The sequence below is a fragment of the Yokenella regensburgei genome (assembly GCF_051486985.1).
Taxonomy (GTDB): Bacteria; Pseudomonadota; Gammaproteobacteria; order Enterobacterales; family Enterobacteriaceae; genus CBFFRJ01.
This window is the reverse complement of record NZ_JAHVDV010000020.1, coordinates 56962-100513: the sequence shown is the minus strand read 5'-3', so window position 1 is coordinate 100513 and position 43552 is coordinate 56962. Positions and strand designations below refer to the sequence as shown.

General features: G+C 53.2%; 40 protein-coding genes, 6 tRNA genes and 1 rRNA gene (1 of these 47 cut by a window edge). 34 read left to right on the top strand and 13 right to left on the bottom strand.

Going from position 1 to position 43552, the window contains the following annotated elements:
* The first annotated feature begins 22 nt into the window (after nt 1-22).
* The 3 genes from rrf (at nt 23) to KXR87_RS14990 (ending at nt 353) form a co-directional block, all read left to right on the top strand.
* Nucleotides 23-138, top strand: a 5S ribosomal RNA gene (gene rrf, locus KXR87_RS15000).
* Between the two features lie 55 nt (nt 139-193).
* A tRNA-Asp gene (locus KXR87_RS14995) sits at nt 194-270 on the top strand.
* A gap of 7 nt (nt 271-277) precedes the next feature.
* Nucleotides 278-353 (top strand) — tRNA-Trp (locus tag KXR87_RS14990).
* A 97-nt stretch (nt 354-450) separates the two neighbouring features.
* Here KXR87_RS14990 and hdfR read toward each other — a convergent pair.
* A complete protein-coding gene (gene hdfR / locus KXR87_RS14985; RefSeq protein WP_437433031.1) occupies nt 451-1272 on the bottom strand; it encodes an HTH-type transcriptional regulator HdfR in 822 nt (273 codons plus the stop codon).
* Between the two features lie 118 nt (nt 1273-1390).
* Between hdfR and KXR87_RS14980 the strand changes: the two genes are divergently transcribed.
* Complete coding sequence (locus KXR87_RS14980; protein ID WP_437433030.1) at nt 1391-1729, top strand: DUF413 domain-containing protein; 339 nt, start codon at nt 1391-1393, stop codon at nt 1727-1729.
* Nucleotides 1730-1751: 22 nt separating this feature from the next.
* On the opposite strand, the gene KXR87_RS14975 is transcribed toward KXR87_RS14980, so the two are convergent.
* Complete coding sequence (locus tag KXR87_RS14975) at nt 1752-3275, bottom strand: YifB family Mg chelatase-like AAA ATPase (RefSeq protein ID WP_437433029.1); 1524 nt, start codon at nt 3273-3275, stop codon at nt 1752-1754.
* A gap of 341 nt (nt 3276-3616) precedes the next feature.
* Here KXR87_RS14975 and ilvL point away from each other — a divergent pair, with 341 nt between their 5' ends.
* The 7 genes from ilvL (at nt 3617) to KXR87_RS14940 (ending at nt 11158) form a co-directional block, all read left to right on the top strand.
* Nucleotides 3617-3715 carry an ilv operon leader peptide gene (ilvL, locus tag KXR87_RS14970; protein ID WP_001311244.1) on the top strand — a complete coding sequence of 33 codons (99 nt, stop codon included), beginning with the start codon at nt 3617-3619 and terminating at the stop codon, nt 3713-3715.
* A gap of 139 nt (nt 3716-3854) precedes the next feature.
* Complete coding sequence (ilvG, locus tag KXR87_RS14965) at nt 3855-5501, top strand: acetolactate synthase 2 catalytic subunit (RefSeq protein ID WP_437433028.1); 1647 nt, start codon at nt 3855-3857, stop codon at nt 5499-5501.
* The gene (ilvM, locus tag KXR87_RS14960) at nt 5498-5761 is read left to right on the top strand and encodes an acetolactate synthase 2 small subunit (RefSeq protein ID WP_437433027.1); all 264 of its coding nucleotides are present in this window, start codon (nt 5498-5500) and stop codon (nt 5759-5761) included. The genes ilvG and ilvM overlap by 4 nt, the downstream gene beginning before the upstream one ends.
* 16 nt (nt 5762-5777) lie before the next feature.
* Complete coding sequence (locus tag KXR87_RS14955; RefSeq protein ID WP_437433026.1) at nt 5778-6704, top strand: branched-chain amino acid transaminase; 927 nt, start codon at nt 5778-5780, stop codon at nt 6702-6704.
* A 63-nt stretch (nt 6705-6767) separates the two neighbouring features.
* On the top strand, nt 6768-8618 hold the full coding sequence (gene ilvD / locus KXR87_RS14950; RefSeq protein ID WP_437433025.1) for a dihydroxy-acid dehydratase: 1851 nt from the start codon (nt 6768-6770) through the stop codon (nt 8616-8618).
* A gap of 2 nt (nt 8619-8620) precedes the next feature.
* Nucleotides 8621-10165, top strand: a complete 1545-nt coding sequence (gene ilvA / locus KXR87_RS14945; protein WP_437433035.1) for a threonine ammonia-lyase, biosynthetic — start codon at nt 8621-8623, stop codon at nt 10163-10165.
* 153 nt (nt 10166-10318) lie between these two features.
* The gene (locus KXR87_RS14940; RefSeq protein WP_437433024.1) at nt 10319-11158 is read left to right on the top strand and encodes an ankyrin repeat domain-containing protein; all 840 of its coding nucleotides are present in this window, start codon (nt 10319-10321) and stop codon (nt 11156-11158) included.
* A 63-nt stretch (nt 11159-11221) separates the two neighbouring features.
* Here the strand turns inward: KXR87_RS14940 and KXR87_RS14935 are convergent, their stop codons facing one another.
* Both KXR87_RS14935 and ilvY read right to left on the bottom strand, forming a co-directional pair.
* Nucleotides 11222-11608, bottom strand: coding sequence for a hypothetical protein (locus tag KXR87_RS14935; RefSeq protein WP_437433023.1), 387 nt, complete (start codon nt 11606-11608; stop codon nt 11222-11224).
* 12 nt (nt 11609-11620) lie between these two features.
* Nucleotides 11621-12508, bottom strand: a complete 888-nt coding sequence (ilvY, locus tag KXR87_RS14930) for an HTH-type transcriptional activator IlvY (protein ID WP_437433022.1) — start codon at nt 12506-12508, stop codon at nt 11621-11623.
* A gap of 151 nt (nt 12509-12659) precedes the next feature.
* Between ilvY and ilvC the strand changes: the two genes are divergently transcribed.
* The 3 genes from ilvC (at nt 12660) to KXR87_RS14915 (ending at nt 15103) form a co-directional block, all read left to right on the top strand.
* Nucleotides 12660-14135 (top strand): ketol-acid reductoisomerase, encoded by a 1476-nt coding sequence (gene ilvC, locus KXR87_RS14925; protein WP_437433021.1) that lies wholly within the window; start codon nt 12660-12662, stop codon nt 14133-14135.
* A 153-nt stretch (nt 14136-14288) separates the two neighbouring features.
* A complete protein-coding gene (locus KXR87_RS14920) occupies nt 14289-14729 on the top strand; it encodes an Rrf2 family transcriptional regulator (RefSeq protein WP_437433020.1) in 441 nt (146 codons plus the stop codon).
* Nucleotides 14726-15103 (top strand): DUF1360 domain-containing protein, encoded by a 378-nt coding sequence (locus KXR87_RS14915; RefSeq protein ID WP_437433019.1) that lies wholly within the window; start codon nt 14726-14728, stop codon nt 15101-15103. The genes KXR87_RS14920 and KXR87_RS14915 overlap by 4 nt, the downstream gene beginning before the upstream one ends.
* Nucleotides 15104-15525: 422 nt before the next feature.
* On the opposite strand, the gene ppiC (KXR87_RS14910) is transcribed toward KXR87_RS14915, so the two are convergent.
* Nucleotides 15526-15807: a peptidylprolyl isomerase PpiC gene (ppiC, locus tag KXR87_RS14910; RefSeq protein WP_039055076.1), complete on the bottom strand. Its 282-nt coding sequence runs from the start codon at nt 15805-15807 to the stop codon at nt 15526-15528.
* 51 nt (nt 15808-15858) lie between these two features.
* The gene (gene ppiC / locus KXR87_RS14905; protein WP_437433018.1) at nt 15859-16140 is read right to left on the bottom strand and encodes a peptidylprolyl isomerase PpiC; all 282 of its coding nucleotides are present in this window, start codon (nt 16138-16140) and stop codon (nt 15859-15861) included.
* 112 nt (nt 16141-16252) lie between these two features.
* On the opposite strand from ppiC (KXR87_RS14905), the gene rep reads away from it, so the two are divergent.
* On the top strand, nt 16253-18277 hold the full coding sequence (gene rep, locus KXR87_RS14900) for a DNA helicase Rep (protein WP_437433034.1): 2025 nt from the start codon (nt 16253-16255) through the stop codon (nt 18275-18277).
* Between the two features lie 44 nt (nt 18278-18321).
* On the opposite strand, the gene gppA is transcribed toward rep, so the two are convergent.
* Both gppA and rhlB read right to left on the bottom strand, forming a co-directional pair.
* On the bottom strand, nt 18322-19806 hold the full coding sequence (gene gppA / locus KXR87_RS14895; RefSeq protein ID WP_437433017.1) for a guanosine-5'-triphosphate,3'-diphosphate diphosphatase: 1485 nt from the start codon (nt 19804-19806) through the stop codon (nt 18322-18324).
* A gap of 5 nt (nt 19807-19811) precedes the next feature.
* Entirely contained in the window at nt 19812-21077 is a 1266-nt protein-coding gene (gene rhlB, locus KXR87_RS14890; protein ID WP_437433016.1) for an ATP-dependent RNA helicase RhlB, read from the bottom strand.
* A gap of 135 nt (nt 21078-21212) precedes the next feature.
* Between rhlB and trxA the strand changes: the two genes are divergently transcribed.
* The 18 genes from trxA (at nt 21213) to KXR87_RS14800 (ending at nt 36422) form a co-directional block, all read left to right on the top strand.
* Nucleotides 21213-21542: a thioredoxin TrxA gene (gene trxA / locus KXR87_RS14885; RefSeq protein WP_437433015.1), complete on the top strand. Its 330-nt coding sequence runs from the start codon at nt 21213-21215 to the stop codon at nt 21540-21542.
* A 165-nt stretch (nt 21543-21707) separates the two neighbouring features.
* Nucleotides 21708-21809: a hypothetical protein gene (locus KXR87_RS14880; RefSeq protein ID WP_437433014.1), complete on the top strand. Its 102-nt coding sequence runs from the start codon at nt 21708-21710 to the stop codon at nt 21807-21809.
* A 77-nt stretch (nt 21810-21886) separates the two neighbouring features.
* On the top strand, nt 21887-23146 hold the full coding sequence (gene rho, locus KXR87_RS14875) for a transcription termination factor Rho (protein ID WP_064327923.1): 1260 nt from the start codon (nt 21887-21889) through the stop codon (nt 23144-23146).
* Between the two features lie 242 nt (nt 23147-23388).
* Complete coding sequence (wecA, locus tag KXR87_RS14870; RefSeq protein WP_437433013.1) at nt 23389-24492, top strand: UDP-N-acetylglucosamine--undecaprenyl-phosphate N-acetylglucosaminephosphotransferase; 1104 nt, start codon at nt 23389-23391, stop codon at nt 24490-24492.
* A gap of 13 nt (nt 24493-24505) precedes the next feature.
* Nucleotides 24506-25552 (top strand): ECA polysaccharide chain length modulation protein, encoded by a 1047-nt coding sequence (gene wzzE, locus KXR87_RS14865; protein WP_437433012.1) that lies wholly within the window; start codon nt 24506-24508, stop codon nt 25550-25552.
* A 57-nt stretch (nt 25553-25609) separates the two neighbouring features.
* Entirely contained in the window at nt 25610-26740 is a 1131-nt protein-coding gene (gene wecB / locus KXR87_RS14860) for a non-hydrolyzing UDP-N-acetylglucosamine 2-epimerase (protein ID WP_437433011.1), read from the top strand.
* A complete protein-coding gene (gene wecC, locus KXR87_RS14855) occupies nt 26737-27999 on the top strand; it encodes a UDP-N-acetyl-D-mannosamine dehydrogenase (RefSeq protein WP_437433010.1) in 1263 nt (420 codons plus the stop codon). The genes wecB and wecC overlap by 4 nt, the downstream gene beginning before the upstream one ends.
* Nucleotides 28000-28008: 9 nt before the next feature.
* A complete protein-coding gene (rffC, locus tag KXR87_RS14850) occupies nt 28009-28686 on the top strand; it encodes a dTDP-4-amino-4,6-dideoxy-D-galactose acyltransferase (protein WP_437433009.1) in 678 nt (225 codons plus the stop codon).
* Between the two features lie 4 nt (nt 28687-28690).
* On the top strand, nt 28691-29821 hold the full coding sequence (gene rffA / locus KXR87_RS14845) for a dTDP-4-amino-4,6-dideoxygalactose transaminase (RefSeq protein ID WP_437433008.1): 1131 nt from the start codon (nt 28691-28693) through the stop codon (nt 29819-29821).
* A 1-nt stretch (nt 29822) separates the two neighbouring features.
* Nucleotides 29823-31073 (top strand): lipid III flippase WzxE, encoded by a 1251-nt coding sequence (gene wzxE / locus KXR87_RS14840; protein ID WP_437433007.1) that lies wholly within the window; start codon nt 29823-29825, stop codon nt 31071-31073.
* Nucleotides 31070-32149, top strand: coding sequence for a TDP-N-acetylfucosamine:lipid II N-acetylfucosaminyltransferase (locus tag KXR87_RS14835; protein ID WP_437433006.1), 1080 nt, complete (start codon nt 31070-31072; stop codon nt 32147-32149). The genes wzxE and KXR87_RS14835 overlap by 4 nt, the downstream gene beginning before the upstream one ends.
* Nucleotides 32146-33486: an ECA oligosaccharide polymerase gene (wzyE, locus tag KXR87_RS14830; RefSeq protein ID WP_437433005.1), complete on the top strand. Its 1341-nt coding sequence runs from the start codon at nt 32146-32148 to the stop codon at nt 33484-33486. The genes KXR87_RS14835 and wzyE overlap by 4 nt, the downstream gene beginning before the upstream one ends.
* Before the next feature lie 12 nt (nt 33487-33498).
* Entirely contained in the window at nt 33499-34239 is a 741-nt protein-coding gene (gene wecG / locus KXR87_RS14825) for a lipopolysaccharide N-acetylmannosaminouronosyltransferase (protein ID WP_437433004.1), read from the top strand.
* Nucleotides 34240-34470: 231 nt separating this feature from the next.
* Nucleotides 34471-35856, top strand: a complete 1386-nt coding sequence (gene thrP / locus KXR87_RS14820; protein WP_437433003.1) for a bifunctional threonine/serine APC transporter ThrP — start codon at nt 34471-34473, stop codon at nt 35854-35856.
* Nucleotides 35857-35958: 102 nt separating this feature from the next.
* Nucleotides 35959-36035, top strand: a tRNA-Arg gene (locus tag KXR87_RS14815).
* Nucleotides 36036-36103: 68 nt separating this feature from the next.
* A tRNA-His gene (locus KXR87_RS14810) sits at nt 36104-36179 on the top strand.
* Nucleotides 36180-36222: 43 nt separating this feature from the next.
* Nucleotides 36223-36308, top strand: a tRNA-Leu gene (locus KXR87_RS14805).
* Between the two features lie 37 nt (nt 36309-36345).
* Nucleotides 36346-36422, top strand: a tRNA-Pro gene (locus KXR87_RS14800).
* A gap of 521 nt (nt 36423-36943) precedes the next feature.
* Here the strand turns inward: KXR87_RS14800 and KXR87_RS14795 are convergent.
* The 5 genes from KXR87_RS14795 to hemC form a co-directional block, all read right to left on the bottom strand.
* The gene (locus KXR87_RS14795; protein WP_437433002.1) at nt 36944-38152 is read right to left on the bottom strand and encodes an MFS transporter; all 1209 of its coding nucleotides are present in this window, start codon (nt 38150-38152) and stop codon (nt 36944-36946) included.
* A gap of 176 nt (nt 38153-38328) precedes the next feature.
* A complete protein-coding gene (gene hemY, locus KXR87_RS14790; RefSeq protein ID WP_437433001.1) occupies nt 38329-39525 on the bottom strand; it encodes a protoheme IX biogenesis protein HemY in 1197 nt (398 codons plus the stop codon).
* Nucleotides 39526-39527: 2 nt separating this feature from the next.
* Nucleotides 39528-40685: a uroporphyrinogen-III C-methyltransferase gene (gene hemX, locus KXR87_RS14785; RefSeq protein ID WP_437433000.1), complete on the bottom strand. Its 1158-nt coding sequence runs from the start codon at nt 40683-40685 to the stop codon at nt 39528-39530.
* A gap of 21 nt (nt 40686-40706) precedes the next feature.
* Nucleotides 40707-41447, bottom strand: a complete 741-nt coding sequence (hemD, locus tag KXR87_RS14780) for a uroporphyrinogen-III synthase (RefSeq protein WP_437432999.1) — start codon at nt 41445-41447, stop codon at nt 40707-40709.
* Entirely contained in the window at nt 41444-42385 is a 942-nt protein-coding gene (gene hemC / locus KXR87_RS14775; RefSeq protein WP_437432998.1) for a hydroxymethylbilane synthase, read from the bottom strand. The genes hemD and hemC overlap by 4 nt, the downstream gene beginning before the upstream one ends.
* A gap of 308 nt (nt 42386-42693) precedes the next feature.
* On the opposite strand from hemC, the gene cyaA reads away from it, so the two are divergent.
* Nucleotides 42694-43552 carry the 5' portion of a class I adenylate cyclase gene (cyaA, locus tag KXR87_RS14770; protein ID WP_437432997.1) on the top strand. It continues 1685 nt past the right edge of the window, so 859 of the gene's 2544 nt are visible here — the first part of the coding sequence; its start codon is at nt 42694-42696; its stop codon lies beyond the right edge, outside the window.

Genomic DNA, 43552 nt, shown 5'->3' with positions numbered 1-43552 from the left:
CGTACAGAGCACAAAGAATTTGCCTGGCGGCAGTAGCGCGGTGGTCCCACCTGACCCCATGCCGAACTCAGAAGTGAAACGCCGTAGCGCCGATGGTAGTGTGGGGTCTCCCCATGCGAGAGTAGGGAACTGCCAGGCATCAAATTAAGCAGTAAACCGGGGCAATAAACCGGTGGTTGTAGAAAAATTCGGTGGAGCGGTAGTTCAGTCGGTTAGAATACCTGCCTGTCACGCAGGGGGTCGCGGGTTCGAGTCCCGTCCGTTCCGCCACCCTATTAGGGGCGTAGTTCAATTGGTAGAGCACCGGTCTCCAAAACCGGGTGTTGGGAGTTCGAGTCTCTCCGCCCCTGCCAGAAAGTTAAAAAAATCCTTAGCACTTGCTAAGGATTTTTTTTGTCTTTTTTATTCCTGTCCGCCATCCCTCATTAACTGTTTTCTTCCATAAAAACATCAATCGATAACAGCTACTTTAAGAAGCTCACGGATCAGGCTCTGCTTATCGCTATTTTGTAACCAGATAGCATATAGCGGTCGCGAAAGTGTGGTGCTGTCGGCAACGGTATATAACCCCTCTTTCTGCTGAACCCATGAAACAGGTAGCCATGTGCATCCGTTAAGCACTGGAAGTTGTTGATGTGCTATTTCCGCTGAACTGGTCGTCAGGGTTGGAACATCATCTCCGGAGAGTAATTCTGTTTCATGCTGCTGAAAATCCGGGCCCCACTCCAGGCGTAAGTAGTTGAGCTGGGATTTGGTTTTTTCCGGCGAAGAGCAGTAGAGGCCAAGCGTGAAATGCCCCAGTAACTGGCTGCTAAATTCGTCCATCTTCGGGGTTTCTGTCGTGATTAGCAGGTCAAGCTGGCGTTCATGGAGTTGCTTGACCAAAGACTGCCGCTGTGCGATCCGCGCTTCAAATTGCAAATTTTCTTCAAGCTGATAAAGCCTTCCAAGCCAATGATTTAGCATGCATTCCCAAAGAGAGGCGCTTGCACCTATAGAGAACTGATTGTGCCGCGACGTATGAGCGACATCCTTGCGTGCTGCCTGCCAGGTATTCATTAGCGTTTCTGCGTAAGGTAAAAGCTTCTCCCCGGCAGCAGTAAGGCGGATGTTATTGCGATGCCGGGTAAACAGATTCACGCCAAGCTGATTTTCTAACTGACGAATACGAAAGCTTACCGCTGATTGTGTTAAATAAAGCGCTTCGGCAGCCCGTCCAAAGTGGCGTGTTCGGCTGACTTCCAGGAAAGTTTTCAGCAATTCCGTATCCACAGGTTTCTCCGCAAAATTATTTGTCGTAATGATTTAAATCTTTTGTTTTACACTCTGTCAAGCGTAACTAATACTCCGCGCCATAAATAGCTCGGCCAAAGAATTAGGAGCGTGCAGGATGGCGGAAAGCTTTACGACGACTAATCGTTTTTTTGATAACAAACATTATCCGCGCGGGTTTTCCCGTCATGGTGACTTCACCATCAAAGAAGCTCAGTTGCTTGAGCGCCACGGTTACGCATTCAATGAGTTGGATCTCGGAAAGCGTGAGCCAAGCACTGAAGAAGAAACGCATTTTGTTTCTGTTTGCCGCGGCGAAAATGAGCCACAAACCGAAGCCGAACGCGTCTGGTGCAAGTATATGGCACGCGTTAAGCGTCCAAAACGTTTTCATACCCTTTCTGGCGGAAAACCGCAGGTTGAAGGGAATGAGGACTACACGGAATCAGACGACTAAAAAAGGGGCTACGGCCCCTTTTTTATGCCATCATTTTTTGCAAATGAATCAGCAGCCTGTCAATGGCACGATAGCTGAGCGCTTCTTGCAGATGTGACCGTTGAATGCTTTCCTGCTCTTCCAGATCGGCGATAGTACGGGCGACCTTTAATAGCCTCTGCCATGCCCGGATGGACAGGCCCAACTGCACTAGCGTCTCCTCCAGCCAGTGAGCATCTTCCTGAATAAGAGAGCAACATTCCCTCATCTCGCTGTTTTCCAGGCGGGCATTTAGCTTTCTCTGACGTTGATACTGTCGCGCCTGCGCTCGGGTGACGCGTTCACGAACCTGAGCACTGCCCTCGCTTTTATGCTGTGGTTGGCTCAGCAAGCCTGGCGGCAATAACGGGATTTCCAGTGAGATATCAAACCGGTCGAGAAAAGGTCCAGACAGTCTTCCCAGATAGCGTAGGGTTTGTTCTGGAGTGCAACGATTGTGATTACCCTGGTAGTGTCCGGTGGGGCTGGGATTCATAGCGGCAATAAGTTGAAAACGGGCGGGATAACTTACCTTGGCCCGTGTTCGCGAAATATGTATCTGCCCTGATTCGATGGGCTCACGTAGTGCATCAAGAACCCGGCGTTCAAACTCAGGCAGTTCATCGAGAAAGAGCACACCATTGTGGGCCAGGGAGATCTCTCCGGGGGCAGGTATTGCCCCTCCTCCCACCATTGCCGTCAGTGAAGCACTATGGTGAGGTGCGCGAAACGGCCGTTGCCGCCATTTTTTGGCAATGCTGGCAGAGTTTACGAGACTAAGGATCGCGGCACTCTCCAGCGCTTCCTGGTTGCTTAGCGAAGGCAGTAGTGGTCCCAGGCGGCTGGCCAGCATAGTTTTACCTGTCCCGGGTGGTCCAATCAGCAACAGGTTATGTCCCCCCGCAGCGGTTATCTCCAGCGCGCGTTTGCCCTGCTCCTGACCGATCACATCGCTTAAATCATCATGTGTATTTTCCACTATGGGCTGCAATGTAAAAGAGGGGGGCTGCAGGGCATGTTTACCTTCAAGAAATGCACATACTTCCTGGAGGTGGCTTGCGACAAGACAATCCTCTGTTTCCGCAAGACTCACCTCTGCTTCATTCTCCTGTGAGACGATTATGCGTCGACCCGCCTTAATAGCTTCAATAGTACTTGATATCGCCCCAGGAACGCCCCGCAATGCGCCTGTAAGGGCTAATTCTCCCACAAACTCAAACTGGTCCAGATGACTGGCGTTGAGTTGCTCTGAAGCAGCGAGAAGCGCGATAGCGATAGGTAAATCGTATCGCCCACCATCCTTGGGTAAATCAGCCGGTGCAAGGTTAATCGTGATCTTTTTCGCCGGGAATTCATAGCCACTGTTGATAATGGCGCTACGGACACGATCCCTCGCTTCTTTGACGGTTGTCTCTGGCAGTCCAACCATAGTCAGACCGGGAAGCCCGTTACTGATATGAACCTCTACAGTGATGAGCGGCGCTGAAACGCCTAAAGCTGCCCTGGTATAGATAACTGATAACGTCATAACACCTCCCTGTGCATCGGGAGTATGCACGGTGAATGTGCTTTCACAGGAAGGCCGTTGCGAGATTTACGAGACGGCTTCCGGAGAAATTAACCCGTTTCAAGATGGTTGCAAGAGCGTGGATGAAGCGTCGCATCTTCACCTGGATGCTCCTCATCCGCTGAAATACCCTGAAAGGGTGAAGAAATTTCATTGTTTGATTTGTTCATAAAAAACAACAGGTTTTATGACAATTCTTTGTATGTGCGTTATCGGGGCTATAAATTTTTCTTGTGCCACCTCTCATATCTGTGATAACTCTTTAGGTATTCCTTCGAACCTGAAGACAGAAAGTACAGAAAATGACAGCCCTTCTACGAGTGATTAGCCTGGTCGTGATTAGCGTGGTGGTGATTATTATCCCACCGTGCGGGGCTGCACTTGGACGAGGAAAGGCTTAAGAATCAAGCCTTAACGAACTAAGACCCCCGCACCGAAAGGTCCGGGGGTTTTTTTATGACCTAAAAACATAAGCGAGGAGCAGAGGATGAGTACTAGCACAAAATTCTGTTTCTCCCGATTTACGGCGGGGAAGTGACTATGAATGGCGCACAGTGGGTAGTACATGCGTTGCGGGCACAACAGGTCGATACGGTTTTCGGGTATCCGGGTGGCGCAATTATGCCGGTTTACGATGCATTGTATGACGGCGGCGTGGAACACCTGTTGTGCCGGCATGAACAGGGGGCGGCAATGGCGGCCATCGGCTATGCGCGTTCTACAGGGAAAACTGGGGTATGTATCGCCACGTCCGGTCCAGGTGCGACCAACCTGATAACTGGTCTGGCAGATGCGCTGTTGGATTCCGTTCCGGTTGTTGCTATCACAGGTCAGGTTTCCGCACCCTTCATTGGAACGGACGCCTTTCAGGAAGTGGACGTTCTCGGTTTGTCGCTGGCCTGCACCAAACACAGTTTCCTGGTGCAGTCGCTGGAAGAGCTGCCGCGTATTATGGCGCAAGCTTTCCAGGTGGCAAACTCAGGCCGTCCTGGCCCCGTTCTGGTTGATATTCCGAAAGATATCCAGTTAGAGACCGGCGATCTGGAGCCGCATTTTTCCACTGTTGAAGATGACTTCTCTTTCCCGTATGCGGAAATGCAGCTGGCGCAAAGGATGTTGGCTGAGGCCAAAAAGCCGATGCTGTACGTTGGCGGCGGCGTGGGCATGGCGCAGGCAGTTGCGCCATTGCGCGATTTCCTGGCGGTCACACAAATGCCAGTTACCTGCACGCTGAAAGGCCTCGGTTCAGTAGAAGACAGCTATCCCTGGTATCTGGGGATGCTGGGAATGCATGGCACCAAAGCGGCAAACCTGGCGGTTCAGGAGTGCGATCTGCTGATTGCCGTCGGCGCGCGTTTTGACGATCGCGTTACTGGCAAACTGAACACTTTCGCCCCGCATGCGAAAGTTATCCATATGGATATCGATCCGGCGGAAATGAACAAGTTACGCCAGGCGCACGTCAGTTTACAGGGCGATCTGAATGCGCTGCTGCCTGCATTGCAGCAAACGCTCACCATCAGCGAATGGCGACAGTTCAATGCCGATATGCGCACTGAATTCGCCTGGCGCTATGACCATCCGGGTGAGGCTATTTATGCGCCGCTGTTACTGAAACAGTTGTCCGATCGCAAACCGGCTGACAGCGTGGTGACCACCGATGTGGGTCAGCATCAGATGTGGTCGGCGCAGCACATGACCTACACGCGCCCGGAGAATTTCATCACCTCCAGTGGCTTAGGCACGATGGGCTTCGGCCTTCCCGCCGCCGTGGGTGCTCAGGTGGCACGCCCGGACGATACGGTAATCTGTATCTCCGGTGACGGCTCTTTCATGATGAATGTGCAGGAGCTGGGCACCGTAAAACGCAAGCAGTTGCCGCTGAAAATCGTGTTACTGGACAATCAGCGTTTAGGGATGGTTCGTCAGTGGCAGCAGTTATTTTTCAACGAACGTTACAGCGAAACTACCCTTACCGATAACCCCGATTTCCTCGTTCTGGCCAGCGCCTTCGGCATTCCCGGCCAGCACATCACCCGTAAAGACCAGGTTGAAGCGGCACTCGACACCATGTTGTCCTGCGAGGGGCCTTACCTGCTTCATGTCTCAATCGACGAGCTTGAGAATGTCTGGCCGTTGGTACCGCCCGGTGCCAGTAATGCAGAAATGCTGGAGAAATTATCATGATGCAACATCAGGTCGCCGTGCAGGCGCGTTTGAACCCGGAAACGTTAGAACGTGTTTTACGTGTGGTGCGCCATCGTGGCTTTCAGGTTTGTGCGATGAACATGGAAACCACCACCGACGCTCAGAGCATAAATATTGAATTGACCGTTGCCAGCCCTCGCCCCGTCGACTTACTGTTTAGCCAGCTAAGTAAACTGATCGACGTCGCCCGGGTTGATATCCAGCAAAGTACAACCTCATCACAACAGATCCGCGCCTGAGCGCAAAGGAAAGAAAATGACGAAGAAAGCTGATTACATTTGGTTCAATGGCGAGATGGTTCCGTGGGGAGAAGCAAAGGTACACGTGATGTCCCACGCCCTGCACTACGGTACTTCCGTGTTTGAAGGCATCCGTTGCTACGACTCGCACAAAGGGCCAGTGGTGTTCCGTCATCGTGAACATATGCAGCGTCTGCGTGATTCCGCCAAAATCTACCGTTTCCCGGTTTCTCAGAGCGTTGATGAACTGATGGAAGCCTGCCGCCAGGTTATCCGTAAAAATAATCTGACCAGCGCCTATATTCGTCCGCTGGTCTTTGTCGGCGATGTGGGCATGGGTGTTAACCCGCCAGAAGGTTATACCACCGATGTAATCATCGCGGCCTTCCCGTGGGGAGCATACCTTGGTGCAGAAGCGCTGGATCAGGGGATCGATGCAATGGTTTCTTCCTGGAACCGCGTTGCGCCAAACACTATCCCGACTGCGGCAAAAGCGGGCGGTAACTATCTCTCCTCTCTGCTGGTTGGCAGCGAAGCACGTCGCCACGGCTATCAGGAAGGGATCGCGCTGGATGTGAACGGCTATATTTCTGAAGGAGCTGGTGAAAACCTGTTCGAAGTGAAAGATGGCGTGCTCTTTACGCCGCCGTTCACCTCTTCCGCTCTGCCGGGAATTACCCGCGATGCCATCATCAAGCTGGCGCAGGATCTGGGCCTTGAAGTGCGCGAACAAACGCTGTCCCGCGAATCCCTCTATCTGGCTGATGAAGTGTTCATGTCTGGTACTGCGGCAGAAATTACGCCGGTTCGCAGCGTTGATGGTATTCAGGTGGGCGAAGGCCGCTGCGGCCCGGTCACCAAACGTATTCAGCAAGCATTCTTTGGCCTCTTTACCGGTGAAACCGAAGATAAATGGGGCTGGTTGGATTCAGTAAACCAATAAAAAATTCATATTTCCCCCAATGAACGACGTTACAGGGGAAAGACAGACGGGAGTAAACAGAGCATGCCTAAGTACCGTTCCGCCACCACCACTCATGGCCGCAATATGGCGGGTGCCCGCGCGCTGTGGCGCGCTACCGGAATGACAGACGCTGATTTCGGTAAGCCGATCATTGCTGTCGTGAACTCGTTTACCCAGTTCGTGCCGGGTCACGTGCACCTGCGCGATCTCGGTAAGCTGGTTGCTGAGCAAATCGAAGCCTCCGGCGGCGTGGCAAAAGAGTTCAATACCATCGCCGTTGATGACGGGATCGCTATGGGGCACGGGGGCATGCTCTATTCACTGCCGTCGCGCGAGCTTATCGCCGATTCCGTTGAATACATGGTCAATGCCCACTGCGCCGATGCGATGGTCTGCATCTCCAACTGCGACAAAATCACCCCAGGGATGTTGATGGCCTCTTTGCGCCTGAACATTCCGGTGATCTTTGTTTCCGGCGGCCCAATGGAAGCCGGCAAAACCAAACTGTCTGACAAAATCATCAAGCTTGATCTCGTTGATGCGATGATTCAGGGGGCTGACCCGAAAGTCTCTGACTCTCAGAGTGACCAGATTGAACGTTCCGCCTGCCCGACCTGCGGCTCCTGCTCCGGTATGTTTACCGCGAACTCCATGAACTGCCTGACCGAAGCACTGGGTCTTTCTCAGCCAGGTAACGGCTCACTGCTGGCAACGCACGCTGACCGTAAGCAACTGTTCCTCAACGCGGGCAAACGCATCGTTGAGCTCACCAAACGTTACTACGAGCAGGATGATGCCAGCGCGCTGCCACGCAATATCGCTAACAAATCCGCATTCGAAAACGCCATGACGCTGGATATCGCCATGGGCGGCTCCACCAACACCGTTCTGCACCTGCTGGCGGCCGCGCAGGAGGCGGAAATCGACTTCACCATGAGTGATATTGATAAACTGTCCCGCAAAGTACCGCAGTTGTGTAAAGTCGCGCCGAGTACGCAGAAATACCATATGGAAGATGTGCACCGTGCGGGTGGTGTGCTGGGCATCCTCGGGGAGCTGGATCGTGCCGGGCTGCTCAACCGGGATGTGAAAAACGTACTGGGCCTGACCCTGCCGCAGGCGCTGGAACAGTACGATGTGATGCTGACCCAGGACGAAGCGGTGAAAAATATGTTCCGCGCGGGTCCTGCCGGTATTCGTACCACGCAGGCGTTTTCGCAGGATTGCCGCTGGGACACGCTGGATGACGACCGTGCCGAAGGGTGCATCCGTTCTCTGGAGCATGCCTATAGCAAAGATGGCGGCCTTGCCGTGCTGTACGGTAATTTCGCTGAGAATGGCTGCATTGTTAAAACCGCCGGCGTGGATGACAGTATCCTGAAATTTACCGGTCCGGCAAAAGTGTATGAGAGCCAGGATGACGCGGTGGAAGCGATCCTTGGTGGGAAAGTGGTGGCGGGTGATGTGGTGGTTATCCGCTACGAAGGGCCGAAAGGCGGGCCGGGCATGCAGGAGATGCTCTACCCCACTACCTTCCTGAAATCGATGGGCCTCGGTAAAGCCTGTGCGCTGATAACCGATGGTCGTTTCTCCGGCGGTACGTCTGGCCTCTCTATTGGTCACGTCTCTCCGGAAGCCGCCAGTGGCGGGAACATTGCAATTATTGAAGATGGCGACATGATTGCCATCGACATCCCGAACCGTGGCATTCAGTTGCAACTGAGCGATGCCGAAATTGCGGCACGTCGTGAAGCTCAGGAAGCGCGAGGTGCGCAGGCGTGGACTCCGGCGTCTCGCGAACGTGAGGTTTCCTTCGCGCTGCGTGCTTATGCCAGCCTCGCCACCAGCGCAGATAAAGGCGCTGTACGCGATAAATCCAAACTTGGGGGCTGATGATGGCCGAGTCGCAACCCCTTTCCGCCGCCCCCGAGGGGGCGGAGTATCTGCGTGCCGTGTTACGTGCTCCGGTTTACGAAGCCGTACAGGTCACGCCGTTACAGAAAATGGAAAAACTCTCTTCTCGCCTCGATAACGTCATTCTGGTCAAGCGTGAAGACAGGCAGCCAGTACACAGCTTTAAGCTGCGTGGTGCTTACGCGATGATGGCCGGCTTAACGGCAGAGCAGAAAGCACGCGGCGTGATCACGGCGTCGGCAGGCAACCACGCCCAGGGCGTGGCCTACTCTTCCGCCCGGCTTGGCGTTAAGGCCCTGATTGTGATGCCGACGGCAACCGCAGACATCAAAGTCGATGCGGTGCGAGGTTTCGGCGGTGAAGTGCTACTGCATGGTGCCAATTTTGATGAAGCCAAAGCCAAAGCGCTGGAGCTTTCTGCACAACAGGGTTTTACCTGGGTGCCGCCATTTGATCATCCGATGGTGATTGCCGGGCAGGGCACACTGGCGCTGGAACTTCTCCAGCAGGATGCCCACATTGACCGGGTTTTTGTGCCGGTTGGCGGCGGTGGCCTGGCGGCAGGTGTCGCCGTGCTCATCAAACAGTTAATGCCGCAAATCAAAGTGATTGCCGTCGAAGCCGAAGATTCAGCCTGCCTTAAAGCGGCGCTGGAGGCCGGTCAGCCGGTCGATCTTCCGCGGGTTGGGCTGTTTGCTGAAGGTGTGGCGGTTAAGCGGATTGGCGATGAAACGTTTCGTGTGCTTCGGGAGTATCTTGACGACATTATTACGGTCGACAGCGATGCGATTTGTGCGGCCATGAAAGACCTGTTTGAGGACGTGCGTGCAGTAGCTGAACCCTCTGGCGCTCTGGCGCTGGCAGGGATGAAAAAGTACGTAGCGCAGCATAACATTCGCGGAGAACGTCTTGCGCATGTACTCTCCGGTGCCAACGTAAACTTCCACGGCCTGCGTTACGTGTCAGAGCGTTGCGAACTGGGTGAACAACGTGAAGCCCTGCTGGCGGTCACCATTCCCGAAGAGAAAGGCAGCTTCCTGAAATTCTGCCAGCTGCTGGGGGGACGTTCGGTTACTGAATTCAACTACCGCTTTGCGGATGCAAAAGATGCCTGCATTTTTGTTGGGGTGCGTCTGAGCCGGGGGCTGGAAGAGCGCAAAGAGATCCTGCAACTGCTGAACGAAGGTGGTTATAGCGTGGTGGATCTGTCTGATGACGAAATGGCGAAACTCCATGTGCGCTATATGGTTGGCGGGCGACCATCGAAACCCTTAAAAGAGCGGCTGTTCAGCTTTGAATTTCCCGAGTCGCCGGGCGCACTGCTGAAATTCCTGCATACGCTCGGTACGCACTGGAACATCTCGTTATTTCACTACCGCAGTCATGGCACCGATTATGGTCGCGTACTGGCAGCATTTGAACTGGGCGAACATGAGCCGGATTTCGAAACCCGACTCAATGAGCTGGGTTATGACTGTCATGATGAGACGCACAATCCCGCTTTCCGCTTCTTCCTCGCAGGCTAAGCTGTTTTCATTGCGCAACAAGGCACGATTTATCGTGCCTTGTTTATTGATGACGCGCCAGGCGGTTGCGCTGCTGTTTCAACTTTCAATAGCGCTTACGACGATAAAACAGGCTGATTTAATGGATATCTATTTTTCAACAGGAGCAGTGACATGAAAGCCGATAAGTCATTACTGTATGCCTGCGTTATTAATGATTTAACGTTGATTAAAGAGAGACTGGCAGACGCGTCTTTGGCGCAACTTAACAAGCGGACCCAACAAGAGGGTACGCCCCTTCACGCGGCATCCTTACATGAAAACAGAGAAGCGGTTGATCTTCTCTTAGCCGCAGGCGCGGATATCGAAGCGGGAAACTTTTTAGGTAATAACGCAATGTTAACCTGCATTGCCGAAGGCAAATTAGCGATGGCCAGATACCTGATTGAGAAAGGGTCTGACATCAATAAAAAGGGCTGCCAAAATCGACATGCACTCAATCAGCTGATTTGCTATGCATGGGATCGAGACTTCGCACAATACCTGTTGAGTCAGGGGTGCGATATCAATCAAACCTCGCGTGATAAGTATGATTTATTGAATATCGCGGCCTGTAACAACAATACTGACGCGCTTGATTTCCTGCTCTCCAGTGGCATCAGTCAGACACACATTGCCTCTGCGCTATGTTGGGGAATACTGAAAAATGCCGTGGAAGCCGTGACGCTGTTGCTGCAACGGGGTGCCAGCCTGGAGGCGATGTACCCTGAATTAAAAGGCCTTGAAAAAGGGGTCTATCATCAGGCTGCGGTTAAAGAGAACGGTGAAGCAATGCTGGAACTGCTGTCAGATGCGGGCATTGATTTCAGCCTGCCGCCTGTACGCGCTGTGGTGGTGGGACTTGAAAAAACAACGTTAAGCCCGCTTGAATATGCTAAAGCACATTTAACGGCCTGGCCGCAATCTCTGTGGCTTAATAATAATATTAAGATTATGGCTGGCCAGCCAAAGTAGGCCGGGCAGAACAAGCTGCCCGCAAGGGAGCACGGCTCTGTGTGTGCTATGCTCCCTGCGCCTTTATTTCATGACCGTCTCACGCACATATTTATCCAGTGCTTTCGACTCATAAAACGTCATGCACTGCGCCAGCACATTGTTTGCTTTACCACTCTCGTCTTTTAGCGACAGCGTCAGTTTATCGAAATCTTTGGTCTCTCTGGCAACAAATGCCCGGAACGCATCCCAAATGCCCGCATTGCCCAGCGCATAACTTTCTACCAGAAATGAGGCATCATGAGCGGGGGCAGAAAAGGTATCTGCAGGGGTGAGATCGCGATAGTTTTGTAGCAGGCACTGCTTTAAGGCGAGATGTTTCACATCCTGGACGGTCACGCCCTTAGGTTTTGCCTGGACACCAACGCACATTGCCATCAGCACAATGAGCAGAGCGGTTCTGGTACGCATAGTCTCTCCTTATCAACCCTGAACAATTTTCCAGAACGCATCAATCAGCGGTTCATGCAGCCGTTTTTTCTGCACGCAGACGCCAAGCTCAAACGGCGTTTCCGCATCGTTGCGTTCCAGAATCATCACACGATTACGCACGGGTTCCGGACTGTTTTCCAGTACCACTTCTGGTAGTAGCGCGACGCCACAACCGAGCGCGACCATTGACACCATCGCCTCATGCCCGCCCACAGTGGCATAGATAGAGGGGTTACTGATTTTTTGTCGACGGAACCAGAGCTCAATGCGGCGACGTACAGGCCCCTGGTCCGCCATGATAAACGGCACCTGTGACCAGTCAGGTTTTTCCACCGAAACCTGATTGCGTACCGGGCAGGGTAGCGCCGGCGCGATCAGTACAACGGCCAGATTCTCAAGGATCGCAAAGGCCACCGCGCCGGGCAGGGTTTCCGGCTTGCCGGCAATCGCTAAGTCGGCTTCACCGGTTACCACTTTTTCCATGGCGTCGGCAGCATCGCCGGTGGTGAGTTTGATTTCAACCGAAGGGTGCTCCGCGCGGAAGCGGTCAAGAATGGGGGGCAAGTGGCTGTAGGCGGCGGTTACCGAACAGAAGATATGCAATTCCCCTGACAGCGACGGGCCTTGTTGATCGATGGCGTGACGCAGTTGCTGGTATTGCAGCAGCGTCTGCTGCGCAAAAGTGCGCAGTTCTTCCCCTGCTTCTGTCAGCGTCACGGTTCGGTTATCACGAACAAACAGCGGCTGGCCCAGATCTTCTTCAAGGCGCTGAATCTGTCGGGAAAGGGTGGAGGGACTTACGTGCATCGCCCGCGCACTGCGACCAAAATGGCGGCTTTCCGCCAGATGTAAAAACGTTTTCAGATCGCGTAAATCCATGAGACTGGCTCCACATTTTTACATTGCAAAAATTGCAATGTCACATTGTTAATATATCAATTTAAGCAACACATTTCCTGTTGTAATGTGGGTACATTCTCGCGTTACAGCGAACCGAACAATAAGCACGACACATCGACGAGGTTTCACCATGGCTAACTACTTTAATACATTGAATCTGCGCCAGCAGCTGGCTCAGCTGGGTAAATGTCGCTTTATGGCGCGTGATGAATTTGCGGATGGCGCAAGCTTCCTGCAAGGTAAAAAAGTGGTCATCGTCGGTTGTGGCGCCCAGGGTCTGAACCAGGGGCTGAACATGCGTGACTCTGGTCTGGACATCTCCTATGCGCTGCGTGCAGAAGCGATCGCGGAGAAACGTGCCTCCTGGCGTAAAGCGACCGAAAACGGTTTTAAAGTCGGTACCTATGAAGAGCTGGTGCCGCAGGCCGATCTGGTGGTTAACCTGACGCCGGACAAGCAGCACTCCGACGTTGTACGTTCCGTACAGCCGCTGATGAAAGATGGCGCCGCGCTGGGTTACTCCCACGGTTTCAACATCGTCGAAGTGGGCGAGCAGATCCGTAAAGACATCACCGTGGTGATGGTTGCGCCGAAATGCCCGGGCACCGAAGTGCGTGAAGAGTACAAGCGTGGTTTCGGCGTGCCGACGCTTATTGCTGTTCACCCGGAAAACGATCCTAAAGGTGAAGGTATGGCGATTGCTAAAGCCTGGGCTGCGGCAACCGGTGGTCACCGTGCGGGCGTGCTGGAGTCTTCCTTTGTTGCCGAAGTGAAATCTGACCTGATGGGTGAGCAGACCATTCTGTGCGGTATGCTGCAGGCGGGTTCTCTGCTGTGCTTCGATAAGCTGGTGGAAGAGGGTACCGACCCGGCATATGCAGAAAAACTGATTCAGTTTGGCTGGGAAACCATCACCGAAGCGCTGAAACAGGGTGGCATTACGCTGATGATGGACCGCCTGTCCAACCCGGCAAAACTGCGTGCTTATGCGCTGTCTGAACAGCTGAAGGGCATCATGGCCCCGCTGTTCCAGAAGCACATGGACGACATCATCTCCGGCGAATTCTCCTCCGGCATGATGGCGGATTGGGCCAATGACGATAAGAAATTGCTGACCTGGCGTGAAGAGACCGGCAAAACGGCGTTCGAAACCGCTGCGCAGTTCGATGGCAAAATCGGCGAGCAGGAGTACTTCGATAAAGGCGTTCTGATGATTGCGATGGTGAAAGCGGGCGTTGAGCTGGCGTTCGAAACCATGGTGGATTCCGGCATCATTGAAGAGTCTGCTTACTACGAGTCCCTGCACGAACTGCCGCTGATCGCCAACACCATTGCCCGTAAGCGTCTGTACGAAATGAACGTGGTTATCTCGGATACTGCAGAATACGGTAACTATCTCTTCTCTTACGCCTGCGTACCGCTGCTGAAAGAGTTCATGACCACGCTGCAAACCGGCGATTTGGGCCAGGCTATCGCTGAAGGCTCCGTTGATAACGCCCAGCTGCGTGATGTTAACGAAGCTATCCAGGCTCACCCGATTGAAGCAGTAGGTAAGAAACTGCGTGGCTATATGACCGATATGAAACGTATCGCGGTAGCAGGTTAAGTTAAAAAAGCGGGTAGCCGTTCGGCTGCCCCAAATCTGCTTTAATTAGAAAAGCCTGATGAGCGCATGCGCCATCAGGCTTTTTTTCGTAGGTCACTAAATAATCTGCGTCAGGTATTGTTATAATGTAACTTATGTAATATCGTAAGTTACATGAAAATAAATAACTCATTCTCAGCCACACTTCACATCCTGCTGCATATGGAGCAGGCGGATAAACCCATGACCTCGGAACAGATGGCCGCCTTTATTGACGGTAATCCGGCATTCATCCGTAAATTGCTTGCCGGACTTCGTGAAAGCCAGATTGTCGGGGCCATAAAAGGACACCACGGCGGCTGGCGGCTATGTCGTCCTGCCAGCGAGGTTACGCTCTACGATATTTATGTCGCGTTGGGTGAACCTGCGCTGTTTGCATTAGGGAATCGCAGCGAGAACCCGGCATGCCTGGTAGAACAAGGGGTTAACCGGATGATGTCCTCTACGCTTGCGGATGCTCAGACGCTAATTCTGGAACGCTTTAAGGGGCTGACCCTTCAGGATATTGGCCTGGAATTTATGTCTTATTTCAACGAGAAGGGGCACGAGTCATGATGTCTGAATTACTCACCGATGTTACCACTTGCCTGATGATCGCCCTGGCAGCCAGCAGCATCTCAATGACGATAACGCAAACCGAACTGTTCGCTGCGTTTCGCGAGTGGATGACCAGAAAGAATGCAATGATGGGGCACCTTTTCCACTGTTTTTACTGTCTGAGTCACTGGGTGGTGTTTGGTGGGATGCTGGTTTACCGCCCGGCGTTACTGCACAGTAGTTTTGCGTTTATCGATTGGGTGATGACCGCTTTTATCACCATCACGCTTGCCACTCTCATCAACGGACTGATGTTCAAAGTTTTCCAGGCAGCCGTCAGCACACATGTGATGAAACATAACGCCCAGCAGACGCTGCAATCGCAGAAATAAAAACTGGCGTCGCTGGCGAATTACAGAGCACGCTGGTGCCCTCACCCCGACTCTCTCCCACGGGGCTTAAGAATCCCCAGAAAATAATACGAGCACGGAAAGTCCCCTCGCCCCTTTGGGGAGAGGGCCAGGGTGAGGGGAAATATGCGGCGCTTATGGTCATTCCTTTCACCTCATGTTCCTTGCTTGTCTGTCACGCCAGGACCCGTGAACGTGCCAGGGTGGTTCACCGCCACCACCCTGGCGACCCGGGCAGCCGTCAACGCCTCATCGATTTTCAGCCAGACCCTGTCATCGCGGTGACGGTTTTATTCTCATTGCGCCGTGGTATCGCTGTAAAACGTCATAGTACTGGGGATTCTTCAGCCCACGGGGAGAGGGTGCAAACACTAAACGCCCTCTCCTGGAGAGGGCGTTGCAGTTTATTTCCGGTACAGCACCTTGATAATGTGGTAACCGAACTGGGTGTGCAGCGGGCCGGTTGGCTCCAGCTCCGGGCAGGAGAAGACGACTTTATCGAACGCCGGGACCATCTGACCCTGACGGAATTCGCCTAAGTGACCGCCTTTTTTACCTGACGGGCAGGTGGAGTGTTTCTTCGCCAGCTTCTCGAAATCGCCGCCGTTTTTCAGTTGTTCCAGAAGATCGAGTGCCAGTTTCTCTTCTTTCACCAGGATATGCATTGCTGCCGCTGTTTTTGCCATGATCGCGCCTTAACGTGTTGGGGATAAATCAGTGCGCAATAGTAGCATGCGTTAGCGGCGATACAGCACCTTGATGATGTGGTAACCAAACCTGGTTTTTACCGGTCCAAAGGGAGTGAGCAAGGGGCCACTGAACACCGCTTTATCGAAGGGGCCAACCATCACGCCCTGTTTAAACTCCCCCAGATCCCCACCGTTACGCGCCGATGGGCAGGTGGAATGGCGTTTTGCCAGATAGTCAAAGCCTGAGCCTTTTTCCAGTTTTGCCAGGATCTCCTGCGCCAGTTTTTCGGTTTTCACCAGAATATGCAGTGCAGCTGCGGTCTTCGCCATTTTTCGTATCCTGTGATCTCAACATGTCCCCACACTTTACCATCCGCGGGTAAATCTCCCTTCGGCTTTCTGCTACAATCCTCCCCCCGTTCGAAGATTGAGCAATATGTCCATGCGTCTTAACCCTGGCCAACAACAAGCCGTAGAATTTGTAACTGGTCCTTGCCTGGTGCTGGCAGGTGCTGGTTCCGGTAAAACCCGCGTTATCACCAACAAAATCGCCCATTTGATCCGCGAGTACGGATATCAGGCGCGCCATATCGCAGCGGTGACATTTACCAACAAAGCGGCGCGCGAGATGAAAGAGCGTGTCGGGCAAACGCTGGGGCGCAAAGAGGCGCGGGGTTTGATGATTTCGACGTTCCACACGCTGGGACTGGACATTATCAAGCGCGAATTCGCCGCGCTGGGGATGAAATCCAATTTTTCGCTTTTCGACGATACCGATCAGGTCGCCTTGCTAAAGGATCTCACCGAAGGGCTGATCGACGATGATAAAGTGGTATTGCAACAGCTGATCTCGACGATCTCTAACTGGAAAAACGATCTTCTTACTCCCGCGCAGGCTGCAGCACGCGCCAGCGGTGAGCGGGATCGAATTTTTGCCCATTGTTATAGTCTCTACGATGCACATCTTAAGGCCTGCAACGTACTGGATTTTGACGATTTGATTTTGCTTCCCACGCTGTTGTTACAGCGCAATGAAGAGGTGCGGGAGCGCTGGCAAAACAAAATTCGCTATCTGCTGGTGGATGAATACCAGGATACCAACACCAGCCAGTACGAGCTGGTCAGGCTGCTGGTAGGACAGCGCGCACGTTTCACGGTGGTGGGTGATGACGATCAGTCCATTTACTCCTGGCGTGGTGCACGCCCACAAAACCTCGTACTGCTGAATGAAGATTTCCCGGCCTTGCAGGTCATCAAGCTTGAGCAGAACTACCGCTCCTCAGGGCGTATTCTGAAAGCCGCGAATATCCTGATTGCGAATAACCCCCATGTGTTTGAAAAGCGTCTTTTCTCTGAGCTGGGCTATGGTGCTGAACTGAAAGTGCTGAGCGCTAACAATGAAGAGCACGAAGCGGAGCGCGTGACCGGTGAACTGATTGCGCATCACTTTATAAATAAGACGGAATATAAGGATTACGCCATCCTCTACCGCGGGAACCACCAGTCCCGGGTATTTGAAAAATTCCTGATGCAAAACCGTATTCCTTACCGCATCTCCGGCGGTACGTCATTTTTCTCGCGACCTGAGATCAAAGACTTACTGGCTTATCTGCGCATTCTGACGAACCAGGATGATGACAGCGCCTTCCTGAGGATTGTGAATACCCCGAAGCGTGAAATTGGCTCCGCGACGCTGCAAAAACTGGGGGAATGGGCAATGGTTCGCAATAAGAGCCTGTTTGCCGCCAGCTTTGACGTGGGGCTTAACCAGACGCTTACCGGGCGTGGCTATGAATCTCTGACCCGTTTTACTCACTGGCTGGGTGAAATTCAACGGCTGGCAGAGCGGGAGCCTATTGCCGCAGTGCGCGATCTCATTCACGGCATTGATTATGAGTCCTGGTTGTATGAAACCTCCCCCAGCCCGAAAGCCGCTGAAATGCGTATGAAGAACGTCAATACGCTCTTTACCTGGATGACAGAGATGCTGGAAGGGGATGAACTTAACGAGCCTATGGCACTCGATCAGGTGGTTACACGGTTCACGCTGCGCGACATGATGGAACGGGGAGAGAGTAACGAGGAACTGGATCAGGTGCAGTTAATGACACTGCATGCCTCAAAAGGTCTTGAGTTTCCTTATGTGTTTATGGTGGGAATGGAAGAGGGTTTCCTTCCGCATCAGAGCAGCATTGATGAAGATAATATTGATGAGGAGCGCCGACTGGCTTATGTCGGTATCACCCGTGCGCAAAAAGAGCTGACGTTTACCCTGTGTAAAGAGCGACGCCAGTATGGCGAGCTGGTGCGCCCTGAGCCGAGCCGTTTTCTGCTGGAGCTACCGCAGGATGATGTGAACTGGGAGCAGGAGCGCAAAGTTATTACGCCAGAGGAGCGCATGCAGAAAGGTCAGTCCCATGTTGCAAATATGAAAGCGATGCTGGAACGGGCAAAAGGCAGGGCATAAAGGTTAATCCCGCTCCGGCTAAAGGGCGGGATGCGCTGGATGGCTTAGAGCACTTCTATTGGCCAGTGGACGTAGCTTTGCCACTGGCTCTCCTGATCAATTAACTCCGCGCCAAGCGGATGACTCGCCATCCAGCCTTCGGGCAAGCGCAGCGTTAACTTTTCACCCTCAGCGTGCAGGGTGATAGCTGGCAGGAGGTCATCGCGGCGGCGGCTGGCAAAAATAATCGCCAGACGCAGCAGGCGGCAAAGATGCTCTGCAACACGGGGCGGCACGGCATTCTGCTGATGGAGAGAGGAGAGATCGACAGGATTGGTCTGGTTCAGCAGCAAGGTGGCCAGCAGCTTTTTCTGGGCAGGCGTAAAGCCGGGCAGGTCCAGATTTCTTACAAGCCAGGCGGCATGCAGCGGCGCCTGTTTAAACTCAATGCTTAAACCAATTTCATGCAGTTCGCAGGCAACATGCAGGATTTCAACACTGTAGGTGTCTAAATCCCAGGATTCTGCAACGCTGCGGGCAAACAGGGCGGCGAGCGTGGTGACACGTCGTGCCTGGTCGGTATCAATAATAAAGCGGCGTTGAATATTGCGCAGGGTGCGACTGCGAATGTCCTGATCTACGGTCAGATGTAACATGCCATAGACCAGTCCTTCACGAAGCGCACCGCCAGCAAGCGTCATGCTCTCGATGTTCATTTCGGTAAAAATGGCAATCAGGATGGCAAGGCCGCTCGGGAAAACCAGCGCTCGTTCCAGCGTCAGGCCTTCAATCTCCAGCTCTTCCAGACGGCCGCACTGTATGGCCCGCTGTTTCAACTGCTGCAGTTTAGCGAGAGTAATGCGTTCATCCATCCCCTGCGCCATCATGATTTCCTGCAACGCCTGAACCGTTCCGGAGGCACCAACGCATACCTGCCAGCCGTGGCGACGAAGCTCATCAGCTACCGGACGCAGTACCTCACGGGCGGCGTGCTCTGCGGCGTCGAAATTCTCCTGAGCAAGGTTGCGATCGGTAAAAAATCGCTCGAGCCAGGTGACGCACCCCATAGAGAGGCTGAAAAGAGAGGTGGCCTGCGCCCCCGTTCCGGTAACCAGTTCGGTACTGGCTCCGCCAATATCGACCACCAGCCGACGATCTGAACCACCCGTTGTATGCGCAACGCCCTGATAAATCAGCCGGGCTTCTTCTTCGCCGCTGATAACCTGAACCGGGCAGCCAAGAATTTCTTGCGCTTTGGCGATAAAATCATTCGCATTGACCGCCAGCCGCAACGTTGCGGTCGCAACCACACGAATTTGGCCGGGGGGAATATCCTGCAAGCGCTCGGAAAACAAACGCAGACATTGCCATCCACGTTCCATCGCTTCCTGGGAAAGGACGTTGTCCCGACCCAAACCCGCAGCAAGACGCACTTTGCGTTTCACGCGGGTCAGCGTCTGAATACTGCCAGCCACCTCGCGAACAACCAGCATATGAAAACTGTTTGATCCTAAATCAATAGCGGCATAAAGCGAGGCGGAAGCGAGCATATCTTTTAACCTGAACGACGACGATTACGTGGTGCGCTATTACGGCGCGGTCCACTGCCAGAACGCGATCGCACCAGACGTTTTGCAGGCGGCAAATCGGTTAACAGCGCATCCGGGTTGTATTTGCTAACCGGGATAGAGTGGCTGATATAGGTCTCAATCGCCGGTAGGTTCAGCGCATATTCTTCACAGGCAAGGCTGATGGAGTGACCGCTGGCGCCTGCACGACCGGTACGACCAATACGGTGAACGTAATCTTCGCAATCGTCTGGCAGGTCATAGTTAAAGACGTGCGTCACTGCCGGAATATGCAAACCACGCGCTGCGACGTCGGTCGCAACCAGAATATCCAGGTCGCCACGGGTAAACTCTTCCAGAATACGCAGACGTTTTTTCTGCGCGACGTCGCCAGTCAGCAGGCCAACGCGGTGTCCATCTGCTGCCAGATGACCCCAGATATCTTCGCAGCGGTGCTTGGTGTTGGCGAAAATAATGGCGCGATCGGGCCACTCTTCTTCGATCAACGTTTGCAGCAGACGCATTTTCTCTTCGTTAGAGGGATAGAAAAGCTCTTCTTTAATACGGTGGCCGGTTTTCTGTTCCGGTTCGACTTCCACGTATTCAGCGTTGTTCATCTGCTCAAACGCCAGTTCACGTACGCGGTAAGAGAGGGTGGCGGAGAACAGCATATTAAGGCGCTGGGTGACCGGCGGCATACGGCGGAACAACCAACGAATGTCTTTAATAAAGCCCAAATCGTACATGCGATCGGCTTCGTCGAGCACCACGACCTGGATAGCGCCAAGGTTAATGTGGTTCTGCTTTGCATAATCAATAAGGCGACCGGTGGTGCCGATAAGAATATCGACGCCGCTTTCAAGCACTTTTAATTGCTTATCGTAACCGTCGCCGCCGTAGGCGAGACCCAGTTTCAGGCCCGTTGATTGTGCCAGAGGTTCGGCATCAGCATGAATTTGTACGGCTAATTCACGGGTAGGTGCCATGATAATCGCGCGCGGTTGGTTTACCTTGCGATCGTCAATAGCGGGGTGAGAAAGCAGATAATGAAACGTTGACGTCAAAAACGCCATCGTTTTGCCGGTACCGGTTTGCGCCTGCCCTGCAACATCACGGCCAGCCAGCGTCAGCGGGAGGGCCAGTGCCTGTATGGGCGTGCAATTATGAAACCCTTTAGTTTCAAGGGCTTCAATCACCTTCGGGTGCAGGGCGAAGTCGGAAAACTTCTGTTCAGTCAAATGTGTTTTGCTCATAGTGTGGTAGAATATCAGTTTACTATTGCTTTACGAAAGCACATCCGTTCAAATAAACGGGGTGAAATAAAGTCAACCTTTAGTAAGGTTATGCTACATACACTAACAAGGTAGACATAATCCTGTGGAGTAAATATGAGCGATAAAATTATTCACCTGACAGACGACAGTTTTGACACGGATGTATTAAAAGCCGACGGGTTGGTTCTCGTCGATTTCTGGGCAGAATGGTGCGGCCCGTGCAAAATGATCGCCCCGATTCTGGATGAAGTCGCTGGCGAATACGAAGGTAAACTGACCGTTGCGAAGCTGAATATCGACCAGAACCCAGGCACAGCGCCGAAGTATGGTATCCGCGGTATTCCGACCCTGCTGTTGTTCAAAAACGGCGAAGTGGCGGCGACGAAAGTGGGCGCACTGTCCAAAGGTCAGCTGAAAGAGTTCCTGGACGCAAACCTGGCGTAACTCCTCGAATCTCAGCCGGTGCGGCCGTTATCCTAAATTAAGGGGATCGCTGGACGCCCGGCTTCAGTCGTGCTAATTTAGTTTTGACTTCGTTTTGAACATACCTTGTAGTTTGAACCTTGTTTTACCCGATGCTTCCCGCTAAGAACGATTGTTGCGAGAGAAGTGGATAGATTCCGGGCTTGTCACTTAATTCCGTCTTGTCGTTTCAGTTCTGTGTACTCTCCTGTGACCAGGCAGCGATTGGACATAAGTGATGGCCGCTAACAGGCATGGATGACCCTGCCATACCATTCACAACATTAAGTTCGAGTTCTACCCCGAGTTTAAGAACCCACACCATTATGAATCTTACCGAATTAAAGAATACGCCGGTTTCTGAGCTGATCACTCTCGGCGAAAATATGGGACTGGAAAACCAGGCTCGTATGCGCAAGCAGGACATCATTTTTGCCATCCTGAAGCAGCACGCAAAGAGTGGCGAAGATATCTTTGGTGACGGTGTACTGGAGATATTGCAGGACGGATTTGGTTTCCTCCGCTCCGCAGACAGCTCCTACCTCGCCGGTCCTGATGACATCTACGTTTCCCCCAGCCAAATCCGCCGTTTCAACCTCCGCACTGGTGATACCATTTCTGGTAAGATTCGTCCGCCGAAAGAGGGTGAACGTTACTTTGCGTTGTTGAAAGTTAACGAAGTTAACTACGACAAACCGGAAAACTCGCGTAACAAGATCCTGTTCGAGAACTTAACGCCGCTGCACGCAAATTCTCGTCTGCGTATGGAGCGTGGTAACGGTTCTACCGAGGACTTGACCGCTCGCGTACTGGATCTGGCATCGCCAATTGGGCGTGGTCAGCGTGGTCTGATTGTGGCACCGCCAAAAGCGGGTAAAACCATGCTGCTGCAAAACATCGCGCAGAGCATTGCCTACAACCACCCGGATTGCGTGCTCATGGTACTGCTCATCGATGAACGTCCGGAAGAAGTGACCGAGATGCAGCGTCTGGTGAAAGGTGAAGTGGTTGCATCCACCTTCGACGAACCTGCATCTCGCCACGTTCAGGTTGCTGAAATGGTTATCGAGAAGGCGAAACGTCTTGTGGAGCACAAGAAAGACGTCATTATCCTGCTCGACTCCATTACCCGTCTGGCGCGTGCCTACAACACCGTTGTACCGGCTTCCGGTAAAGTGTTGACCGGTGGTGTGGACGCTAACGCCCTGCACCGTCCGAAGCGTTTCTTTGGTGCTGCACGTAACGTGGAAGAGGGCGGTAGCCTGACGATTATCGCGACCGCGCTGGTTGATACCGGCTCTAAAATGGATGAAGTCATCTACGAAGAGTTTAAAGGCACCGGTAACATGGAACTGCATCTGGCACGTAAGATCGCTGAAAAACGCGTCTTCCCGGCCATCGATTACAACCGTTCCGGTACGCGTAAAGAAGAGCTGCTTACGACGCAAGAAGAGCTGCAGAAAATGTGGATCCTGCGCAAGATTATTCACCCGATGGGTGAAATCGATGCGATGGAATTCCTCATCAATAAGCTGGCAATGACGAAGACGAACGATGAGTTCTTCGACATGATGAAGCGCTCTTAATACAAATAAACCTCGGAAACGCCACGTTTTTACGTGGCGTTTTTCATTTATGGGCTATACGCTATATGCACAGGGACAGGCATAGTCCAACGCAGGCCACCCCAACGTAAACGTCAAGGGTAACAATCTTCTGATTGCTTGATAAATATACTAAAACGCCTGTGGATGACCTGCTTTCTCCTTTTTGGAGCGTGGCATCGTCGTTATACTGCCAGGATTAACATTCGCTGAGAGCTTGCATTGTGAATTTACTCACTGCGTTTACTGAATTATTCAGTATTTTCTTATTCACGACCGCGTTTTTGTTTTTTGCCCGGAAAGTGGCCAAACGCGTCGGTCTGGTGGATAAGCCCAACTTCCGCAAACGGCATCAGGGACTGATTCCGCTGGTTGGGGGAATTTCAGTCTACGCGGGGATCTGCTTCACCTTCGGAATCGCCGATTACTATATCCCCCACGCTGCCCTTTATCTTGCCTGCGCAGGCGTGCTGGTCTTCGTTGGTGTCATGGACGACAGATTCGATATCAGCGTCAAAATCCGCGCACTGATCCAGGCCCTTATTGCCATTGTGATGATGACGGTGGGCAAACTCTATCTGAGTAGTCTGGGCTATATCTTCGGCACCTGGGAAATGGTGCTGGGTCCCTTTGGCTATTTGCTGACCCTGTTTGCTATCTGGGCCGCCATCAACGCCTTTAATATGGTGGATGGCATTGACGGGCTGCTCGGCGGTCTCTCCTGCGTCTCTTTCGCCGCCATTGGGATCATTTTGTGGTTTGATGGCCAGATAAGCCTTGCGATGTGGTGCTTTGCCATGATTGCGGCCATTCTGCCTTACATCATGTTAAACCTCGGGGTACTGGGACGGCGGTATAAAGTCTTCATGGGCGATGCAGGCAGTACGTTTATTGGCTTTACGCTCATCTGGATCCTGCTGGAAACCACCCAGGGTAAAACCCACCCAATTAGCCCCGTTACCGCGCTCTGGATTATTGCAATCCCGCTTATGGACATGGTGGCGATCATGTACCGCCGTTTGCGTAAAGGGATGAGTCCATTTTCAGCTGACCGCCAGCATATCCACCACCTCATCATGCGTGCCGGGTTCACTTCCCGACAAGCCTTTGTACTGATTACTTTCGCTGCAGCGCTGCTGGCAACCGTGGGGGTCGTGACGGAATATACCCACTTCATCCCTGAATGGGTGATGTTGGCATTATTTTTGCTATCCTTCTTTTTATACGGTTACTGCATCAAGCGTGCCTGGAAAGTGGCGCGTTTTATTAAGCGCGTGAAGCGTAGAATTCGCCGCAACAGCGGTAATAAACCAACACTAACCAAGTAAATCCGGGAAAGAGATGACTCAACCATTGGCGGGAGCACCTTTAGCAGGTACGGAAAATGAGCTGGATATTCGTGGTCTGTTTCGTACCCTTTGGGCTGGAAAATTATGGATTGTGGGAATTGCGCTGCTGCTGGCGTTAGTCGCCTTAATCTGGACATTCTTTGCGCGCCAGGAGTGGGGAGCCACGGCCATCACCGACCGACCCACGGTAAACATGCTGGGAGGGTATTACTCTCAGCAGCAGTTTTTACGCAATCTGGATGTCAAAGCCAATCTCGCCCCCGCAGAGCAGCTTTCCGTCATGGATGAGGCGTATAAAGAGTTCGTGATGCAACTGGCCTCCTGGGATACACGCCGTGATTTCTGGTCGCAGACGGATTACTTCAAGCAGCGCAAAGTGGGTAACAGTAAAGCGGACGCCGCTATGCTGGATGAATTGATTGATAATATTCAGTTCAGCGCTGGCGATGTTACCCGCAATTTAAATGACAATATTAAGCTCACAGCAGAAACGGCGCCCGACGCCAATAATTTGCTCCGTCAATATGTTGCTTTTGCCAGCCAGCGTGCGGCAAGGCACCTGAATGATGAACTTAAAGGGGCATGGGCGGCGCGAACTATTCAGATGAAAGCGCAGGTCAAACGTCAGGAAGAGGTGGCAAAAGCTATCTTCAACCGCCGCGTCACCAGCGTAGAAAATGCCCTTAAAGTCGCCGAACAACACAATATTTCTCGCAGTGAAACGGAAGTTCCGCCAGCAGAGTTGCCGGATTCCGAGTTGTTTTTACTCGGTCGCCCGATGCTCCAGGCGCGACTGGAAAATTTGCAAGCAGTAGGGCCGGAGTTTGATCTGGATTACTTCCAGAACCGGGCCATGCTGAACACGCTAAACGTAGGTCCTACACTCGATCCCCGTTTTCAGACATATCGTTATTTGCGCACGCCGGAAGAACCGGTAAAACGCGACAGTCCGCGTCGTGCTTTCCTGATGATTATGTGGGGAGTGGTAGGGGCATTGATTGGCGCAGGCGTTGCGTTAGCGCGTCGCCGTACATTCTAACTCGCTGTCTATGATGAAGGCTTTTTGCCTTCATCCACCTAATCGAAGAGAAACGTTGTGAAAGTACTCACCGTATTTGGCACACGCCCGGAAGCCATTAAAATGGCACCACTGGTTCATGCGCTGGCAAAGGATCCTGATTTCGACGCAAGGGTATGCGTCACTGCGCAGCATCGGGAGATGCTCGATCAGGTATTACATCTCTTTTCTATCGTACCGGACTATGATCTGAACATTATGCAGCCCGGTCAGGGACTGACAGAAATTACCTGTCGTATCCTGGAAGGGCTGAAGCCTATCCTGGAGTCCTTCCGCCCGGATGTGGTGCTGGTGCATGGCGATACCACCACAACGGTCGCCGCAAGCCTGGCTGCCTTTTATCAGCGTATTCCGGTTGGCCATGTCGAAGCAGGATTGCGCACTGGTGACCTGTCGTCACCCTGGCCTGAGGAGGCCAATCGCACACTGACGGGCCACCTCGCACTCTATCACTTCGCCCCCACGGAAAATTCGCGCAGTAATCTGCTACGTGAAAACATCGCTGATAAACATATTTATGTCACCGGCAATACCGTAATTGATGCGCTTTTCTGGGTGCGTGACAGCATTCTGAATAACCCCTCCATAGAGGAGGAGCTGGCGGCACGTTACCCCTTCCTCGATCGGAACAAGAAGCTGATTCTGGTCACCGGACACCGTCGCGAAAGCTTTGGTCGTGGCTTTGAAGAGATTTGCCATGCGCTGGCCGAGATTGCCGCACATCACAATGATGTACAAATCGTCTATCCGGTTCACCTCAATCCCAACGTCAGCGAGCCGGTAAAGCGCATTCTCGGACATGTGGACAACATCACGCTCATTGAGCCGCAAGACTATCTGCCCTTCCTGTGGCTGATGAACCATGCCTGGCTTATCCTCACCGATTCCGGTGGGATTCAGGAGGAGGCGCCTTCACTGGGCAAACCCGTGCTGGTGATGCGCGACACCACTGAACGTCCGGAAGCTGTAGATGCCGGTACCGTCAGGCTGGTGGGAACAAACTGCCAGCGCATTGTTGAAGAGGTATCACGCCTACTGAATGACAGCGACGCCTGGCAAATCATGAGTCGCGCCCACAATCCCTATGGAGACGGGCAGGCCTGTGGTCGAATTTTGCACGCACTGAAAAATAATCGGGTAACACTATGAGCTTCACAACCATTTCCGTCATTGGCCTTGGCTATATTGGACTGCCAACCGCAGCGGCTTTTGCTTCCCGGCAAAAACAGGTCGTGGGGATCGACATTAACGCCCACGCTGTAGAGACCATCAATCAGGGCAAAATCCACATTGTTGAACCGGATCTGGACAACGTGGTGAAAACCGCCGTTGAGGGTGGCTGGTTGCGCGCCAGCACCACGCCCGTTGAGGCTGATGCATATTTGATTGCCGTGCCTACTCCTTTTAAAGGCGAGCATGAGCCTGACATGAAATATGTCGAAACGGCGGCGAAATCTATCGCACCGGTGCTTAAAAAAGGGGCGCTGGTTATTCTGGAGTCCACTTCACCGGTGGGCGCCACCGAACAGATGGCCGAATGGCTGGCGCAAGCCCGCCCGGATCTGACCTTTCCGCAGCAGGTGGGTGAAGAGGCTGATATCAATATCGCCTACTGCCCGGAGCGCGTACTGCCCGGCCAGGTGATGGTTGAGCTTATCAAAAACGACCGCGTAATAGGTGGGATGACGCCGGTCTGCTCGGCACGCGCGAGCGAGCTATACAACATCTTCCTTGAAGGCGAATGTGTGGTTACCAACTCCCGCACCGCCGAAATGTGCAAACTGACAGAAAACAGCTTCCGTGATGTGAACATCGCCTTTGCTAATGAGCTGTCGCTGATTTGCGCCGATCAGGGGATCAACGTCTGGGAGCTGGTGCGCCTCGCGAACCGCCATCCACGTGTGAATATTTTGCAGCCAGGGCCAGGGGTCGGTGGGCACTGTATTGCCGTTGACCCGTGGTTTATCGTGGCGCAAAACCCGCAGCAGGCGCGTCTGATTCGTACCGCGCGTGAAGTGAATGACAGCAAACCCCACTGGGTGCTCAGTCAGGTAAAAGCGACGGTTGCTGATTGCCTCGCCGCCACGGACAAGCGCGCCAGCGATATAAAAATTGCCTGTTTTGGCCTGGCCTTTAAGCCCAATATTGACGATCTGCGGGAAAGTCCGGCGATGGAAATTGCCCACAGTATTGCTCAATGGCATAGCGGCGAAACGCTGGTTGTTGAGCCGAATATTCACCAGTTGCCAGCGCGCATGGCAGGCCTTGGCGTGCTGGTGGAGCTGGACGAGGCGCTGACCAGAGCCGATGTGCTTGTCATGCTGGTCGATCACAAAGAATTTAAAGCCATTGCGGCAGACAGCGTCAGGCAAGGCTACATTGTCGATACTAAAGGCGTCTGGCGCTAAGGCACAGTTATGGCGATACACGGCACTCTTGAAGAACTGGCATGGGAAAGTGCCTTTTTTGGCCTTCGTAGCGCCATTCTGCGCTTGCAGGACGACGCGCCCGCGCTGGCCCTGACCAGTTTAGACGACTGGGCCCGCGTACAGGTTAAAATCCCGGCGCCACACGTTCATCAACTGGATGCTTTGCAGCAGGCAGGATTTAAGCTGGTCGAAGGTGAGGCTGATTTTGCCCTCACGGTGCCGGTAAAAGGTACCGACCCGCAGGCGCACACTGCCGTAGACGCTGACATAGCGCCGCTGCGTCAGATGGCGGCAAATCTGTTCAGCCAGAGCCGTTTTCGCGCGCCCTGGTACCCTCCTGAAGCCAGCGGACGCTTCTATGCACAATGGATCGAGAACGCCGTAAAAGGCGTGTATGACCATGAATGCCTGCTGTTTCGAACCGCAAACGGCGAGGTTTCTGCTTTTGTTTCCCTGCGCCAGCTCAACGACCATGAGGCCAGAATTGGCTTACTGGGCGGGTATGGGGCAGGGGAAAAACTGATGCTGGCGGCATGCCATTGGGCACGCCAGCGACAGCTCACAACACTTCGCGTGGCGACGCAGATAGGTAATCTTGCCGCCATCAAACGTTACACTCGCAGCGGTGCGATAATGGAAAGCACCGCTTACTGGTTATACAGGTGACTCTATGATCCCTTTTAATGCACCTCCGGTAGTAGGAACGGAACTCGACTATATGCAGTCGGCGATGGGTAGCGGCAAACTCTGTGGCGACGGTGGGTTTACCCGTCGCTGCCAGCAGTGGATGGAACAACGGTTCCGTAGCCCAAAAGTGCTGCTGACGCCTTCCTGTACGGCCTCGCTGGAGATGGCAGCGCTGCTGCTGGATATTCAGCCGGGTGATGAAGTGATCATGCCAAGCTATACCTTCGTGTCGACCGCCAATGCGTTTGTACTTCGCGGCGCGAAAATCGTCTTTGTGGATATTCGCCCGGATACGCTGAACATCGATGAAACTCGCATTGAAGCCGCCATCACTGAAAATACCCGCGCCATTGTGCCAGTGCACTACGCAGGTGTGGCCAGTGAAATGGACACCATTATGGCCATTGCCAAGCGGCACAATCTGTTTGTGGTGGAGGATGCCGCACAGGGCGTGATGTCCACTTACAAAGGGCGGGCGTTAGGCACTATTGGCCATATCGGCTGCTTTAGTTTCCACGAGACAAAGAACTACACCGCGGGTGGTGAAGGCGGTGCGACGCTTATCAACGATCGCGCGTTGGTCGAACGGGCGGAAATCATCCGTGAAAAAGGGACTAACCGCAGTCAGTTCTTCCGTGGGCAGGTGGATAAATACACCTGGCGGGATATTGGTTCCAGCTACCTGATGGCCGACTTACAAGCGGCATATTTATGGGCTCAGCTGGAAGCGGCGGATCGTATCAATCAGCAGCGTCTCGCTTTGTGGCAGACCTATTTTGATGCGCTCACCCCGCTGGCACGCGCCGGACGCATCGCGCTGCCCTCCATTCCGAAAGAGTGTGAGCACAATGCGCATATGTTTTATATCAAGCTGCGCGATCAGGATGACCGCAGCAAACTGATCGATTTCCTAAAAGAGGCCGAGATTCTGTCGGTATTCCATTACATCCCCCTCCATGCCTCTCCGGCTGGTGAGAAGTTCGGTGAATTCCACGGCGAAGATTTGCACACCACCGAAGAGAGTGAGCGTTTGCTTCGCCTGCCTCTCTTTTACAATCTGGCACCTGTTAACCAGCGTACCGTGATTAATACGTTGCTGAGCTATTTCAACTAACATGTCGCTGGCAAAAGCATCTGTCTGGACTGCCGCAAGCACCCTGGTCAAAATCGGCGCCGGGTTACTGGTGGTCAAACTGCTGGCTCTGGCGTATGGGCCGGCGGGTGTCGGGCAAGCAGGAAACTTTCGCCAGTTGGTGACGGTCCTGGGCGTACTTGCCGGAGCGGGTATTTTTAATGGTGTAACGAAATTCGTTGCGCAGTATCACGATGATTTACCGCGTTTACGCGATGTCGTGGGTACCTCTTCGGCGATGGTGCTGGGTTTCTCAACGCTGATGGCGCTGGTTTTCCTGGCTGGCGCTGCCCCCATCAGCCAGGGGCTGTTTGGTCATCAGGATTATCAAGGGCTGGTGCGTCTGGTGGCGCTGGTGCAGATGGGGATTGCCTGGGCGAATCTGCTTCTGGCCGTGATGAAAGGCTTTCGCGATGCGTCAGGCAATGCCCTTTCACTGATTACTGGCAGCGTTATCGGGGTCATCGCCTGGTATGTTTGCTACAAGCTCGGTGGTTATCAGGGGGCGCTGCTTGGCATGGCGCTGGTGCCCGCGCTGGTGGTTGTACCGGCGCTGTTTATGCTCATTCGCCGCCGCCATGTTCCGCTCGCCTGTTTTCGCCCACGGTGGGACAACGGCCTTGCCGGACAACTCAGTAAATTCACGCTGATGGCGCTTATTACCTCAGCCACCTTACCCCTGGCCTATGTATTAATGCGAAATCAACTTGCCGCCCATTACAGCTGGGATGACGTGGGTATATGGCAGGGGGTGAGCAGTATCTCCGATGCTTATCTACAATTTATTACCGCCTCGTTTAGCGTCTATTTGCTGCCGACATTGTCGAGACTCACGGCAAAGCAGGAGATCACTCGCGAGATTGTAAAGTCGCTAAAATTTGTGCTGCCTGCGGTAGCCGCCGCGAGCTTCGGTGTCTGGTTATTACGGGATTTCGCCATCTGGCTTCTGTTCTCTGACAAGTTTATCGCTATGCGTGATCTGTTCGCCTGGCAACTGGTCGGGGATGTACTGAAAGTGGGCGCTTACGTTTTTGGCTATCTGGTCATCGCGAAAGCCTCACTACGCTTTTATGTCCTGGCGGAATTGTGCCAGTTCGCGTTGTTGACGGCCTTTTCCCGTATGCTGATCCCGTCGCATGGTGCGGTGGGCGCAGCACAGGCCTACATGGCAACCTACATTATCTATTTCGCCCTCTGTTGTGGCGTGTTTTTACTCTGGCGTAGACGGCAATGACTGCACTCATACACGTACTGGGATCGGATATCCCACACCATAATCACACTGTGCTGCGATTCTTTAACGATAATCTCGCGGCCTCGGGCGAGCACGCCCGTGAGTTTATGCTGGTCGGTCAGGATGAAGGGATGCGTTCAACCTATGGCGCTTTAACGCTGCATTTTTTTGGTTCCAAACAGGCCCTCGCGCAGGCAGTCGTTGCGAAGGCGAAGGCTAACCGCCAGCAACGTTTCTTCTTTCATGGGCAATTTAATACCGGGATTTGGCTTGCCCTGCTGCGTGGGGCGATAAAATCTTCCCAGTTCTACTGGCATGCCTGGGGGGCCGATCTCTATGAAGTTTCCCGTAGCCTGAAATTCCGCCTGTTTTACCCGCTACGCCGCATGGCGCAAGGACGTATCGGGGCAATTTTTGCTACCCGGGGCGATTTGGCCTGGTTTGCCAGAATGCACCCCTCCGTGCGTGGGGAGCTACTCTATTTTCCAACGAGAATGGACCCCGCACTGAATACGCTGGCTTATGAGATTAAGCGTGAAGGCAAACTGACGCTATTGGTGGGTAACTCCGGCGATCCCAGTAATGAACATATCGCTGCCCTGAAAGCCATTCATCGCCAGTTTGGGGACAGCGTGAATGTGATTGTTCCGATGGGCTACCCGGCAAATAACGAACGCTATATTGAGCAGGTCCGCCAGGCAGGGCTGGGGCTCTTTCATCCGGACAACTTACGTGTTTTAGACCAGAAGATGGACTTTGACGATTATCTGGCATTGCTCAGCCAGTGTGATTTGGGTTATTTCATCTTTGCGCGTCAGCAGGGCATAGGCACCCTGTGTTTACTGATTCAGGCGGGTATTCCCTGCGTGCTCAATCGAAAAAACCCGTTCTGGCGGGATATGGCGGAAGAGGGGGTGCCGGTGCTGTTTACTGATGATACCCTCAATGAAAATATTATCCGTGAAGCGCAGCGTCAGCTACTCGCCGTGGATAAAGATGCTATCACGTTCTTCAGCCCGAATTACCTTGGCCCGTGGCATCAGGCATTGCGTATTGCCTCAGGGGAGACGCGATGAGCCCACTTGAGTTTTGCGGACTGCTAATTCTTTGGCTGGTAGCATCGCTGTTTATCGCCGCGCTGACCTGGTTCGAATTTCGCCGGGTGCGGTTCAATTTCAACGTATTCTTCTCGTTGCTCTTTTTGCTGACCTTCTTCTTGGGTTTCCCGCTCACGAGCATACTGGTCTTCCGTTTTGATGTCGGAGTGGCTCCACCAGGCATCATGATGCAATCGTTGCTGGCAGCAACCTGCTTCTATGGCATTTATTATGTGACCTATAAAACGCGACTGCGTGCCGCCTCGCAGACGCGCCCCTCACGGCCTTTGTTTACGGTAAACCGGGTAGAGGCGCACCTCATTTGCGCCATGCTGCTGGCGATAGCACTGGTCAGCGTAGGCATTTTCTTCATGCATAACGGCTTTTTGCTGTTTCGCCTGCACTCTTATAGCCAGATCTTTTCCAGTGAAGTCTCCGGAGTTGCGCTTAAGCGCTTCTTCTACTTCTTTATACCCGCCATGCTGGTTATCTATTTTTTACGTCAGGATGCGCGCGCGTGGCTGCTTTTCCTGGTCAGTACCGTCGCCTTTGGTTTGCTGACCTACATGATCGTAGGGGGAACGCGCGCCAATATCATCATTGCCTTCGCTATCTTCCTGTTCATTGGCATTATTCGCGGCTGGATCTCGTTGTGGATGCTGGCGGCGGCTGGCGTCATGGGAATAGTCGGCATGTTCTGGCTGGCGCTTAAACGCTATGGGCTGAATGTGAGTGGCGATGAGGCTTTTTATACTTTCCTCTACCTGACCCGCGACACCTTCTCCCCCTGGGAAAATTTGTCATTGCTGCTGCAAAACTACGACAAAATTGAGTTCCAGGGGCTGGCCCCCATTGTGCGTGATTTTTATGTATTTATTCCCACCTGGCTCTGGCCGTCGCGACCAGGCATCGTACTCAATGCGGCAAACTACTTTACGTGGGAAGTGTTGAACAACCACTCGGGTCTGGCGATATCCCCGACGCTGATTGGCTCGCTGGTGGTCATGGGTGGCGTGTGGTTTATCCCCCTTGGCGGCGTGGTGGTGGGGCTTATCATCAAATGGTTTGACTGGCTCTATACGCTGGGTAATCGGGAAACAAACCGCTACAAGGCTGCGATTTTGCACAGTTTCTGCTTCGGTGCCATTTTCAATATGATTGTCCTTGCGCGTGAGGGGCTGGATGCATTCACGTCACGGGTCGTCTTCTTCCTTATTGTTTTTGGCGCCTGTGTGATGATGGCGAAACTGCTTTACTGGCTCTTTGATGTTGCCGGGCTTATTCATAAGCGCGGCGTCCCTTTGTCTCAGGTCTGATTAAGGATGCGAATGACTGACAATACTGCTGCTCCGGTGTATGAGCTGCGCGGACTGAAGCTTATTGGCTGGCGCGATATGCAGCACGCACTGGATTATTTATATGCCAGGGGGGCGCTCAAAGAGGGAACGCTGGTCGCCATTAATGCCGAAAAAATGTTGACGATTGATGATGATCCCCGGATTCGTGCGTTGATTGAGCACGCAGAGTTCAAGTACGCGGACGGCATTAGCGTGGTACGGTCCATTCGAAAAAAATACCCGCAAGCGGATGTCGAACGTGTCGCCGGGGCTGATTTATGGGAAGCCCTGATGGAAAAAGCCGGGCGTGAAGGTACCCCCGTATTTCTGCTGGGTGGGAAGCCGGAGGTATTAGCACAGACGGCTGAAAAGCTGCACCGGCAATGGCAGGTTAATATTGTGGGCAGTCAGGACGGCTATTTTCGCCCTGACGACCGCGAGGCCTTATTCGAGCGCATCCGCGACAGCGGGGCCAGGATCGTGACGGTAGCGATGGGCTCTCCACGGCAGGAGATTCTGATGCGTGATTGCCGTGTCGTTCATCCACACGCGTTGTATATGGGAGTAGGAGGCACCTACGATGTCTTTACCGGGCACGTAAAACGCGCCCCTGAGGTATGGCAGCGGATGGGCCTCGAGTGGCTATATCGTCTTCTCTCTCAGCCAAGTCGCATCACACGGCAGTTACGATTGCTGCGTTATCTCTCCTGGCACTACCGGGGTAATTTATAATTTCCTGCCGTCGCGCCGCCCTGGCGCGACGGATCCGCTGTTTTATTGCGCGAAACATAGAATTTTTTTACGCATCGTTTGCCATTTCTCTTAATTTAATAAACCATTCGCACACTCAATGCATTGTGGCGTTATCGTTCGCACATTAAACGCCGGGATCGGTGCATTGCTGCACGTTACTCTCATAAAAACAACCCGCCAGGCGGGAAACGCAAACACAACAGAGGTTATATGGCCGAAAACAAACCCGAGCTCCAGCGCGGCCTGGAGTCTCGTCACATTGAATTAATTGCCCTTGGCGGCACTATCGGGGTCGGGCTCTTTATGGGTGCTGCGAGCACCCTGAAGTGGGCGGGCCCTTCCGTCTTACTGGCGTATATCATCGCCGGGCTATTCGTATTCTTCATTATGCGTTCTATGGGCGAAATGCTGTTCGTCGAACCGGTCGCAGGCTCCTTCGCCGTGTATGCGCATCGCTACATGAGCCCCTTCTTTGGTTATCTCACCGCATGGTCCTACTGGTTTATGTGGATGGCGGTAGGGATTTCCGAAATCACTGCCATCGGCGTTTACGTCCAGTTCTGGTTCCCTGAGATGGCGCAGTGGATACCGGCGCTGATTGCCGTCGGGCTGGTGGCAATGGCTAACCTTGCGGCAGTTCGCCTGTACGGTGAGATTGAGTTCTGGTTTGCGATGATCAAAGTCACCACCATCATTGTGATGATTGTGGTGGGGCTGGGCGTTATTTTCTTCGGCTTCGGCAATGGCGGCCACTCTATTGGTTTCGGCAACCTTACCCAGCATGGCGGTTTCTTTGCCGGCGGCTGGAAAGGCTTCCTGACGGCGCTGTGTATTGTTGTGGCGTCTTACCAGGGGGTGGAACTGATTGGCATTACCGCAGGTGAAGCGAAAAATCCGCAGGTCACGCTACGCAGTGCGGTCAGTAAGGTGCTCTGGCGCATCCTGATTTTCTATGTGGGTGCCATCTTCGTGATTGTGACGATTTTCCCGTGGAATGAAATTGGTACTAACGGAAGCCCATTTGTGCTGACCTTCGCTAAGATTGGCATTACTGCGGCGGCAGGGATCATTAACTTCGTGGTACTGACTGCAGCGCTCTCCGGCTGTAACAGCGGTATGTACAGCTGCGGGCGCATGCTCTACGCGCTGGCTAAAAACCGTCAGTTGCCGGCCTCGGTGGCGAAAGTGTCAAAAAGCGGTGTACCGGTAGCGGGGGTGAGCATCTCTATTGTGATCCTGCTGATTGGTTCCTGCCTGAACTACATCATTCCTAATCCACAACGTGTATTCGTCTATGTTTACAGTGCGAGTGTGCTGCCGGGTATGGTGCCGTGGTTTGTGATTCTGGTCAGCCAGCTGCGCTTCCGTATTGCCCACAAACAGGCGATCGCCAGCCATCCATTCCGATCTATTCTCTTCCCGTGGGCCAACTACGCCACGATGGCGTTTTTAGTGTGCGTACTGATCGGCATGGCGTTCAATGAAGATACGCGTATGTCACTGTTTGTCGGCATCCTCTTTATGGCTGTCGTGAGCGTGGTTTATAAGCTTTTGGGCTTTGGTCGCCGTGTTGAAAGCCCTGAAGTGGGGGAATAATCACCAAAATGCGCAAAGCATAACCAAACGCGCATTTTATTTAAAAAGGCACTAGACAGAGGGGGGGGAAGTCCGTATTATCCACCCCCGCAACGGCGCTAAGCGCCCGTAGCTCAGCTGGATAGAGCGCTGCCCTCCGGAGGCAGAGGTCTCAGGTTCGAATCCTGTCGGGCGCACCATTTAACCCGGTGCTTGATGAGCTGCGGTGGACTGTAAAAGACAGGGCCGCGTGAAAGAATTTGTAGTGGTGGCTATAGCTCAGTTGGTAGAGCCCTGGATTGTGATTCCAGTTGTCGTGGGTTCGAGTCCCATTAGCCACCCCATTAATTTGAAGTAAAAGTTTAGTTGTAAAAAGTTTCGTGGAATGCGAAGGTGGCGGAATTGGTAGACGCGCTAGCTTCAGGTGTTAGTGTCCTTAGGATGTGGGGGTTCGAGTCCCCCCCCTCGCACCACAACTTTGATTAAACAAAAAGTCAAAAAGCAGTACATCGGCGAGTAGCGCAGCTTGGTAGCGCAACTGGTTTGGGACCAGTGGGTCGGAGGTTCGAATCCTCTCTCGCCGACCAATTTTGAACCCCGCTTCGGCGGGGTTTTTTGTTTTCATATCCTGCGCTTTTCCTGCCTGTTGCCTGCCGACAACAAGTCGCTCCTTTTACTGTCGCCATCCGGTGACGTTTAATACGTTGATTTATAAACTCTCATTTATCTTGCCTGCGGCTTGTCTCCTCCGGACGACAAACTGGCTACGGCCAGAGGGAAGCCGATCCCTTGCTTTACCTTCTCACCGGCTGAATTACCTGCATTCCTAAAAGGTTGCGTTCTAAAGGTTTTGCTAATGCGAACCTGGCATACTATGTGCAATAATATAAGCGTAGATGCTCATTCCACCTCTTATGCTCGCCTTCGGGCCTCATAAACTCAGGAATGATGCAGAGCCGTTTACGGTGCTTATCGTCCACTGACAGATGTCGCTTCGGCCTCATCAGACACCATGGACACAACGTTGAGTGAAGCACCCATTTATGTTGTCATAAAGACCTGTTTTAACGCCTGCTTTTTAGCAGGCGTTTTTTTATGGTTTTTTGAATCAGGCCCGGTAGCGATGCAACACCAGCACGGCGATAAGCAGCATGCTGAAGGAGACACTATAGAGCGCCAGTGTGGCGCCCCACTCCTGGGCCAGCACGGCGGCTATTGCTGTCACCACGGTTGCGGTTGCCGTCTGCCAGCGCCACGCTCGGGCGCTGGCCCAGGCGACCCGCTCCGTTGTAAAACCGGCAAGTAAACTAAAGGTGCCTGCTGCAAACAGGACATTCGATGCCAGATGGGCGATAAAAATCAGCCCTGCCGCGAAAAGCGCCTTGTCTGAACTGAACGGCAACATACCGTAGGCCCCCAGAAATACCCCAAGGTTCATCAGCAAAAGGCGATTCCGGCGTGCATAAACGGGAAGTTTCTCGCCATTGAGTAATAGCGGTCCACACAGCTGACCCAGACTACGGGCGAAGAGCAGAGGCAACGCGATGCCGGTTGCTTCCTCAGGACGTATCTGTTGCACCAGCGCCGGCATTAAGGCCATTGCTGGTGAGCCTACAGCAGCCAGCACGGGAAGTATCAGCAGGCTGCGTTTTTGTATTCGGCTGAGTAAAGACCAGGCTAACGGCGGTGCCGCTTGAGGCGCGTCATCTTCTGAATGTCGGCCGTGGTAAGCAAGATACGTCAGAACGAGTAAGGTGATGGCAACCATAAAACTTAACGCATCAATACTCAGCAGCAGCAGCGGATCGACCCGCCCATACAGCATCACGCCAAGGCCCGTGCCGAGCAGGACCTGAGCCGCAAATATCACATTCTCCAGCGCCGTCGCTGCCGGAAGCTCCTGAGGAGATAAACCGCGCTTGAATATCAGCGTCAGCGCAGGCCATGCCATGCCAGCCAGTAATGCCTCCACCGACTGAACCATCAGTAACGCCGTTATGCTGTGCTGTAGCAGACCCACCAGAGGAAGCGACAGCGCGAGCAGTCCCAGCGTTTCGGAAAAGACCAGAACCCGAACAGGCGAGTAGCGACGGCAAAGCTTTTCCCCCAGATGACTGCCCACAAGGCCAGGTAACGTCGCCAGTATATAAGCGAGCGTTAGCGTTGATGCCGACGCGCCCCAGTCCAGTAGCAGGCCAAAAACCAGCACCTGTGTTAATCCGTTGCCAAGAGACGATAAAACAAATGCGCCAAGCAGCAGACGCAGCCAGTGATGCGCACGTAATGCACGCGCAAGTGCGAATAACAGGATATTCATGATGTGGATTTCCCTAAACGAGTCATGCCCTACAGCGAAAAGCTGCATATAAAAAAAATGGGTAACTCAGGGAAATCGTTACATTGGCGGGAGCGATCCGTTTTTAAAGACCAAAAAACTGTAGCACAGAAACGCGACGTTAACAGTTAAAAACGGGGCCATATGGCCCCGTAGATTCAGGAAGGTGGATTGTTCTGCAGCGTCAGCAACAAGCCGTCACGACGCATGGTGGCAGCCTCTTCGGGCTGATGGAGTCGGTCAAGACAATCTGCCAGCCAGGCATAGTCAAACGCATCCGGACGCTGTTTTATCGCCGCGCGAAACGCCAGGCAGGCTTCTTTCCATTCGCCATGTTTCATCAACGATTGTCCCAGCGTACTCCACAACAGCGGCCGGTCGCCCTGGGTCTTAATGTGTTGACGAAGCACCTTTTCAACCTGCTCGGGGTTGTTGGTTTTCAGGCGTGGAATAACCATCACCAGCCGCTCTTCATAGTGACGTTTAAGGCCATCAAGAATAATTTCCTGCGCGGTATCGTGATCGTTACATTCAATCAGATGCTCGGCCATTGCCACTTGTAACAGTGGCTGATGGCGAGTTTTACGGCTCTGGTTTTTCCACCAGGTTTTCAGCCCTTCGCTGCCCTGATCGGCTCGCGCCTGATCCATCAGGCCAATCCACGCCTGCTGCTGGAGGGCATCACGCTGGGCTTCATCGCCAACATTGGCTTTCGTCATGGACGGAATGATATCCAGCAACGAACTCCATGCCCCGGTACGAATATAGGCTTGTTCAGCAAGGCGCAAGACTTCAGGATGGCGAGGCGTAATTTCCAGCAGCTTATCGACGCCATGTCGTGCGGCGTGATTTTCATTGCGCGCGAGCTGCAAACGTACGCGGGTGATCTCGACCGGGATAAGATCGTGACCGGCCAGCTCAGTGGCACGTTCCAGATGCTGATTGGCACGGATCTCATCGCCACGCTGCTGGGCTGCTTCGGCAGCCAGCAGGTAGTTCACCACCGGTTGTTCAGCGTGATCGGCGTTCTTCGCCATAAGCTTCTCAACCTGCTGGTAATCACCTTCGGCCAGTTTCAGCAATGCCTGTTCCGTCTGTTTACGGGCGCGACGGCGCTTACGACCCACGAACCAGCCGCGCGTGTGCGCCCCGGTACGGAAAATCCGCCGTAACAGCCACTCAATAGCAAACAACACCACAAGGGCAAGAATCAGAATGATGACAAGGCCGGTAACACTGGTTTCAATATTGTAATTATCCGTCTGGATAAGCACATAACCCTGGTGACCCGCGATCATCGGGCCAACTACAATACCCGCCAGTAACAGTGCAAAGAGCAATAATACTTTCAGCATGATTATTCTCCCTGCGGTGCGTTAGCGGGTGCGGATTGAGGCGCATCCGCCCCGGGTTGCGTCAGCAAATTACGCACGCGGGTTTGCATCAGTTTTTCAAGAATAGGCTGACTTTGCAGCGCATCCGGGATCTCCATCGCGATGCTTTGCTGATCGAGCTTATCAAGCTCTTCAAGGAACGCTTTGGTGGTCGCATCTTCAGTGTCGTAGTAGGCGCGAACCCAGGTCGACACATTATCCAGCGCCTGCTTGTAGGTCTCTTCCTGATGACGAGGAACCGCCTGCGCCGCTACTAACAGCCGCGAACGGATATTTTCACGCAGATAGACGTCCTGATTAGGTGCCAGCAGCGGAACCGCCGTGTCATCGCGGCGGCGAATAGTAATAAAGCTGTCCATAAAGCTCTGCCAGCTTTTCTGAAGGTTTACGCGCCATTCGGTAATAGAGCTGGAGAGCTCGCTGCTATCGGCGTCCATCGGAGAATCGTCGTCGTTATTGTCCGCAAGGCGCAGGTTATCTATCTGATTGGATAACTGATTCACCTTCAGAATAATGCCGTCATAGTCCACCTGAGTGATAGCAGACAGAGCAGTGATATCCTCGGTGATGGCGCGACGAGCGGTAATCAGGCTGGGATCATTCATTTCAGCAAGGCTGATATCGGCGCTTTTCAACAGTGCAGCGGCCGTCGTGGCATCCTGATCGCTCCAGAGCTTACGCCCGGCCAGTTTGACCAGGAAATCAGCCTGGGCCAGCAGCCAGGTTTTAGCGTCAGAGCCGGATATCGTCGCCACTTTTTGCTGCAACTCATCCAACTGCTTGTTGAGTGCGGCCTGCTGGTTTTTGGCTTCGTCCAGCTGCGTCGCTTGCTGCTTGATAACGTCTTCCAGCCCGGCTTTTTGTTTATCCTGGGCCTGCTGTAAAGCAATGACCTGATTTGCCAGCTCGTCGTTCGTCGCACGTATAACGGTGGTCTGATGCTTGACCCAGCCATAAAGACCGACGCCTGCGGCCAGTGCGATAGCAATTGCAATCACACTCAGTGCAAGACTCGTCTTGCCAGCGCGGTTGTTCTTCTCGGCTTTTTCGGGCGGCGGCGTTGTGCCATCAACCTGTTTGGTCTCTTCAACCACGGCAGAGGAGTGTTGTTGTTCCGTCATTATGGCTTCCCATTATGAGTGTTATTGTAATGCGCGAATCAGCGCATCGTTTTCTGCGTTATCGGCGACCTGAATATCCTGCCAGCCCAATTCCCGGGCGAGGTTCGCCAAACGTTCACTGACGACAAGCAGTCGACAACCCAGTAGCCAGTTTTCACGATACCAGGGTGGAGTGAGTGAAAAAAGTTGCTGTAACATCTCGCCGCTGGTTACCACCAGGGTAGTCACCCCCCGCGTGTGCCAGCGCATCGCTTCTTCTGCGCCGTCGTAATATTTCATACTGCGTTGATAGCATTCACAAAATTCTACTATGGCGCCCCGTTCCTGCAGGGTTTGACCTAGTAATTCCCGGCCACCATTGCCTCGTAAGATTAGCGCACGTTTGCCCTCAATGCTTTGTAATTCAGGCAATTGTAGTAAGACTTCGCTAATTTCACGATCCAGCGGGTAGCGTACATCAATACCGCTGACTTTATGCAGTGCCAGCGCGCTTGTGCGGCCAATCGCGAAATAGTCCGGGTCTGCAGGCCACGTAGTATGGGCCTGTTTTAAGTGAGCCTGGGCGAAGGTCACCGCATGTTGTGAAAGGATGAAAACCATGTCGTTGGCGGTGAGCGCATTCAACCGCCCGGCGAGAGAATGCAGCTCGCGTCCAGGGGAAAACTCAATCAGCGGAAAGCTCCATGCCACCAGCCCCAGAGCGCGCAACCGGCTCACAAGTATCTCTCCTGCGGGAGAGGGACGGGTGACAAGGATACTCATGCAGGCGCGTCTCCGTTATAAACGTCGGTCAGAATGTCACGAGCGCCGTTTGCGAGCAGCTCTTCAGCGAGAGAAATGCCCATTTCGACCGCCTCTGACGGCTGGCCACGTCGTTCGCCACGAATAATGTCAGAGCCATCCGGTGCACCGACTAAGGCGCGTAGCCAAAGCTCCCCCTCCGTTATTTCAGCATAGCTGCCAATTGGCACCTGGCAGCCGCCTTCAAGCCGCGTATTCATGGCACGTTCAGCCGCAACCCGCAGCGACGTTTCATCATGGTTGAGCGGGGCGAGCAGTGCTCGTGTGTGTTCATCCGCCAGCCGACATTCAATCCCGACCGCCCCCTGGCCGACGGCCGGGAGAGAGAGTTCAGGAGGTAGTGCTTGCTTGATACGCGCTGCCAGACCCAGACGTTTTAGTCCTGCAACGGCGAGAATAATCGCGTCATAATCGCCGTTGTCGAGTTTACTTAAGCGTGTACCTACGTTGCCTCGCAGGGAACGAATCTCAAGATCCGGGCGACGTGCGGCCAGTTGACACTGGCGGCGTAAACTTGACGTGCCGACAACGCTGCCCGCTGGCAAGTCATCAAGACAGTTAAAGTGATTGGAAACGAAAGCATCGCGCGGATCTTCACGCTCGCAGATGGTTACCAGACCCAGCCCCTCTGGAAAGTCTACCGGCACATCTTTCATCGAATGCACCGCAATATCTGCACGATTTTCAAGCAAAGCCAGTTCCAGCTCTTTTACAAATAAGCCTTTACCACCGACTTTAGCCAGAGGAGTATCCAGAATGACATCGCCGCGGGTAACCATGGGCACCAGTTCAACCGTCAGGTTGGCATGATGTGCCTCCAGCTGTGTCTTAACATAATGTGCCTGCCAGAGCGCCAGGGGACTTTGCCGTGTGGCAATTCTTAAAACATTGTCTAACATGCTTGTTACCGTCATTATCGTCTGTTGACCATCCTAACATTGTTGTCTTAGGGTGTCAGGTTTGCGGTTAATGCACTGGAAGTGGCGGGTTTGACCATCGCGATAAGACTCGCCTCAGTTGTAAGTGGGAATTTACACGTAGTGAAGGGTGCTACACTGGTAAGTAGCGCATCTTTCTTTACGGTCAATGAGCAAGGTGTTAAATTGATCACGTTTTAGACCATTTTTTCGTCTTTACTACCTCAAAGATGAAGGCGAAAAAGGGTAACGGCTTAATTGGCTTTTCTGTAAACATCAGGCGATATGTCTTGTACCTCTATATTGAGACTCTGAAACAGAGACTGGATGCCATAAATCAATTGCGTGTGGACCGCGCGCTTGCTGCTATGGGACCTGCTTTTCAGCAGGTGTACAGTCTGCTGCCGACATTGCTGCACTATCACCATCCGCTGATGCCGGGTTACCTCGATGGTAACGTTCCAAAAGGCATCTGCCTTTACACGCCTGATGAAACCCAACTGCACTACCTGCATGAACTCGAACTCTACCGTGGCATGCCTGCGCAGGAGTCGCCAAAAGGCGAACTGCCGATTACGGGCGTCTATACCATGGGGAGTACCTCTTCGGTAGGGCAGAGCTGTTCTTCCGATCTTGATATCTGGGTGTGTCACCAGTCCTGGCTTGATAATGAAGAACGCCAGCTGTTACAGCGCAAATGTAGCCTGCTGGAGAGCTGGGCGGCATCGCTGGGCGTCGAGGTGAGCTTCTTCTTAATTGATGAAAACCGCTTCCGCCATAATGAAAGCGGCAGTCTGGGTGGTGAAGACTGTGGCTCCACGCAGCACATTTTGTTGCTTGATGAATTCTACCGCACCGCTGTGCGCCTGGCGGGTAAGCGTATTCTGTGGAATATGGTGCCGGGCGATGAAGAAGAGCACTATGACGACTACGTCATGACCCTCTACGCACAGGGTGTACTTACGCCGAATGAATGGCTGGATCTCGGCGGCCTGAGCTCGCTGTCTGCTGAAGAGTATTTCGGCGCCAGCCTCTGGCAGCTCTATAAAAGTATCGACTCCCCGTACAAAGCGGTGTTGAAAACATTGCTGCTTGAAGCCTATTCCTGGGAGTATCCAAACACCCGCCTTCTGGCGAAAGACATTAAAC

Excerpts from the sequence above, each read along its gene's own strand:
- ilvL (WP_001311244.1), top strand. The coding sequence starts at position 3,617 with ATGACAGCCCTTCTACGAGTGATTAGCCTGGTCGTGATTAGCGTGGTG.
- hemC (WP_437432998.1), bottom strand. The coding sequence starts at position 42,385 with ATGTTAGACAATGTTTTAAGAATTGCCACACGGCAAAGTCCCCTGGCG.
- wecG (WP_437433004.1), top strand. The coding sequence starts at position 33,499 with ATGACTGACAATACTGCTGCTCCGGTGTATGAGCTGCGCGGACTGAAG.
- ilvG (WP_437433028.1), top strand. The coding sequence starts at position 3,855 with ATGAATGGCGCACAGTGGGTAGTACATGCGTTGCGGGCACAACAGGTC.
- rhlB (WP_437433016.1), bottom strand. The coding sequence starts at position 21,077 with ATGAGCAAAACACATTTGACTGAACAGAAGTTTTCCGACTTCGCCCTG.
- ppiC (WP_039055076.1), bottom strand. The coding sequence starts at position 15,807 with ATGGCAAAAACAGCGGCAGCAATGCATATCCTGGTGAAAGAAGAGAAA.
- ilvA (WP_437433035.1), top strand. The coding sequence starts at position 8,621 with ATGGCCGAGTCGCAACCCCTTTCCGCCGCCCCCGAGGGGGCGGAGTAT.
- wzyE (WP_437433005.1), top strand. The coding sequence starts at position 32,146 with ATGAGCCCACTTGAGTTTTGCGGACTGCTAATTCTTTGGCTGGTAGCA.
- KXR87_RS14955 (WP_437433026.1), top strand. The coding sequence starts at position 5,778 with ATGACGAAGAAAGCTGATTACATTTGGTTCAATGGCGAGATGGTTCCG.
- KXR87_RS14915 (WP_437433019.1), top strand. The coding sequence starts at position 14,726 with ATGATGTCTGAATTACTCACCGATGTTACCACTTGCCTGATGATCGCC.
- rffC (WP_437433009.1), top strand. The coding sequence starts at position 28,009 with ATGGCGATACACGGCACTCTTGAAGAACTGGCATGGGAAAGTGCCTTT.
- wzzE (WP_437433012.1), top strand. The coding sequence starts at position 24,506 with ATGACTCAACCATTGGCGGGAGCACCTTTAGCAGGTACGGAAAATGAG.
- gppA (WP_437433017.1), bottom strand. The coding sequence starts at position 19,806 with ATGCTCGCTTCCGCCTCGCTTTATGCCGCTATTGATTTAGGATCAAAC.
- hemX (WP_437433000.1), bottom strand. The coding sequence starts at position 40,685 with ATGACGGAACAACAACACTCCTCTGCCGTGGTTGAAGAGACCAAACAG.
- hemD (WP_437432999.1), bottom strand. The coding sequence starts at position 41,447 with ATGAGTATCCTTGTCACCCGTCCCTCTCCCGCAGGAGAGATACTTGTG.
- ppiC (WP_437433018.1), bottom strand. The coding sequence starts at position 16,140 with ATGGCGAAGACCGCAGCTGCACTGCATATTCTGGTGAAAACCGAAAAA.
- KXR87_RS14975 (WP_437433029.1), bottom strand. The coding sequence starts at position 3,275 with ATGACGTTATCAGTTATCTATACCAGGGCAGCTTTAGGCGTTTCAGCG.
- wzxE (WP_437433007.1), top strand. The coding sequence starts at position 29,823 with ATGTCGCTGGCAAAAGCATCTGTCTGGACTGCCGCAAGCACCCTGGTC.
- KXR87_RS14795 (WP_437433002.1), bottom strand. The coding sequence starts at position 38,152 with ATGAATATCCTGTTATTCGCACTTGCGCGTGCATTACGTGCGCATCAC.
- KXR87_RS14835 (WP_437433006.1), top strand. The coding sequence starts at position 31,070 with ATGACTGCACTCATACACGTACTGGGATCGGATATCCCACACCATAAT.
- hemY (WP_437433001.1), bottom strand. The coding sequence starts at position 39,525 with ATGCTGAAAGTATTATTGCTCTTTGCACTGTTACTGGCGGGTATTGTA.
- thrP (WP_437433003.1), top strand. The coding sequence starts at position 34,471 with ATGGCCGAAAACAAACCCGAGCTCCAGCGCGGCCTGGAGTCTCGTCAC.
- KXR87_RS14940 (WP_437433024.1), top strand. The coding sequence starts at position 10,319 with ATGAAAGCCGATAAGTCATTACTGTATGCCTGCGTTATTAATGATTTA.
- KXR87_RS14920 (WP_437433020.1), top strand. The coding sequence starts at position 14,289 with ATGAAAATAAATAACTCATTCTCAGCCACACTTCACATCCTGCTGCAT.
- wecC (WP_437433010.1), top strand. The coding sequence starts at position 26,737 with ATGAGCTTCACAACCATTTCCGTCATTGGCCTTGGCTATATTGGACTG.
- trxA (WP_437433015.1), top strand. The coding sequence starts at position 21,213 with ATGAGCGATAAAATTATTCACCTGACAGACGACAGTTTTGACACGGAT.
- KXR87_RS14980 (WP_437433030.1), top strand. The coding sequence starts at position 1,391 with ATGGCGGAAAGCTTTACGACGACTAATCGTTTTTTTGATAACAAACAT.
- rep (WP_437433034.1), top strand. The coding sequence starts at position 16,253 with ATGCGTCTTAACCCTGGCCAACAACAAGCCGTAGAATTTGTAACTGGT.
- KXR87_RS14935 (WP_437433023.1), bottom strand. The coding sequence starts at position 11,608 with ATGCGTACCAGAACCGCTCTGCTCATTGTGCTGATGGCAATGTGCGTT.
- ilvD (WP_437433025.1), top strand. The coding sequence starts at position 6,768 with ATGCCTAAGTACCGTTCCGCCACCACCACTCATGGCCGCAATATGGCG.
- ilvM (WP_437433027.1), top strand. The coding sequence starts at position 5,498 with ATGATGCAACATCAGGTCGCCGTGCAGGCGCGTTTGAACCCGGAAACG.
- ilvC (WP_437433021.1), top strand. The coding sequence starts at position 12,660 with ATGGCTAACTACTTTAATACATTGAATCTGCGCCAGCAGCTGGCTCAG.
- ilvY (WP_437433022.1), bottom strand. The coding sequence starts at position 12,508 with ATGGATTTACGCGATCTGAAAACGTTTTTACATCTGGCGGAAAGCCGC.
- rffA (WP_437433008.1), top strand. The coding sequence starts at position 28,691 with ATGATCCCTTTTAATGCACCTCCGGTAGTAGGAACGGAACTCGACTAT.
- rho (WP_064327923.1), top strand. The coding sequence starts at position 21,887 with ATGAATCTTACCGAATTAAAGAATACGCCGGTTTCTGAGCTGATCACT.